This window comes from Aminobacter sp. 01T433 (assembly GCF_056398585.1).
Genome location: NZ_JBFTPR010000007.1, coordinates 337510 through 393118 on the forward strand (window position 1 = coordinate 337510; position 55609 = coordinate 393118).

The 55609-nt window shown below is 62.3% G+C and carries 57 protein-coding genes (2 of these 57 running past the window's edge); 48 read left to right on the top strand and 9 right to left on the bottom strand.

Going from position 1 to position 55609, the window contains the following annotated elements:
• The 8 genes from AC1DLV_RS15170 to AC1DLV_RS15205 all read left to right on the top strand — a co-directional run.
• Positions 1-1311: the 3' portion of a putative monovalent cation/H+ antiporter subunit A gene (locus tag AC1DLV_RS15170; RefSeq protein ID WP_476800821.1), read on the top strand. It extends 1020 nt beyond the left edge of the window; the window shows 1311 of its 2331 coding nt (coding positions 1021-2331); the start codon falls outside the window, past its left edge; the stop codon is at positions 1309-1311.
• A gap of 1 nt (position 1312) precedes the next feature.
• The gene (locus tag AC1DLV_RS15175) at positions 1313-1732 is read left to right on the top strand and encodes a Na+/H+ antiporter subunit B (RefSeq protein WP_476800743.1); all 420 of its coding nucleotides are present in this window, start codon (positions 1313-1315) and stop codon (positions 1730-1732) included.
• The gene (locus AC1DLV_RS15180; protein WP_476800744.1) at positions 1732-2109 is read left to right on the top strand and encodes a Na+/H+ antiporter subunit C; all 378 of its coding nucleotides are present in this window, start codon (positions 1732-1734) and stop codon (positions 2107-2109) included. Before AC1DLV_RS15175 ends, AC1DLV_RS15180 begins: the two co-directional genes overlap by 1 nt.
• Before the next feature lie 4 nt (positions 2110-2113).
• Positions 2114-3676: a Na+/H+ antiporter subunit D gene (locus AC1DLV_RS15185; protein WP_476800745.1), complete on the top strand. Its 1563-nt coding sequence runs from the start codon at positions 2114-2116 to the stop codon at positions 3674-3676.
• Positions 3673-4146 carry a Na+/H+ antiporter subunit E gene (locus tag AC1DLV_RS15190; RefSeq protein ID WP_476800746.1) on the top strand — a complete coding sequence of 158 codons (474 nt, stop codon included), beginning with the start codon at positions 3673-3675 and terminating at the stop codon, positions 4144-4146. The genes AC1DLV_RS15185 and AC1DLV_RS15190 overlap by 4 nt, the downstream gene beginning before the upstream one ends.
• Positions 4143-4460, top strand: a complete 318-nt coding sequence (locus AC1DLV_RS15195) for a cation:proton antiporter (protein ID WP_476800747.1) — start codon at positions 4143-4145, stop codon at positions 4458-4460. Before AC1DLV_RS15190 ends, AC1DLV_RS15195 begins: the two co-directional genes overlap by 4 nt.
• A complete protein-coding gene (gene mnhG, locus AC1DLV_RS15200) occupies positions 4457-4831 on the top strand; it encodes a monovalent cation/H(+) antiporter subunit G (protein WP_476800748.1) in 375 nt (124 codons plus the stop codon). Before AC1DLV_RS15195 ends, mnhG begins: the two co-directional genes overlap by 4 nt.
• Before the next feature lie 265 nt (positions 4832-5096).
• Positions 5097-5522 carry a Ros/MucR family transcriptional regulator gene (locus AC1DLV_RS15205; protein ID WP_476787493.1) on the top strand — a complete coding sequence of 142 codons (426 nt, stop codon included), beginning with the start codon at positions 5097-5099 and terminating at the stop codon, positions 5520-5522.
• 18 nt (positions 5523-5540) lie between these two features.
• On the opposite strand, the gene AC1DLV_RS15210 is transcribed toward AC1DLV_RS15205, so the two are convergent.
• Positions 5541-5897 carry a cytoplasmic protein gene (locus tag AC1DLV_RS15210; protein ID WP_476800749.1) on the bottom strand — a complete coding sequence of 119 codons (357 nt, stop codon included), beginning with the start codon at positions 5895-5897 and terminating at the stop codon, positions 5541-5543.
• Between the two features lie 239 nt (positions 5898-6136).
• Here AC1DLV_RS15210 and AC1DLV_RS15215 point away from each other — a divergent pair, with 239 nt between their 5' ends.
• Together AC1DLV_RS15215 and AC1DLV_RS15220 are read left to right on the top strand one after the other, a co-directional pair.
• Entirely contained in the window at positions 6137-6535 is a 399-nt protein-coding gene (locus AC1DLV_RS15215) for a helix-turn-helix domain-containing protein (protein ID WP_476800750.1), read from the top strand.
• Position 6536: 1 nt separating this feature from the next.
• A complete protein-coding gene (locus tag AC1DLV_RS15220) occupies positions 6537-7343 on the top strand; it encodes a DUF6456 domain-containing protein (protein ID WP_476800751.1) in 807 nt (268 codons plus the stop codon).
• A 6-nt stretch (positions 7344-7349) separates the two neighbouring features.
• Here the strand turns inward: AC1DLV_RS15220 and AC1DLV_RS15225 are convergent, their stop codons facing one another.
• Both AC1DLV_RS15225 and AC1DLV_RS15230 read right to left on the bottom strand, forming a co-directional pair.
• The gene (locus tag AC1DLV_RS15225) at positions 7350-7778 is read right to left on the bottom strand and encodes a SufE family protein (RefSeq protein WP_476800752.1); all 429 of its coding nucleotides are present in this window, start codon (positions 7776-7778) and stop codon (positions 7350-7352) included.
• Between the two features lie 105 nt (positions 7779-7883).
• Positions 7884-8228, bottom strand: coding sequence for a DUF5330 domain-containing protein (locus AC1DLV_RS15230; protein WP_476800753.1), 345 nt, complete (start codon positions 8226-8228; stop codon positions 7884-7886).
• Positions 8229-8681: 453 nt separating this feature from the next.
• On the opposite strand from AC1DLV_RS15230, the gene AC1DLV_RS15235 reads away from it, so the two are divergent.
• The 3 genes from AC1DLV_RS15235 to AC1DLV_RS15245 all read left to right on the top strand — a co-directional run bounded on the left by AC1DLV_RS15235 (position 8682) and on the right by AC1DLV_RS15245 (position 11668).
• Entirely contained in the window at positions 8682-10457 is a 1776-nt protein-coding gene (locus AC1DLV_RS15235) for a sensor histidine kinase (protein WP_476800754.1), read from the top strand.
• Positions 10432-11235, top strand: coding sequence for a peptidoglycan-binding domain-containing protein (locus AC1DLV_RS15240; protein WP_476800755.1), 804 nt, complete (start codon positions 10432-10434; stop codon positions 11233-11235). The genes AC1DLV_RS15235 and AC1DLV_RS15240 overlap by 26 nt, the downstream gene beginning before the upstream one ends.
• Positions 11236-11320: 85 nt before the next feature.
• Positions 11321-11668, top strand: coding sequence for a DUF1491 family protein (locus AC1DLV_RS15245; RefSeq protein WP_476782531.1), 348 nt, complete (start codon positions 11321-11323; stop codon positions 11666-11668).
• On the opposite strand, the gene AC1DLV_RS15250 is transcribed toward AC1DLV_RS15245, so the two are convergent.
• The 4 genes from AC1DLV_RS15250 to AC1DLV_RS15265 all read right to left on the bottom strand — a co-directional run bounded on the left by AC1DLV_RS15250 (position 11655) and on the right by AC1DLV_RS15265 (position 16696).
• The gene (locus AC1DLV_RS15250; RefSeq protein WP_476800756.1) at positions 11655-12665 is read right to left on the bottom strand and encodes a DUF2336 domain-containing protein; all 1011 of its coding nucleotides are present in this window, start codon (positions 12663-12665) and stop codon (positions 11655-11657) included. The two genes, AC1DLV_RS15245 and AC1DLV_RS15250, sit on opposite strands and share 14 nt — an antisense overlap.
• A 642-nt stretch (positions 12666-13307) precedes the next feature.
• Positions 13308-13850 carry a DUF1254 domain-containing protein gene (locus AC1DLV_RS15255; RefSeq protein ID WP_476800757.1) on the bottom strand — a complete coding sequence of 181 codons (543 nt, stop codon included), beginning with the start codon at positions 13848-13850 and terminating at the stop codon, positions 13308-13310.
• A complete protein-coding gene (locus AC1DLV_RS15260; protein ID WP_476800758.1) occupies positions 13843-14427 on the bottom strand; it encodes a DUF1214 domain-containing protein in 585 nt (194 codons plus the stop codon). Before AC1DLV_RS15260 ends, AC1DLV_RS15255 begins: the two co-directional genes overlap by 8 nt.
• Positions 14428-14539: 112 nt before the next feature.
• Positions 14540-16696, bottom strand: a complete 2157-nt coding sequence (locus AC1DLV_RS15265) for a transglycosylase domain-containing protein (protein ID WP_476800759.1) — start codon at positions 16694-16696, stop codon at positions 14540-14542.
• 281 nt (positions 16697-16977) lie between these two features.
• Here AC1DLV_RS15265 and AC1DLV_RS15270 point away from each other — a divergent pair, with 281 nt between their 5' ends.
• From AC1DLV_RS15270 to AC1DLV_RS15425, 32 genes are all read left to right on the top strand, one after another.
• Positions 16978-17313, top strand: a complete 336-nt coding sequence (locus tag AC1DLV_RS15270; protein ID WP_476800760.1) for a hypothetical protein — start codon at positions 16978-16980, stop codon at positions 17311-17313.
• On the top strand, positions 17310-18542 hold the full coding sequence (locus AC1DLV_RS15275) for a DNA-packaging protein (protein WP_476800822.1): 1233 nt from the start codon (positions 17310-17312) through the stop codon (positions 18540-18542). The genes AC1DLV_RS15270 and AC1DLV_RS15275 overlap by 4 nt, the downstream gene beginning before the upstream one ends.
• 12 nt (positions 18543-18554) lie before the next feature.
• Positions 18555-19730 (top strand): phage portal protein, encoded by a 1176-nt coding sequence (locus AC1DLV_RS15280; RefSeq protein ID WP_476800761.1) that lies wholly within the window; start codon positions 18555-18557, stop codon positions 19728-19730.
• A gap of 29 nt (positions 19731-19759) precedes the next feature.
• The gene (locus AC1DLV_RS15285) at positions 19760-20116 is read left to right on the top strand and encodes a DUF6107 family protein (protein ID WP_476800762.1); all 357 of its coding nucleotides are present in this window, start codon (positions 19760-19762) and stop codon (positions 20114-20116) included.
• The gene (locus tag AC1DLV_RS15290; RefSeq protein ID WP_476800823.1) at positions 20109-20795 is read left to right on the top strand and encodes an HK97 family phage prohead protease; all 687 of its coding nucleotides are present in this window, start codon (positions 20109-20111) and stop codon (positions 20793-20795) included. The genes AC1DLV_RS15285 and AC1DLV_RS15290 overlap by 8 nt, the downstream gene beginning before the upstream one ends.
• A complete protein-coding gene (locus AC1DLV_RS15295) occupies positions 20792-22048 on the top strand; it encodes a phage major capsid protein (RefSeq protein ID WP_476800763.1) in 1257 nt (418 codons plus the stop codon). Before AC1DLV_RS15290 ends, AC1DLV_RS15295 begins: the two co-directional genes overlap by 4 nt.
• 62 nt (positions 22049-22110) lie before the next feature.
• Positions 22111-22680 (top strand): head-tail connector protein, encoded by a 570-nt coding sequence (locus AC1DLV_RS15300; protein WP_476800764.1) that lies wholly within the window; start codon positions 22111-22113, stop codon positions 22678-22680.
• Positions 22680-23015 carry a phage head closure protein gene (locus AC1DLV_RS15305; protein WP_476800765.1) on the top strand — a complete coding sequence of 112 codons (336 nt, stop codon included), beginning with the start codon at positions 22680-22682 and terminating at the stop codon, positions 23013-23015. Before AC1DLV_RS15300 ends, AC1DLV_RS15305 begins: the two co-directional genes overlap by 1 nt.
• Complete coding sequence (locus AC1DLV_RS15310) at positions 23012-23200, top strand: hypothetical protein (protein WP_476800766.1); 189 nt, start codon at positions 23012-23014, stop codon at positions 23198-23200. Before AC1DLV_RS15305 ends, AC1DLV_RS15310 begins: the two co-directional genes overlap by 4 nt.
• A complete protein-coding gene (locus tag AC1DLV_RS15315) occupies positions 23181-23594 on the top strand; it encodes a DUF3168 domain-containing protein (protein ID WP_476800767.1) in 414 nt (137 codons plus the stop codon). Before AC1DLV_RS15310 ends, AC1DLV_RS15315 begins: the two co-directional genes overlap by 20 nt.
• 50 nt (positions 23595-23644) lie before the next feature.
• Entirely contained in the window at positions 23645-24061 is a 417-nt protein-coding gene (locus tag AC1DLV_RS15320; protein ID WP_476800768.1) for a phage major tail protein, TP901-1 family, read from the top strand.
• Entirely contained in the window at positions 24058-24399 is a 342-nt protein-coding gene (locus AC1DLV_RS15325) for a gene transfer agent family protein (protein WP_476800769.1), read from the top strand. Before AC1DLV_RS15320 ends, AC1DLV_RS15325 begins: the two co-directional genes overlap by 4 nt.
• Complete coding sequence (locus AC1DLV_RS15330; protein WP_476800824.1) at positions 24366-24638, top strand: phage tail assembly chaperone; 273 nt, start codon at positions 24366-24368, stop codon at positions 24636-24638. Before AC1DLV_RS15325 ends, AC1DLV_RS15330 begins: the two co-directional genes overlap by 34 nt.
• On the top strand, positions 24616-25191 hold the full coding sequence (locus tag AC1DLV_RS15335) for a phage tail tape measure protein (RefSeq protein ID WP_476800770.1): 576 nt from the start codon (positions 24616-24618) through the stop codon (positions 25189-25191). Before AC1DLV_RS15330 ends, AC1DLV_RS15335 begins: the two co-directional genes overlap by 23 nt.
• Positions 25192-25209: 18 nt before the next feature.
• Positions 25210-25848 (top strand): phage distal tail protein, Rcc01695 family, encoded by a 639-nt coding sequence (locus AC1DLV_RS15340; protein WP_476800825.1) that lies wholly within the window; start codon positions 25210-25212, stop codon positions 25846-25848.
• Positions 25845-26732, top strand: coding sequence for a DUF2163 domain-containing protein (locus AC1DLV_RS15345; RefSeq protein ID WP_476800771.1), 888 nt, complete (start codon positions 25845-25847; stop codon positions 26730-26732). The genes AC1DLV_RS15340 and AC1DLV_RS15345 overlap by 4 nt, the downstream gene beginning before the upstream one ends.
• Positions 26729-27175, top strand: coding sequence for an NlpC/P60 family protein (locus AC1DLV_RS15350; protein WP_476800772.1), 447 nt, complete (start codon positions 26729-26731; stop codon positions 27173-27175). Before AC1DLV_RS15345 ends, AC1DLV_RS15350 begins: the two co-directional genes overlap by 4 nt.
• Before the next feature lie 15 nt (positions 27176-27190).
• Positions 27191-31093, top strand: a complete 3903-nt coding sequence (locus tag AC1DLV_RS15355; protein WP_476800773.1) for a baseplate multidomain protein megatron — start codon at positions 27191-27193, stop codon at positions 31091-31093.
• A 34-nt stretch (positions 31094-31127) separates the two neighbouring features.
• Positions 31128-31340, top strand: a complete 213-nt coding sequence (locus AC1DLV_RS15360) for a hypothetical protein (protein ID WP_476800774.1) — start codon at positions 31128-31130, stop codon at positions 31338-31340.
• 76 nt (positions 31341-31416) lie between these two features.
• Entirely contained in the window at positions 31417-31713 is a 297-nt protein-coding gene (locus tag AC1DLV_RS15365) for a hypothetical protein (protein WP_476800775.1), read from the top strand.
• A 66-nt stretch (positions 31714-31779) separates the two neighbouring features.
• Complete coding sequence (locus AC1DLV_RS15370; protein WP_476787487.1) at positions 31780-32445, top strand: response regulator transcription factor; 666 nt, start codon at positions 31780-31782, stop codon at positions 32443-32445.
• 46 nt (positions 32446-32491) lie between these two features.
• Entirely contained in the window at positions 32492-33868 is a 1377-nt protein-coding gene (locus AC1DLV_RS15375) for an ATP-binding protein (RefSeq protein WP_476800826.1), read from the top strand.
• Between the two features lie 92 nt (positions 33869-33960).
• Positions 33961-34407, top strand: coding sequence for a hypothetical protein (locus AC1DLV_RS15380; RefSeq protein WP_476800776.1), 447 nt, complete (start codon positions 33961-33963; stop codon positions 34405-34407).
• 100 nt (positions 34408-34507) lie between these two features.
• Positions 34508-35644: a c-type cytochrome biogenesis protein CcmI gene (gene ccmI, locus AC1DLV_RS15385; protein ID WP_476800827.1), complete on the top strand. Its 1137-nt coding sequence runs from the start codon at positions 34508-34510 to the stop codon at positions 35642-35644.
• A gap of 2 nt (positions 35645-35646) precedes the next feature.
• Positions 35647-36087, top strand: coding sequence for a cytochrome c maturation protein CcmE (gene ccmE, locus AC1DLV_RS15390; RefSeq protein ID WP_476800777.1), 441 nt, complete (start codon positions 35647-35649; stop codon positions 36085-36087).
• Positions 36088-36105: 18 nt separating this feature from the next.
• On the top strand, positions 36106-38094 hold the full coding sequence (locus tag AC1DLV_RS15395) for a heme lyase CcmF/NrfE family subunit (RefSeq protein WP_476800778.1): 1989 nt from the start codon (positions 36106-36108) through the stop codon (positions 38092-38094).
• Positions 38091-38558, top strand: coding sequence for a cytochrome c-type biogenesis protein (locus tag AC1DLV_RS15400; RefSeq protein ID WP_476785477.1), 468 nt, complete (start codon positions 38091-38093; stop codon positions 38556-38558). Before AC1DLV_RS15395 ends, AC1DLV_RS15400 begins: the two co-directional genes overlap by 4 nt.
• A gap of 118 nt (positions 38559-38676) precedes the next feature.
• Positions 38677-40209: a Do family serine endopeptidase gene (locus AC1DLV_RS15405; RefSeq protein WP_476836180.1), complete on the top strand. Its 1533-nt coding sequence runs from the start codon at positions 38677-38679 to the stop codon at positions 40207-40209.
• Between the two features lie 189 nt (positions 40210-40398).
• Positions 40399-41073, top strand: coding sequence for a response regulator transcription factor (locus AC1DLV_RS15410; RefSeq protein ID WP_476800828.1), 675 nt, complete (start codon positions 40399-40401; stop codon positions 41071-41073).
• Complete coding sequence (locus AC1DLV_RS15415) at positions 41073-42524, top strand: sensor histidine kinase (protein ID WP_476800780.1); 1452 nt, start codon at positions 41073-41075, stop codon at positions 42522-42524. Before AC1DLV_RS15410 ends, AC1DLV_RS15415 begins: the two co-directional genes overlap by 1 nt.
• Positions 42525-45485 carry a bifunctional [glutamine synthetase] adenylyltransferase/[glutamine synthetase]-adenylyl-L-tyrosine phosphorylase gene (locus AC1DLV_RS15420; protein ID WP_476800781.1) on the top strand — a complete coding sequence of 987 codons (2961 nt, stop codon included), beginning with the start codon at positions 42525-42527 and terminating at the stop codon, positions 45483-45485.
• Positions 45486-45554: 69 nt separating this feature from the next.
• On the top strand, positions 45555-46013 hold the full coding sequence (locus tag AC1DLV_RS15425) for an EF-hand domain-containing protein (protein ID WP_476800782.1): 459 nt from the start codon (positions 45555-45557) through the stop codon (positions 46011-46013).
• Positions 46014-46100: 87 nt separating this feature from the next.
• On the opposite strand, the gene AC1DLV_RS15430 is transcribed toward AC1DLV_RS15425, so the two are convergent.
• Positions 46101-48431: a PAS domain-containing sensor histidine kinase gene (locus AC1DLV_RS15430; protein ID WP_476836181.1), complete on the bottom strand. Its 2331-nt coding sequence runs from the start codon at positions 48429-48431 to the stop codon at positions 46101-46103.
• A gap of 223 nt (positions 48432-48654) precedes the next feature.
• Positions 48655-51300: an aminopeptidase N gene (gene pepN, locus AC1DLV_RS15435; RefSeq protein WP_476800784.1), complete on the bottom strand. Its 2646-nt coding sequence runs from the start codon at positions 51298-51300 to the stop codon at positions 48655-48657.
• 150 nt (positions 51301-51450) lie between these two features.
• Here pepN and AC1DLV_RS15440 point away from each other — a divergent pair, with 150 nt between their 5' ends.
• The 3 genes from AC1DLV_RS15440 to AC1DLV_RS15450 form a co-directional block, all read left to right on the top strand.
• Positions 51451-53760: a xanthine dehydrogenase family protein molybdopterin-binding subunit gene (locus tag AC1DLV_RS15440; RefSeq protein WP_476800785.1), complete on the top strand. Its 2310-nt coding sequence runs from the start codon at positions 51451-51453 to the stop codon at positions 53758-53760.
• A complete protein-coding gene (locus tag AC1DLV_RS15445; RefSeq protein ID WP_476800786.1) occupies positions 53757-54695 on the top strand; it encodes a DMT family transporter in 939 nt (312 codons plus the stop codon). Before AC1DLV_RS15440 ends, AC1DLV_RS15445 begins: the two co-directional genes overlap by 4 nt.
• Positions 54696-54774: 79 nt before the next feature.
• Positions 54775-55609, top strand: the 5' portion of a protein-coding gene (locus AC1DLV_RS15450; protein ID WP_476800787.1) for a Stealth CR1 domain-containing protein. It continues 185 nt past the right edge of the window; only the first 835 of its 1020 coding nucleotides appear in the window; its start codon is at positions 54775-54777; its stop codon lies off the right edge, out of view.

Sequence of the window (55609 nt, forward strand, 5' to 3'; positions counted from 1 at the left end):
GTCGCCGGCCTGATCGACCATGAGACGGGTACTCGCGATGTAACCAAACTGGGCGGCCTGCGTGGCGCCATGCCCATTACGTTCGCAGCGGCTTTGATGGCCGCACTGTCGATGGGCGGTGCGCCTCTTTTCTTCGGCTTCCTTGCAAAGGAAGAGATCTATGCGGCACTTGGCCCATCTTATGCCTGGAATAGTGTCGCCCTGCCGGTGGTCATTGTCGGCAACGCCCTGATGTTCGCCGTGGCATTCGTGGTCGCGCTGAAGCCGTTCCTGGGCGCCGCGACCAAGACCCCGAAAACGGCCCATGAGGGGCCGCTGGCGCTGTGGCTGGGACCGGTGGTTCTGGGCTCGTCAGGTCTTGGCCTGTCGCTGGCATTCCCGCTGGCGCACCGCTTGCTGTCGTCGCCGACGGCCAGTGCAGTGGCTGGCAAGGCGATCGATGTGCAAATTTCCGTGGTGCCGCATCTTGGCCTTCCCCTGCTTTTGTCCGTAGCAACGATAGCCTTGGGAATTGTCGCCTACCTGGCGCAGAACAGGTTGCGCGAGGCGATGGCTGGCGCACTCAACGCTATTGGCTGGGGCCCAGATCAGGGCTTCGACCAGGCGCTGCGCGGTCTGTTACGCCTCGCCACCGGTCTGACCCGCATCATCCACAATGGCCGCCTCGACATCTATATGACCGTCACCTTCGTTGCGGTGGCAACAGCGCTGTTGTTGCCGATGGTTCTGTTCGACGAACTGCCTGACATGCCAAGCGTGCCGGCATTCCGTTTCTACGAATGGGGCGTTTTGGCCATTGCGGTGATCGGCGTGGCAGCGGTTGTTCACGCGCGCAGCCGGCTGACTGCGATCGTCTCGCTCGGCATACAGGGTTTCGCGGTGGCCTTGCTTTACATGCTGTTTGGCGCCCCGGACCTGTCATTCACCCAGTTCATGGTCGAGACGCTCTCGGTGGTGATCCTGGCCCTGGTGATGACGCGGCTGAGGCTGGCACCGACCGACCATCGGCCAACCGGACAGAAGCTGATGGACATGGTCATCGCCGGCGCTTGCGGTGCCGGCTTCGCGCTGTTGCTGCTCAAAGTGACGCAGCTGCCCTTCGACGACCGGCTGTCGCAGTTCTTCAGCACCTATTCCAAGACGATCGCGCATGGCCGCAACGTCGTGAACGTCATCATCGTCGATTTCCGCGGCCTCGATACGCTGGGTGAGATCGCCGTGGTGATGGTCACGGGGCTGGCGATCCTGGCCTTGGTGCGTATCCGTTCGAAAAAGACGGAAGTCCGCGCAGCCGTGGCGGAGGATGCATAGCATGCAGACGCTGATCTTCAGGACTGCGGCACCCTATCTCACCGGCCTGATGCTGATGTTTTCAGTGTTCGTGCTCCTGCGCGGCCATAACGAGCCAGGTGGCGGGTTCACCGGCGGACTGGTCGCGGCATCGGCCTTTGCCATTCATGGCATTGCCTTCGGCGTGCCTGCCGTGCGCCGCGCGCTCTATTTTCATCCCATGGCGATTGCCGGCTTCGGGCTGTTCGCTGCGGCGGTTGCCGGGCTGCCGTCGCTGCTCTTCGGCGTGCCATTCCTGACTGGATTGTGGAGCGCACCAAGCCTCTTCGGCATCAGCACTGACCTGTCGACCGTCATGGTCTTCGACATCGGCGTCTATCTGGTCGTGGTCGGGTCGTTCACATCGATTGCGCTCGCCCTCGAAGACCGGGAGCACGATTGATGGAAGCCGTCTTCGCAATCCTTGTCGGGCTGTTCTTCGCGGCGGGCATCTACCTCATGCTGTCGCGGCACATCATCCGCATCCTGCTCGGCGTGGTGTTGTTCGGCAACGCGGTCAACCTTTTGATCTTCACCAATGGCCGTATCATGCGCGAGGTACCGCCGATCATCGCCCAGGGCCTCGATGTGCCGGTGGGGGCTGTGGCCAATCCTTTGCCGCAGGCGCTGATCCTGACGGCGATCGTCATCTCGTTTTCGTTCTTTGCCTTCCTGCTGGTGCTTGCCTACCGCGCCTACCAGGAGATCGGCACTGACGACACCGACGGCATGCGTGTTGCCGAGCCTGTTGACGACGGCCTGCCGCCGATGGGGTATTGAGCGAATGGCTGTGCAAGGTCAGATCATCGACAAGGCAACAGCGATGATTGCCGGGCCGGTGGCCGCCGCCGACTGGCTGGTCATCGCGCCGGTGTTGCTGCCGCTCATTGCCGGTGCGGTGCTGTTGATGATCCGGCACAGTATCCGCTGGCACGCGGTGCTGGCGCTCGCCGTGCTTGCGGCCATGGTCGGCACGAATGGTCTTTTGCTGCAACATGTGCTGGCCGAAGGCCCCATCTCGATGACAATGGGAAGCTGGCTGCCACCTTTCGGCATCTCCTTCACTGTCGACGCGCTGGGCGCTGCCTTTTCGCTGACAGCGTCGATCGTGGCATTTGTCTGCTGCGCCTATTCGGTAAGCGATGTCGATGCGACAGGCCGGCGTTACGGCTTTTATCCGTTCCTGATGCTGATGATGGCCGGTGTCAGCGGCGCCTTCCTGACAGGCGACGTGTTCAACCTCTATGTCTGGTTCGAGGTCTTCTTGATCTCGTCCTTCGGCCTGCTGATCCTTGGGTCCGAGAAGACGCAGATCGACGGCGCCACCAAATATGCGATCCTCAATCTCGTCGGCACGACGCTGTTTCTGATCGCGACAGGCTATCTCTACGGAACCTTCGGCACGCTCAACATGGCCGATTTGGCCACAAAAGCGGGGCAGATCGGCGAGGCGGCACCGCTGATGACGCTGGCGACGCTCTTTCTGCTCGCCTTCGGCATGAAGGCGGCGGCTTTTCCGGTGAATTTCTGGCTGCCGGCGTCCTATCACACGCCCCCTGTCATCACCGGCGCTCTGTTCGGAGGGCTTTTGACCAAGGTCGGCATCTATGCGTTGCTGCGCACGCTGGTGATGATCTTTGCAGTCGAGCGCGTGGCACTTGCCGGTGTCATCGGCTGGGTGGCGGTTGCAACAATGCTGATCGGCGCGCTTGGCGCGCTGGCACAGTCCGATATTCGCCGCATCGCCGGGTTCCTCGTCATATCAGGTGTCGGCATCATGCTGGCGGGTATCGCGCTCGGCGGAACTGGTGGGCTCTCGGGGGCGATATTTTATGCGCTGCATTCGATGCTGGCGCTGTCGGCGCTTTATCTGCTCGGCGGACTGATGCGCCAGCGTGGCGGCAGCTTTTCGCTCCTCAAGCTGTCGGGGCTTTATGGCGCGAGCCCGTTTCTCGCCTTGCTCGCCTTCATCATCTCGCTTGCCGTGGCTGGCTTGCCGCCGGGCTCGGGACTTTGGCCCAAGGTGATGCTGGTGCGGGCAGCACTCGACAGCGGCGCCTGGCCAATAGCTGCAGCGATACTGCTCAGCGGCTTTCTTGCCACCATTGCGCTTGGTCGCGTGTTCATCCTGGCGTTCTGGCGCGTTGAAGTTCCCGGCGTTCAAGCTGCGACTGACGGCACGATGTCGACATTGGGTTGTGGTGCCGTGGTGATCCTGACCTTGGCGATGCTGGCGATGGGCATCGTGCCCGAGCCTTTCATACGCGTCTCAACGACTGCTGCGAGCGGATTGCTCGATGCGTCGGCCTATGTTCACGCGGTCTTCCCCGGGGGAGGCGGATCATGATCCCGTATCGCAACGCACTGATACTCGCCCTGGTCTGGGTCGCCATTTCTGGCAGCTACTCGATCCCCAATTCGGTCTTCGGCTTTGCGATTGGCTGGATTGTCCTGTTTCTAGTGCGCGATCAGCTTCAGACGACAAGGGCGGTTGTCCGCCCGGTGGCGTTGCTCTTGCTCATCGGCCTCTTCGTCAAGGAGCTTCTCCTGTCGGCATTTCGGGTCGCCAGGCTGGTTCTGTCGCCGCGCATGGATATAAAGCCCGGCATCTTCGCCTATCCGTTGAAGGTCGACCGGGATTTCGAAATCACCTTGCTCGCCAATCTGATCACGCTGACGCCTGGCACCTTGTCTGTCGATGTCTCCGACGACCGGCGAACGCTTTTCGTGCACGGAATGGACTGCTCCGACCCCGAACAGGCGCGGCGCGACATAAGCCAGGGTTTCGAGCGTAGAATACTGGAGGCATTCAGATGATGTCTGGAGCTGCTTTCCTGAATATGTGCGCGATCTTTGCGCTTGTTGTTCTCACCATCTCGTTCCTGCTGGTGGTGGTGCGTGTGGTGAAGGGCCCGTCGCTGCCTGACAGGATCCTTGCGCTCGACATGCTCGTTGCCGTTGCGATCGGCTTCATTGCCGTTCTCGGCCTGCGCTCAGGCTTCACGCTTTACGTCGACGTTGCCATCGCACTTGGTCTTGTCGGGTTCCTGGCCACTGTTGCCTTCGCGCGTTTTGTCATGAGCGGCGGTGTCGATGCCAAGGAAGACGAAGCCGAAGAGGAGCGGCCATGATTAGCAGTGTTGGTGATTATCTTGCCGGAACTCTTATCGTGGTTGGCGCGTTGTTTGCCCTGACTGCATCCATAGGTTTGATACGCCTTCCTGACATCTACACACGTATGCATGCAGCCTCGAAGGCCGGAACTGTGGGTTCCTGCCTGATGTTGATCGCACTTGGAGTGCATATTGGCGAATTCGCTACAGCACTTCGCGTGCTGGCAGGTGTGGTGTTCTTTCTGCTGACAGCGCCAATTTCTGCTCATTTGCTTGCAAAAGCGGCATATGCTGCCGGATATCGCATGTGGCCGGGCTCGGTAAGCGACGATCTGGCGGAAACAGTCGATCCATCAAAGAACAACGATCATCTGGTAACTGATCGCTGACAATGACCATCGGTCAGAACTTTCAGCGTTGCGCAACTTGATCTCATATAAAGGCATTACCCTATCAAAAACGTTCATTTGTTAGAGAAGTGTTGAACTCATTGTTCTTGTATCGCAAAGAATAGTGAATTGACTTGTTATAGAGACAGGCTCATTAAAGTGACGGAACGCGAGTCGCAGTGGCAAATTGCGATACAAGAACGCGCCGCATCCCGGTCGAGATATCGGGCAAAAAAACATCCAGTCACATTGGGGCCTGAAGCATATGGATACTTCCGAAACGCCTGCAGCTAGCAACGACACACTGATTGAACTGACCGCCGATGTGGTGGCAGCTTACGTCAGCAACAATCCGGTCCCGGTGGGAGAACTTCCGGGGCTGATCGCCGATGTCCACGCAGCCCTGGGCCGCGTTGGCAACGTCGCCGAGACACCGCCGGCGGACAAGCAGAAGCCAGCCGTCAATCCCAAGCGCTCGGTGCACGACGACTACATTATCTGCCTTGAAGATGGTAAAAAGTTCAAATCCCTCAAGCGTCACCTGATGACGCACTACAATTTGACGCCAGACCAGTATCGCGAAAAGTGGGGCCTTGATGCCAGCTATCCGATGGTGGCGCCCAACTACGCGGCTGCGCGCTCGCAGCTCGCCAAGAAGATGGGCCTGGGCCGCAAGCGCAAGGCCAAGTAACGGCACTTCGAAATACATTCAGCCTGCGGCGCCTTCGGGCGCCGCTTTGCGTTTTGGCCGGTGTCGGCGCGGCCGGAGCGACAAACGTCCCGGCTGATCGGGAAATACGCCCTTCAGCCGGTCTCGTACTTGCTTGAGCGCGATGTGGCGGTTGAGATCGTAGCTCCAATGGCGATTGACGCCTCTGAGCCGCTCGCGCTCGATCGCGCGCTCAAGACGCTTGAGTAGCGCCAATGTCGGTGTCGGCTCTGCGGACAATGCATTCGAAAGCTCGATCCCGCAGCAAAGCTGCAAGGCAGCTCTTTGCCTGGCATCCGTGAGCTCGGTGAGCTTGTCTTTCTTGAAGGCTGCAATTTCACCTGAAAAATCCCGCATCGCGACCTGCCTGCTGTGACTCTGATCAGGCAATCATGCGGGCGGTTTTCAGGGTGGGGAGAAACTGCAGCGATATTTTAGCGCAGAAAAATAAAAATATGAACGATTCCAATGCGTTGATCTTTCGTTCGCCGTGTGCATGTTCATTTTTTGTTCACACCTCGCCGGGTCGCTGTATAAGAACTTATTCCTATCTTTGGTGGGGGACGAGTTTGGTGGGATCCACATCGGCACTATTGGTGAAACGGCAGAACGAGGCGCGAGAAGCTGCGGCGCGGGACGAGCGCTCATCGCTTGATCTCCTTGCCGAAATGCGTCGCGACGAGGTGGTCGAGCGCTGCGATGCGATGATCGATCTGATGGCCGCGCTGTTTGGCGTTCCGAGCAAGGAACTCCGCCGGCTTGGCCGAACGGGCAACGACATCAGCCGTCTCCGGCAGATTGCGATGTATGTCGCCCATGTCGTGTTCCGCTTTACCATGAGCGAGGTTGGCCGGGGTTTCGGACGCGACCGCACGACGGTGCTTTATGCCTGCCATACCGTTGAAGATCTGCGCGACGATGCCGACTTCGACCGGATCGTTGCCCTTGCCGAGCGGGTGGCGATCGCGGCGTTTCGCGACAGGCTGGAGCGCTGAGATGAGCAATGATCTGGTGGATGAAAAGCTGCGGAAACGCGTAATCACGCTGTTGGCCAAGGGCCCCGCCGAATGCGAGCCAGCCGCAGGTGGCGGCAAGGTGCTGCTCGAAAATGACAGGGCCGAGCGGATCGCCGTCGACGCAAAGGTTCTGGCGGCACTTGCCCGAGAGGGCCTTGTCAGCCGCAGTTCCCGAACGGTGCAGCTGTCGCCGGAGGGCAGGGCGGCTGCTCGGCGCCAGGCGAGCGCGGCCGATCCATTCCAGGGGCAGCACCGCGAGCTGGAAACGATCATTGTCGATACAGTGGCCGGGCAGCATGCGGCTTTGATCAACTTGTCGGAATCGCCGCTGAGCCAACTTGTCCGGCGCAAGACCAAGGCGGGTGAGCCGTTTTTGAGCCGGAGCGAATTTGCAGCCGGCGAACGGCTGCGCTCCGACTACACGCGCGGCCAGATCATGCCGCGCATGGGCGCCAATTGGGTGGCGAGTGTGTCGTCCGGCAAGCGCGGTGCCGGCGGCGGGCTGGTCGATCTGACCGATGCGGCCCTTGCCGCGCGTCAGCGTGTCGACATGGCGATCGATGCTGTCGGGCCGGAGCTTTCAGGCGTGCTGATCGACGTCTGCTGCTTCCTCAAGGGCTTGGAGCTGGTCGAGACAGAGCGCAGCTGGCCGGTGCGCTCGGCGAAGATCGTGCTCAAATCGGCACTCGGGGTGTTGGCGCGTCACTATAATCCGGGCGCCGCCATGAATCGCGGGCGCAAGGTTCTGCATTGGGGAGCGGAAGATTATCGCCCGAAACTGGGCTGAGGTGGCTCAGGCGATCTGGCGCTGTGCTGCCTCGGCGTCGCGCTTGATGCGCTTGACCATCGAGCGCAGGCCGTTGGCACGCTGCGGCGACAGGTGTTCGTTGAGCCCAAGCGTCTTCAGGGTAGCTTCGGCGTCGATTGCCATGATCTCACTGGCACGATGACCGGAAAACAGCGCGAGCATGATGGCGACCAGCCCACGCACGATATGGGCATCGGAATAGCCTTCGAACTGGATGACCGGATCGGCTCCTTCGCCCTGATGGGTCACCAGCCAAACCTGGCTGACGCAGCCTTGGACCTTGTTTGCGTCGGTCTGGGAGGCCTCGGGGAAAGGTGGGAGCGCTTCGCCGAGCTCGATGACATAGCGATAGCGGTCCTCCCATTCGTCCAGGAATGTGAAGTCGTCGCGGATGGTGTCGATCGAAGTCGTCATGATGGTTTGGATATAGTGGCAGCGCGGCTGCCCGTCACGAAAAAAGAAGAGTACCCGAGGTGAGGCGGGCGATTTGGCGGGCGATACGAATTGGCCAAATGGAGTTCAGTTTGCGGGAGCAGGGGCTTCGATGGCCGGCTCGTCGTCGGTTGCCGGCACGCTGCCTGTCTGGGTCGCGGTGTCGGGTTGTCCAAACTGCTGGTCGAGAGCCTCATAGGCAATACGGGCGCTTTCGCGTGCCCTGACACCGATGGTCTGCATTGCTGCCTTGCCCGTCTCGCAAACCTCGGGCTTGCGCTCGCAGATGCCGGCGATGTCACCGACGGCCTCGCGCGCGGCAAAGATCGCCTGCAGCGGGCTCACGCTGTTTTCGCCGTTAGGGCCGGTGCCGAGCGGCAGCAGCAGCAGGACGAGCGAGAACCAGAATGCGGTTCTGATGAGAAAGCCCATGAGATGCCTCTTGTGGTCTGGCGGGCCGGTTTGTCTCCAGCTGCCATGCAAGTTGTTGGGTCGACAATGGCATGAAGGAGCAAAGGAGCGCTTGCTGCGAAAGGTGGTATTTTGCGAAGGCTTTTCACCAAAGTTTAACGAACTGGCCCAGCTTGCGGGTGCGTTCGTGCAGGCAATCTCTCATGAGACTCGTAAGCAATTGATTTAAATTGCGAATTTGCACGAGGTCGGGTTGTTGGCAGATTCGTCGACCCCAAGTCGGCAAATAACCCTCCGTTTACCATGGCGACAACTGTTCTCGAATGTCGGCGTTGTGATCCCGATATTCGCCATGCGGCCGGGTTTCGGTCGCCCTGCTTTATTCCTTCATTAAAGGCTCGGTGCGAGTTTGGGGACAACCACAAAAGAGCCCGCAAGCGAGCCACGGAAGAGTGCGTAGCGTTGAGTTTTGTCATGACCAGATACGGTGAGTTTTCCGGTGCGGTGGCCGCCGGCTGCGACCGGTTGGTCCATCCGTCGATCGATGGCTCCGCACGATCGCTGCAACGCCGCCTTGTTGGCTTGTTGCTGGCAGCTCCCTTTCTCGTTGCCGGAGCGGGCGTGGTTCTGGTTTCGGCCAACCACGGCGCAGCATCCACCTTTGCCGTCATTTTCGCCGCCTTCAGCCTGAGCTGGCTTGCAGCGCTCTTGGTCGCCGCCACGGGCAAGGCCACTCAGATTGGCATGGCATCGCTGGTTGCCGGAATAGCCGCAATCGCCGCGATCATAGCTGTCGCTGGCGGGGTGACCTCGCCGGCTACGTTGCTGGTTGCCGCGCTGCCGCTCGAAGCGCTGTGGGTCTGGCGCACACGCAAGGCGGCAATGCTTGGCGCGGTCGCGGCCGTTGCCGCCCTGCTGTCACAAGGTTTTCTCGGCTCGATGCCATTTGCCGAAGGTGCTCAGGTGTCGGCTTGGCATTGGCTGCTGCCCGTTGCCTGGCTCGCAACCTTTGCAGTTCGCGCCGGTGCGTTTCTGGATCGTCATGTCGAGCACAATGTCGCTCCGACCAATGCGCTGGAAAGTGTGCTCAAGGCAGTTGTCTTGCGCGTTGCGCATAATGGCGACGTGACCGATGTCTCCGACCAGGCGCGGACCATGCTGCGGCTGCAGCCTGAGCTTTTGCTGGGCACCGCACTTTTCGACCGAATCCATGTTGCAGATCGTGTTGCCTATCTCTGTGCACTGGCCGACATGCGCGATGGCGCCGAGCTGCGTCAGGTCGAACTGCGCCTGCGCCTGCCGAGGCAGAACGAAAGCGACGCCGGCGACAATTTCCGGCCGTTTGCGCTCGAGATGATGAAGGGCGAAGGTCAATCGTTTGTTGCGATCGTCCGCGACAACGACACTGTGGCCGACCTGCGCGACGAACTGGCCAAGGCCGCTGATGCGGTGAAAAGCGCGGAGCTTGCCAAGAGCAATTTCCTCGCCGCTGTGAGCCACGAGCTGCGGACGCCGCTGAACGCCATCATCGGATTCTCCGACATGCTGCTGCACGAGATGTTCGGCGGCTTCCAGGAGCCGCGCCAGAAGGAATATGTCGGTATCGTCCGTGATTCCGGACAGCACCTGCTCGAAGTCGTGAACTCGATCCTCGATGTCACCAAGATTGAGTCTGGCTGCTATGCCATCAATCCGGAGCCGTTCAGGTTCCGCGAGGCCGTCGACATGTGCGCCTCGATGCTGGCGCTGCAGGCTGAGGCGAAAGCGCTCGACCTGGCTATCGAAGTGGCGGCCGGTACGGGCGAGGTCAAGGCCGACCGGCGCGCGGTGCAGCAGATCCTGATCAACCTGGTGTCCAATGCGCTGAAATTCACGCCCGAGGGCGGCAGGGTCGAGATCGGTGCCAAGCGGCTTGGCTCGCGCCTGCACTTCTGGGTATCGGATACCGGCATCGGCATCGCCCAGGAGGATTTGCCACGGTTGGGCACGCCCTTCATGCAGGTCCAGAACGACTACACCCGCCGCTTCGAAGGCACGGGCCTGGGGCTTTCGCTGGTCAAGGGACTGGTCGCATTGCACGACGGCACCATGTCGATCGAGAGCGCGCCGGGCGAGGGAACCACTGTTACCATCAGCCTGCCGATCGAAGGTCCGGCCTTCCGCCCCGAGCCGACGAAGGGCGAAGTGATGCGGCTGCCGGCGAGCAGGAACAAGGAGATGCGCAATGGCTCGCTCCGCAAAGCAAGCTAGGAAGCAGGTCGTCGTCGACGACCGCAGCCCCCTGCAAGAGGGTGCCCTGGCGCTTGGCGGACTGATTGCGCGCAATCCTATTCTTGTCGGCGGCTCGACTGCCTTTTTGGTGGCGCTGTTTTACGTCTCGGCGAATGCGTTGTGGTACCAGCCTTATGCTCATAAGGGCGCATTCTTCTCGACCCGCGAGGCGGTCGAATTCCCCGATATGAAAGAGAATGCGCCAGAGACCACGATCAAGATCGAGCGACCTCAGGCTGAAGTTGTTCGGCCGCAGGGCGATCCGAGGATCGAACAGGTCCAGAGCATCTTGAAAGACCTGGCTTTTTACGACGGCACGGTTGACGGGCTCAACGGGCCTGCCACGCGCATCGCCATCCAGGCATATCAAAAGAAGGTCGGCCTGGCCGCTACCGGCGAGATCGATCCTTCGCTGCTCGAACAACTCGGCGCTGCTGATACGACCGCGGGCATAGCTCCCAAGCCGACACCACGCGTGCAGGCGACCCCAGCTCCTACGCCGGCGCCGCGTGTCGAAGCGGCTCCGCTACCCGCTCGTACCGAACCGACTGATGAGGCAGGCGTCAGCGCCCGGATCATGAAGATCCAGGCTGGGCTGAAGGCCTTCGGCAATGACGGCATCGAGATCGATGGTGTTCCTGGCGGCAGAACCAAGGCGGCAATCCGCGAGTTCCAGTCCTTGTTCGGCCTGCCGCAAACAGGCGAGCCCGACCCGGCGGTCTACGTCAAGATGCGTGAGATTGGCCTGACCAACTGACGGAAAGGTCCGGGCCGAATGGCCTGTGCGTCTGGCCCGCAGGCCGCTATAGAGGCCGGATCGAGTTTGCGATTGGGCCGGACAGATGCGCTTAACCACGGATTTTTGGGTATCGGCCCTTTTGCGGCGAGTCTTCGGCGAAGGGGGCTTTGGCGCCATTCTCAACCGGGGCGCGCTGGAGGCCGGCGCGGTCTTCATCTTGACCCGAGATCGTTTTGGCCGCTCGAACCTTTATGGGCCGGCACCCCAGACGAGCTACGACATGGCGCGGCCAGACGAACGCCAGTTCTCCCTGCTTGAAAGCGATGATGACGGCACCGCAATCGACAAGCGGCTTGAGCGCGAACGTCGGTTCGACCCTGATATCTGGGTGGTGGAGATCGAACCTGGCAAGACCGAGATCAAGGATCTGGTTTCGCTTACGACGCCCTGAGTTCGCCTTTTGACCCGACAGTCCTTGGCATTGGCTGAAGCCGTTCCGCGTTGCTGCGGATACGTGCGCCGACAGAGGCAGCCTTCCAGTCGCGTACGCGATCAAGCGCTACATCGCGATGCAGCAGGCGGTAGCGTTCAAGAAACAGCCTGATGGCCTCGGCATGGGCAAACTGGCTAGGGAAGGTCGTGGCGGCGAGCAGGAATGCCTGTTCTTCCGGCAAATCGAGCGTCTTGAGCGCGTCGATGAGTGAGGAGTAGCCTGACTTTTCAGTGATCGAACGGGCCGTCTGGAAATCGATTTCCAGGGCATCCGCAAGGGCTGTCTGGAAGAACGCGCTATTGCCTGTAAGGGCGGTTGTCTTGAGCTTGTCGTAGGCGCTTGCGTGGGGCAATCCTTCGCTCGATCCGGACTGATGCGGGTAATTGGGCGCCATCATCGAGCGCAGCCGGCGGCGGACATTTTCGGCGAGTTGGCCGGGAACGGGGGCGCCGGACATATCTGGTGCCGGGGTGAGGGTCGTGCTGCTTTCGGCAGTTGCCGGCATCTGTTCCTGCGCGGTGGTTTCGGGGTGAACCAGGCGCGGGCGTTCGAGCACCCTGATCAGGTCGGCGATGGTCGTGTTGAGATTCGGGCGCCGTGCGATCGCGCGCGCGTGCGGCAGGCCGTGGCGCCCGATCAGCGCAATGAGCGCAACATCGGACAAAACGGGCGAACGGATCAGCAGCGGTGCGGCGATATCGACGCTCTGGTCGCAAAGGCGGCGGACCAGGCCAGGCGGCGCATATTCGCTCTCGGAAAGGGCAGCCGCGACAAACCGGCGGGCTTCCACCGACACCTTGTCGAAAAGCGGCAGCGTCAGGTCTTCAAGTTGTGCGATTTCGCGGCGTGAGGGGCGGGGCAGGGCGCAAAACGCAGAGACCGCCGCCCGGAACAGCCGTTCGGGCTTTCCGGTTTCGCGTCCGATGGCGATTTGCCTGAAGTCCGATGCTGACACGAACGGTTACGCCTGACACAATTCGACACTGTCTCGGAAGCGGTCGGGCACTGCTGTGTCCGTCCTGAATGTCCCGAAGATGAAGATAAACTTAGCGCTGATTTGTTAGCGGACTGTTAACTTTGCCGTTAAGAAATACGTTTATTAACAAAAGGTTACGGCGCTTCCCTCTGTCTCGCCCTTGGTCCGTTGGGAGCCCAGGGCCAGGTTAGATAGAATCATCCAGAAGAATTTTGTAGTTGAGACCGATATTGGCGAAACGCTCACGGAGCTTTCACGTAGCCTGTTTAAGAAAGCGAGTGTCAAGCGCATTGCACGGGAATTGATTCAAAGGCATGGCAGTAACGGACTGTTAACTCTCTGCTGGCCTTATCGGTTTTGGAGGCGTTGCGTGCTTACTCCGGTTGAACCGAGAGGGAATCGCCAACATGGGCAGCATAGTGTCATTCATGCCGCGTCGTGCGGCTATCCACCGGTCCCCAAGTGCTCCGGACACGTCGGCATCAATTATCATCTTCCCAGGCGTGCGCTACGAGCGCATGTCGGGTACGGCTTCGGCATCTGGCGGTCGCACGCAACGCAGTGACGTGCCTCGTCGGAAGGATCCGCTGCCGCGACACTAGCGCCGAGGATACTTGCGCCTTACTGAATTTCGCAGTTGATGCCGTCGAGGAAGCGCGAGACGATCGGACTCCAGCTGTCGTCGGGAACAAAGACGCGGACGACGACGATACCTTCGTCGATCGGCGTTTCCACGAAGATCGATTTTTCGAACTCCGGCGGCAATTCCTTGCGCAAGTCGATCATCTGCGCTGGGGTAAGCACGACGAAATCGAGGCTTCGGTCGGTCGCGGTGCGGTCGTTGAAGCTGTAGATGTTTTGGCCACTACGGTCATAGACCGAGGCTGACCAGTAGGGAACCTTGCCGGCATTATCGATGCGCACGACGCCTTCGGTGAGATCGAAGCGGCAAGCGGCTTCGTAGAAAGACGGGTCGAGTGACTTCACCACTGGCGCGCCGCCGACATCCTGGTCGAGGCGGACGACCTTGTTGGGACCTGCAACCATCGCAAGGCGCGACCACGCATCACGCTCGGAAAAGCTGGGCACGAGCAGCAGAATGACGATGTGGGCGATGCCTGCGCCGATCAGTCCGATTGCCAGTGCGTGAAACAGTCTACGCATTGCACTGGACCCTGACGATGCGCGGCATTTCAATGCCGGACAGGCCGGTGCTGCTGGCGATGGGGGTATCGTAAAGCGTCAGCACCAAGTTCATGGCGCCGACGCCGTTAACCGCGAGCCAATTGCCTGGCTCGGGCCGTTTGCCGACCGAAATCGCGATGGAATTGTCAGGCTGACGCAGAACCTCCAGCGAATGCAACGCCGAGTCGCGGCGCATCCCCGATTTGAGCGGCGTGTGGGTCCTGTCGGTGGCGTAGAGCGTCCAGAACCGTGCTACCGGCAGAGATCCTTCGACACGATAATTGCATTCACTCTTCAATGTGACGCCGCTGGAGTCGCGATCTGCGACAAAACTGAGACCTTCCGCACGGCCAAGCGCGAGAACGCCGTCCCGTGCCACCCGCGCCTTGGAGTAGGGATCGGCGTCCGGCGTGCCAATGTCGGGAAAGGCGGTCCAGGGACCGACCGATACGGCGCCGATGCCCTCTTGCGAATTGAGCACCATGCCAACGCTTGCAGCACCACCGCCGACCGCGACGGCAAGGGCGAGAGCTATCAGGAGCGATTGTTTCAGCATGAGCCGCCGCAGAATGGAGTTGGCGGAGGAATATCCCGCCATGTGGCCGGAAGGCAAGAAGGGAACGGCTGCAACCGGTGCGGGCCTCGTTGCTGGCAGGCTGTTCGCAACGTCACAGCGCCGAAAGCGTTTCGGGCTCGGGTGGCGGCTCGATGGCGGGCGCGTTGTGGAAGAAATCCGCGATTTCGCGCAGTGCGCGCGTGGTCGTGCTCGATAAGACAGGAGGACGATCGGATGTATCGGCCACCGCCGGCTGCCCTTCGTTCTTTTCGGCCTCCTTGGCCTTGGCGATTGCGGCCGGGTCGACGAACGGGTTCTTGATGCCTGGAATGGGCTTCAGGTCGATGTTTTGGTGGGCATAGACCATGAAACGCTGCCAGATCATCGCCGGTAGCGAACCGCCTGTCATCTTGTTGGTTGGCGAGAAGTCGTCGTTTCCAAGCCAGACTGCGGCCGTGTAGTTGCCGGTGTAGCCGATGTACCAGGCGTCGCGGTAGGATTGGGTGGTGCCGGTCTTGCCGGCGGAGCGGATGTTGGGGAGGGCAGCCTTGCGTGCGGTGCCGACCTCGGGAATCTGCACCATGATCGAGTTCATCGACACGACTGCCTGCTCGGACAGCACGCGGTGCGGCGGCGGCGCGTCCTTGCTGTAGTCGTAGACGAGCTGGCCCGAATGGGTGACGAGCTGGGTGATGCCGTGGCGTGTTCCGACCATGCCGTCTTGCGCCAGCACGCTGTAGCCGGTTGCCTGGTCCATGACGGTCAGGCCCGACGTGCCGAGCACCATGGTCTTGTGGGCGCTGACAGGAGATTCGACGCCCATCGCCTCGGTCATCGCCTTGATTGGTGGAATGGACAGGTGATCCTTGGCGAGCCGCACCGGCACGGTGTTGATCGACTTGACCAGTGCGGTCGTCAGCGTCATGCGGCCGGAATAGCCGCGCGTGTAGTTTTTCGGCGACCAGGTGCCCCAGCTGATCGGACCGTCGGAAATGATCGAATCCGGCGTGAATCCGTTTTCCATGGCGGTTGCGTAGACATAAGGCTTGAACGACGAGCCGGTCTGGCGCTGTGCCCTGGTGGCACGGTTGAACTGGCTTGCGCCGTAGTCGCGGCCGCCGACAATGGCGCGAACCGCGCCATTGGTCTCGATGACGACGACCGCGCCCTCGGTGACGTGATATTCCTTGCCGAACTGGCGCAGATGGAACTCGACCGACTCCTCGGCTGCCTTCTGGATGTTCATGTCGATCGTCGTGCGGGCGACCAGCGAGTGGATGCCTGACTTCGCGGCGATCTTCTTGACCTCGTCGAAAGCCCAATCGAGGAAATAGTCGGGGCTCTTGCGGTCGCCGCGATCAACGATGTCGGCGGGGTGCAGCCGCGCTGACAGGACCTGGCCTTCCGTCATGAAACCCGCCTGGACAAGGTTGCTGAGCACGACGTTTGCACGAGCGCGAGCGGCAGGCAGGTTGATGTGAGGGGCGTATTTGGTCGGCGCCTTGAACAATCCGGCGAGCATCGCCGCCTCAGCGAGGTTAAGATCCTTGACCTGCTTGCCGAAGTAGAAATCGGCCGCAGCAGCGATGCCGAATGTGCCGCCGCCCATATAGGCGCGGTCGAGATAGAGCTGCAGGATTTCCTTCTTGGACAGGTTCGATTCGAGCCAGAGCGACAGGAACGCTTCCTTGACCTTGCGTTCGACGGTGCGCTCATTGGTGAGGAACAGGTTCTTGGCGAGCTGCTGGGTGATGCTCGAGCCACCCTGGACGACGGAATTGGCGCGCATGTTTTCCGACATGGCGCGGATCAGGCCGAAGAAATCGATGCCGTAGTGCTCGAAGAAGCGGCGGTCTTCGGTTGCCAGAACCGCCTTGATGAGGTGGTCGGGCATTTCGTCGACAGGCACCGAGTCACGCTGGATGATGCCGCGCTGGCCGATCTCGTTGCCGTAACGATCAAGGAAGGTGACGGCGAAGTCGTCCTGGTTGCGCCAATTGCCGGTGGTCTCCTGGAAGGCCGGCATGGCGAGTGCGAGCATGACCACCGAGCCGCCGGCTGCCATGGTGAATGACTCGCTCAACACCTCGATGACGCCGCGGCGCCAGCCTTTGACGCGGAAACGGCGGAAAAAGATCGTGGCGCTTTCCCAGAACTGCTGCGCCCTGAAACGCATTTCGTAGAGCGTGGAATCGAGCCATGCGTCGACGGCCAGCAGGCCAGCCGCGATACGGCCTCTCTTCTTGCGTGGTTCGGTGGGATTTTCCATTCGAGACGAGCCCGGAGCGTGCTGCAGCTTATACCAAAATACTTTTGCTGGCGAATTCAGGGCGCGCGTCCCTCGGCCCATGCCTGACTTGTCACCGATTTTTGCCGGCACGACAAGAGGCAGTTGGACACAGCTGGGGGATTACGAAAAATGCACCGATATAGGAATATATTCTTGACAGCGTGACGGTGCTTTGGTAGTGTCTGGCTATCGTCAAAGAAGTGTAGCCAAACCGGCTGCACCGACAGGCAGTTTCCCAAAACATTGCTATGGAGGTTTCGTTGGTCGCGAAAGCGGACGAGCGATGGCTGGCACTGCGCGCGCTGTTTGAAGGTGCGGCGGTCGATGCCGAGCTGCTATCGGCAGCGAGTGGTTATGCGGTGTCTTCGATCGACAGACGCATCCTGCGGGATGGCTGGGCGAGCCCGATTGCGGGCGATTTCGACGATCGGCTGGCGCGGCTGGCCGATTCCCTTGTCGGGCAGGTCGAGACGCTTCGGCTGGAAAACGAAGGCGGTCTCGACAAGGCCCAGGTCGACATGGTCGGCTCGATCGTCAGGACGGTCGAAAAGATCAGCGAACTGATGCGGGGGGGCGACGCAGCCAAGGTGAGCTGATCGCCAAGGAGTGGTTTTGGTCAGCCCGTATCGCTCAATATTTGCTTGATGCAGAGCCAGCGACATGGCTGGTGGTCGGCGGACGCGGTGCGGGCAAGACGCGGCTGGGCGCAGAATGGGTCAACTCCATGGTGCGAGGGCTTTCGCCCTTTGCCAGTCGCCCGCATTCTCCAATTGCGCTGGTCGGCGAGACTTTGGCCGATGTGCGCGAGGTGATGATTGAAGGGCCGTCCGGGATCGCAACGATTTCGCGTCACGACAGGCCACGTTTCGAACCGAGCCGCAAAAGGCTGGTCTGGGACAGTGGCGCCGTAGCGCAGATATTTTCCTCCGAAGACCCCGACAGCCTGCGTGGGCCGCAATTTCAGGCTGCGTGGTGCGATGAGCTGGCGAAGTGGAAACATGCGGAAGCTTGTTTCGACATGTTGCAGTTCGGCCTCAGGCTTGGCGATAGGCCAAGGCAGATCATCACCACGACGCCAAGGCCTGTACCTCTGCTGAAGCGGCTGCTTGTGGACCCAGAGGTTGTCGTGACCCGCATGCGGTCGGACGAAAACCGCGCAAACCTTGCGCCCGGTTTTCTCACCGCGATCCGCAGCCGTTATGGTGGCAGCGTCCTGGGCCGACAGGAGCTGGACGGCGAATTGATCGAGGATCGCGACGATGCCTTGTGGTCGCGCGATATGCTCGAGGCGGCCTTGGTCGCAGACGCGGGCGACTTGCGCCGTGTCGTGGTGGCAGTCGATCCACCGGCGAGTTCGCGGAAAACTTCTGATGCCTGCGGCATTGTTGCGGTCGGACTGGATGGAGCGGGCCGGGCGGTGGTCCTTGCCGATGCTACGGTCCAGGCGGCGAAACCGCAGGACTGGGCAGGCACGGCGGTGAGGCTGTTTCACCGCCTGGAAGCCGACTGCATTGTTGCAGAGACCAATCAGGGGGGCGAGATGGTGACGGCGGTGATCCGCACTGTCGATCCGGCGGTGCCGGTGAAAGCGGTACGGGCGCGGCGGTCGAAATGGCTGCGCGCCGAGCCAATTGCCGCACTTTATGCGCAAGGCAAGGTTCGGCATGCCCGGCGCTTTTCGGCGCTCGAAGACGAGATGTGCGACTTTGGCCCGAACGGGCTGTCGAACGGCCGTTCTCCCGATCGCGTAGATGCGTTGGTCTGGGCAATCGGCGAACTGATGCCGGACTGGTCGACCGAACCGCGAATCCGCGATTTTCTCTGAACAGGAAACGATATGGCTTTGAACTGGCCTTGGTCCTGGCGGACTGGGAAGGGTAGTGCTGTGCCTGAACGCAAGAGTGGCGGGCCGACTGGCTTTGTCGCCATCCATGCGCAGGGCGAAGCGCGCTGGACGCGGCGCGATTATGCCGGGCTTGCGCGCGAAGGTTTCATGCGCAATCCGATCGTGCATCGCTCGGTGCGGCTGATCTCGGAGACAGCGTCGGCCATTCCCTGGCTGCTCTATGAGGGCGCCAGCGAGCTGGACGATCACGCCTTGCTGAAGCTGTTCGAGCGCCCAAATGAGCGGCAGGCTGGCGGAAGCTTCATGGAAGCGCTCTACGGCCACCTGCTGCTGTCAGGAAATGCCTATGTCGAGCTGGTCGAAGCGGGTGGCGGCGCGCGCGAGTTGCACCTGCTGCGGCCCGACAGGGTCGCCGTGGCAAGCGATGCCAGCGGTTGGCCGACGGCGCTGGAGCATCGCGAGGGCAGTGCGCGACGGCGCATCAGTCTCGGCCTGAGCGAACAGGGTGGGGCGGCACATCTCACCTTGTTTCACCCGCTCGACGATCACTACGGCTTTCCGCCGCTTGAAGCGGCCTTGATCGCGCTCGACACGCATAATGCGGCGGGGCGCTGGAACAAGGCGCTGCTCGACAATTCGGCGCGACCTTCCGGAGCCCTGGTTTATGCGCCCAAGGATGGCGGCAATCTGAGCGACGAGCAGTTCGACCGGCTGAAGGCCGAGTTGGAAGAAGGCTATTCGGGTACGACCCGCGCCGGGCGCCCGCTGTTGCTTGAAGGCGGGCTCGACTGGAAGGCCATGGGGCTGACGCCCAAGGACATGGACTTCATCGAGGCCAAGCATTCGGCCAGCCGCGACATAGCACTCGCCTTCGGCGTGCCGCCGATGCTGCTCGGTATTCCTGGCGACAATACCTACGCGAACTATCAGGAGGCCAATCGGGCCTTCTATCGCCTGACCGTGCTGCCGCTGGTGGCTCGGACGGCAAAGGAACTCTCAGCCTGGCTGGCGCCGGCTTTCGGTGAAGGCTTGAGGCTTTGGTACGATGCCGATCAGGTCGAGGGGCTTGCCGGCGAGCGCGACGCGCTGTGGACCCGGCTCGAAGCGGCCAGCTTCCTGAGCGAAGACGAAAAGCGCGAGGCCGTGGGCTACCCGCCGCGCGGCTGAACAATCCCAAAATAGAGGACCGAGGAGCCATGACGTACATGTCCGACCCCGGCTGGCTGTGGCTGGCCAAGGGCGCGGGTGCGATTGCCGGCTCGGCGATCTCGCTCGCCTACATCCTGCCGCAAGGGCGGCGCGAGGCCGCGGTGCGCTTCTCAGTGGGCGTGGTTTGCGGGCTGGTCTTTGGTGGCACTGTCGGCCTGAAGATCGCGGCTGAGCTCGGCATCGAAGAGCTGATCAGCCCGACCGAGATGACGATGATGGGGGCTGCGGCGGCTAGCCTCTGCGCCTGGTGGGCGCTCGGCTTCGTCATGCGCGCCTTTGAAGGCAACCGCATCGGCCGCTGGATCGACCAAAGACGCAAGAGGAGTGGCGCTCATGATGCATGAGGCAGCGACGCGGAATGGCGAACGGAAATTCGTCGACCTGGTGCTCGACGAGGTTGCGGTCGACGGCACTTTTTCAGGTTATGCCAGCCTGTTTGGGCGGATTGATCTCGGCAAGGATGTGGTTGAGCGCGGAGCGTTTGCCAAATCGCTGCGGACACGCGGTGCTGCTGGCATCCGCATGCTGTTTCAGCACGACCCCAACCAGCCGATCGGCACCTGGACGGAATTGAAGGAGGACGCACGCGGCCTGTTCGTGCGCGGCAGGTTGGCCAAGGACGTTGCCCGCGCCCGTGACGTGCACAATCTCTTGCGTGGCGGCGCGCTCGACGGCCTTTCGATTGGTTTCCGCGCCGTGAAAGCACGCAAGGAGCAGGCAAGCGGGGTGCGCCATATCCTCGAGGCCGATCTCTGGGAAATCTCGATCGTTACCTTTCCGATGCTGCCCGAGGCGCGCATCGACACGGTCAAGGGGCGCGGCCGACTGCCGACAACCAGACAATTCGAAGGTTGGCTCACGCGGGACGCGGGGCTGACCAGGAGCGACGCCAGGGCGGTCATCGCCGAAGGTTTCGCCAGCCTCGTGCGCAAGCGGGACGCCGCATGGGGATCAGAGAGCGGCCTTGCCGAACGTATCAGGCAGGCCACGCGCATGATCAAGCAAAAAGGAAGCAGCGTATGAATGAGACCAACGCGCCGCGCGCCCCCGAAATCAAGGGAGCGGCTGGCGACACACTCGACCTGAAGGATGCCTTCGGCGAGTTCATGACCACCTTCGAGGCCTTCAAGGACAGCAATGACGAACGCCTGGCGCAGCTGGAAGGCAAGCTGGGCGCCGATGTGGTGACCTCCGACAAGGTCGACCGCATTTCGCGCGCGCTCGACGAGCAGAAACGCACGCTCGACGGCCTGTCGTTGAAGCGGCTGCGGCCAGCCCTTGGACGCGACGGCCGTTCGATGCCGAGCGAACACAAGGACGCTTTCGAGGCCTATATGCGCAGCGGCGATGACCGGCAACTGCGCTCGCTCGACACCAAGGCGATGTCGTATGGCTCCGGCCAGGACGGTGGCTATCTGGTGCCGAACGAGACGGAAACCGAAATCGGGCGTCGGTTGTCGACCTTGTCGCCGCTGCGTTCGATCGCTTCGGTCAGGCAGGTTTCGGCTGCCGTGCTGAAAAAGCCGTTCACTGTCACTGGTCCGGCGGTCGGATGGGTGGCGGAGACGGCGACGCGACCGCAGACGGCGACGCCTGTTCTGGCGGAGCTGCAGTTTCCGACGATGGAACTCTACGCCATGCCGGCGGCCACGGCCTCGCTGCTTGAAGACAGTGTCGTCGATCTCGACCAGTGGATCGCCTCAGAGGTCGAGACGGCCTTCGCCGAGCAGGAAGGCACAGCCTTCGTCAATGGCAACGGCGTCAACAAGCCAAAGGGTTTCCTCGACTACAACAAGGTGGCCGAGGCGAGCTGGGCCTGGGGCGACATCGGCTATGTGGTAACTGGCGTATCGGGCGCGCTGCCGGCATCGAGCCCCTCCGACATCCTGATCGACACCGTCTACACGGTGAAGGCAGGCTACCGACAAAATTCCAACTGGGTGATGAACCGCAAGACCCAGGCATCGATCCGCAAGCTCAAGGATGCCGACGGCAACTACCTCTGGCAGCCACCTTCGGCACCTGGCCAGCGTGCGATGTTGATGGGGTTCCCCCTAGTCGAGGCCGAGGACATGCCTGATGCGGCACCCAACGCGACCCCGATCGCGTTTGGCGATTTCGGCCGCGGCTATCTCGTCGTCGACCGAACTGGCGTGCGGGTGCTGCGCGATCCCTATTCCGCCAAGCCCTACGTGCTTTTCTACACAACCAAGCGCGTCGGCGGCGGTGTCCAGGACTTCAGCGCGATCAAGCTGCTCAAATACGGCACCGCGTAAGCCGGCGTGAACGGGCCCAGCGCTCGTTCGCCGCTCCCCTTCCATCCTGACACAGGTGATGAATGACCCTGATCCGAACCGGTGCGCCGGCGTTGGAGCCCGTGACGCTGGTCGACGCCAAGGCGCATCTGCGCATCACCCATACGAGCGAGGATGCGCTGATCAGCGGCCTGATCCGCGCTGCGCGCGAAGATGTCGAGCGAACGACCGGTATGGCGCTGATCGACCAGGCCTGGCGGCTGGTGCTCGACCGCTGGCCGACCGACGATTTCGTGATGCTGGTGCGGCATCCGGTGCGGCAAGTGCTTTCGGTGACGATTTTCGGCAGCGAGGGTGCGGCGTCCATCGTCAATCCGGCCGCCTACCAGCTGGACACGCTGTCGCGCCCCGCACGCATCCATTTCGACCGCGCGCCGGAGCGACTGCGTGTGATGAACGGCGTCGAAATCGACTTTCGCGCCGGCTTTGGCGAGGCAGGCACGGATGTGCCTGACCTGCTGAAGCGGGCGATACTGCTGCTTGTGGCGCATTGGTACGAGTTTCGCTCGAGTTTCGGCCCGGATGATCAGCCCGTGTCCTATCCCGGTGGGTACGATCGCCTGCTCTCCGGCTATCGCTCACGGAGGCTTTGATGCGCATGAGCTTCATCGATCCTGGCGCCTTTCGCAGCGAACTTGCGCTGGAAGAATGCGTGACAACGCCGGACAGTCTTGGCGGCCACACCGAGAGCTGGGTTGAACTGGCGACACTGTTCGCGCGGGTCGAGCCGATCTCGGCGCAGAGCGTGTTTGGTGCGGATCAGACGCTTGAGACGGCGACCCATCGGATCAGCATGCGATGGCGGGACGGGCTCAAGAGCGGGATGCGCCTGCGCCGAAACCTGCGCGTGCTTGCCATCATTACCGTCCACGACCCGGACGAAACGCAGCGCTACCTCGTTTGCCGCACAAGGGAGCAGGGTGCATGAATGTGACCATGAAGCTGACGCTCGACGGGCTGAAGCGGGCGCTGCGCTGGAAGGCGCATGAACTGGCGGAAAGTGTCGAACAGGGTTACCGTGGCGACGGTGCTGGCGTGTCGGTAGAGGCACTGCCGAGGCGGGTAAGTCCGCGCAGGATCAGGGAGCGCAACGATGACCGCCCCGGCCGCTGAGTTGCAGAAAGCGGTGTTTGCGGCACTTCGCGGCAACGCACCGCTGGTAACACTTTTGGGCGGATCGAAGATCCACGACCAGGCACCGGCAAACGTCATTTTTCCCTATCTGACCTTTGGCCGGACGAGCGTCTACGATTGGAGCACGGATACCGAAAGCGGCACCGAACAGCTGTTTTCTGTCCATGTCTGGTCGAAATCCCAAGGCAAGCGCGAGGCGCTCGAAATCATGGAGATCGTGCGTTTGCTGCTTGATGATGCGACGCTCAATCTGGGCACGCAGCATCTTGTCAGCATGCGGCTCGAATTTTCCGAGGCACGTTTCGACGACAGGCTTTCGCTCCACCACGGGCTGCTGCGCTTTCGCGCGGTGACCGAGCCCAAGGGCGCCTGACCGTCGGCTTGCCGGCAACATCTTTCTCAAGACATTCAGGAGACCAATTCATGGTCGCACAGAAGGGCAAGGACCTTCTGCTCAAGATCGACTCTAACGGTCTGGGCAGCTTTGTCACGGTTGCGGGCCTGCGTTCCAAGCGCATTGCCTTCAACAGCGAGACGGTCGACATCACCGATGCGGAGTCGGCGGGGCGCTGGCGCGAGCTTTTGGCCGGAAGCGGGGTGCAGCGGGCGGCGGTGAGCGGCTCCGGCATCTTCAAGGATCAGCAATCCGACGCCAGGATCCGCAGCTGCTTCTTTGGCGGCGAGATTTTGAGGTGGCAGCTTGCCGTACCTGATTTCGGCGTCGTCGATGGGCCGTTCCAGATCACCTCACTGGAATATACCGGCAACCATGATGGCGAGGTGACCTTCGAGGTGGCGCTCGAATCCGCCGGTGTCGTCGGTTTTGCGGTGATGCCATGACAGCGAACAGGCGGCGCGGCGAGATTGCCGCAGAACTGGACGGCAAGAGCCACCGGCTGTGCCTGACACTGGGGGCTCTGGCTGAGCTTGAAGCGAGCTATGCCGCGGCAGATCTTGCGGCGCTGGTGGAGCGGTTTTCGAGCGGTCGTTTGTCGGCGACCGACATGATCCGCGTCATTGGTGCTGGTTTGCGCGGTGCCGGATATGAGCTTTCCGACGACGATGTGGGCGGTATGCGTGCCGAAGGTGGCGTCGCAGGCTTCGCAGCGATCGTTGCGGATCTTTTGACCACGACCTTCGGTGCATCGCCCAAGGCGGAAGGTACCCAAAACCCTTAGGCGCCGCAGCGGGCGCCGGCGCGGAATTTCCCTGGGACAGCGTGATGGCCATGGGATTCGGCCTGCTGCGGCTTTCGCCGAGGGATTTTTGGGCCATGACGCCGCGCGAACTGGAGCGCGCGATGAGCGTGCTCGGAGCGGCCAGAACCGAGGCGCCCGCCAAAGCCCAGCTTGCTGAGCTGATGAAAATGTTTCCCGACCAGACGGAGAACCAATTTGGCAGAGGGTGTGAACGTTAAGATCAATGCGGACGCCAGTCCGTTTGTCTCGACACTGAAATCGCTGGAGAAGCTGGCTGACAATTTCGGTGCCCATCTCACAGGGGCGCTGAAAATGGCGACCATTGGCGGCCGCGAGCTCGAGGACGTGCTGCGAGGCCTGGGAATGAAAATTGCCGGCATGACGCTGGGGCACGGTCTCAAGCCGCTTCAGTCGCTGGGCGGGTCGCTCTTCCAGGGCTTGATGCAGGGGCTGCAGAAAGCGCTTCCTTTCGCCAAAGGCGGGGTGACGGGCGGCGTGGTGCCGTTTGCGTCCGGCGGCGTCGTGTCGTCGCCGACCTATTTTCCGAACGGCAAGAACCTTGGGCTGATGGGCGAAGCCGGCGCGGAGGCGATCCTGCCGCTGCGCCGGGGCGCTGACGGCAGTCTGGGCGTGGCTGCACCCGGCGGCGGTGGCGCTGTCAGTGTCGTGTTCAACGTGACGGCGCAGGACGCAGCATCGTTCCGCAAATCCGAAGCACAGATCACCGGTATGCTGGCGCGTGCGGTGTCGCGTGGCGCACGAACATTTTGAGGAGGGGTTGTGACGGAATTGGCCAGTTTCCATGACGAGGTCTTTCCGATCGCCGTGTCCTTTGGCGCGACGGGCGGGCCGGAGCGGCGCAACGAAATCGTGTCGCTGACCTCGGGACGGGAGAAACGTAACCTGCGCTTTTCCCAGTCTCGCCACCACTACGACGCAGGAACCGGCGTGAAATCGCTCGACGATCTTCACGATGTCCTGGCGTTTTTCGAAGCGCGGCGCGGCTCGCTACATGCATTCAGGTTCCGCGATCCGTTCGACATGAAGTCATGCCGGCCAAGCGAAACACCTGGTATGCTGGATCAGCAATTGGGAACGGGCGACGGCGCAAAAGCCCGGTATGCCCTGGTGAAAGCCTACGGCTCCGGAACCGACGCTTACAAGCGGCTGATCTCCAAGCCTTTGCCGGGGAGCCTTAGGGTTGCAATTGCTGGTGCAGCGCAGACAGCGCCGGCATTCTCATTCGATGGTGCGACCGGCGAGGTGGTTTTTGCGCTTGGTTCGATCCCGGCAATGGGGGCGCGGGTGACTGCGGGTTTTGAGTTCCATGTGCCTGTGCGCTTCGACGTAGAGCGGTTGTCCCTGAGCCTGACGGCCTTCAAAGCCGGGCAGATCCCGTCAATTCCCCTCGTGGAGGTGCTGATATGACGATGCCATCGGCACTGGCGGACCATCTCGGCCGTCCCGTAATCAGTGTGTGCCACTGCTGGCGGCTGACGCGCGCCGATGGCGTGGTGAGCGGCTTTACCGACCATGATCACCCGCTGGCGCTTGATGGCACGACATTCGAGCCGGAAACGGGTCTCGCCGCCAGTGAGGCGCGCAGTTCGCTCGGCCTTGCGGTCGATACCGTCGATGTCGAAGGCGCGCTGTCGTCAGAGCGAATTCGCGACGCGGATATCGCTGCAGGTCTCTATGACAATGCCAAGGTCGAGACCTTCCTGGTCAACTGGATGGAGCCTCAGCATTTCGCGCGGTTGCGGACAGCGACAATTGGCAAGATCACGCGCAGCGACCAGCGTTTCGTGGCCGAGTTGGAAAGTGCCACGCATGCGCTTGACCAGCCGAGGGGCCGCTACGTCAATCGCGCCTGCGATGCGGAGCTTGGCGATGCCAGGTGCGGCGTGGTGCTGAACCAGCCGCAGTTTTCGGGCAACGGGACCGTAACGGTCTATGCCGAGCCTGACATGCTGACCGTGTCGGGGCTCGGCAGCTTCAAATCGGGATGGTTTACGCATGGCACGCTGACCTGGACCACTGGGGCCAGGAGCGGTCGCAGCGAACGTATCGTCGCCCATCGCCGGGATGCTTCCGGTGTGATGGTAACTGTTGGCCCAAGTGCGGGGGCAGCTGTCATGGCAGGCGACGCCTTTTCCCTTCGCGCCGGTTGCGACAAGGCGTTTGCAACCTGTAAGGCGAAGTTCGCCAACGCCCTGAATTTTCGCGGCTTTCCGCACCTTCCCGGTAACGACGCTGGCTATTCCTATGTCACGGAAGGCGGCGTCTTCGACGGCCGGCCGATCGTGCCATGAGCGATAGAAACATTGCGGCATCCGTCGTGGCGGAGGCGCTGGAGTGGGTCGGTACCCCGTATCGTCATCAGGGCAGCCGCAAGGGCGTGGCCTGCGATTGCCTTGGATTGGTGCTTGGGGTCTGGCGCGAAATCTACGGCCACGAGTTGGAGCAACCGGGGCCTTATGCGGCTGATTGGGCCGAAACCACTCAACAGGAGCGCTTGCTCGACGGATTGCGAAGGCATCTGCTGGAGAAGCCCGTCGCAGCCATCGCCGCCGGCGATCTCATCGTGTTTCGCTGGCGCGCGCATTTGCCGGCTAAACATGCCGCGATCCTGACTGAGGCGGATTGCTTCGTGCATGCCTATCAGGATCACGGCGTGACGCTGACCCGGCTCGTGCCGCAATGGCGCCGACGCATCGCCGCTGCCTTTGCCTTTCCAAACCCGACGCATAGCTGATCCCGGAGATCGTTGATGGCGACCATTCTGCTGCAGGCTGCTGGGGCATTTCTTGGCGGCATGCTCGGCCCTATCGGCACTACCATCGGCACGGCTGCCGGTGCGCTTGCGGGCTACGCCATCGACCGGGCGCTGATCAACAGCACAAGAAGGATCGAGGGCCCACGGCTGACCGGTGCGCGGCCTTTCACCGCCGAAGAGGGTGCCTCGCTACCGAGGATCTATGGCACGGCGCGCGTCGGCGGAACGCTGATATGGGCGACGCGCTTCAAGGAAACGCGTTCGACGCGGCGGCAAGGCAAGCTCGGCCCGAAAGTGACCGAATATGCCTATTATGGAAACGCCGCTTTTGCGCTGTGCGAAGGCGAGATCGCCGGCATTCGGCGTGTATGGGCGGATGGGCGCGAGGTCGATCGCGAGACGATCGAGCTGCGCATCCATCGCGGCACCGAAGGCCAGGCCGTCGATCCGCTGATTGCGGCCAAGCAGGGCACAGGCAACGCGCCTGCCTATCGCGGCGTTGCCTATGTGGTGGTCGAAAATCTCGACATTGGCGAATATGGCAACCGCATCCCACAGATGCAGTTCGAGGTGATCCGGCCGATCGGCGACCTGCGCAAGCATGTCCTCGCTGTCACCCTGATCCCCGGCGCGACCGAGTACGGGCTATCAACGAGCCTGGTCACGCGGCAGAAGCGACCCGGCCATACCGAGGCGCTCAATCGCCATGTGCTCTACGCCGGTACCGACATCGCAGCATCGCTCGACGAGTTGCAGATGATCTGCCCGAATATCGAGAACGTAGCGCTGGTGGTGACCTGGTTCGGCAACGATCTGAGGGCCGGCCAATGCCGGTTGAGGCCGGCCGTGACTAACGCCTCGACCTCGGGCCTGTCGGCCCCCTGGCGTGTGTCAGGCATAACCCGACCGAATGCCATGCTGGTTTCGACGCATGACGGCGGCCCCGCCTATAGCGGCACGCCGTCCGACAAAAGCGTCAAGGAGGCGATTGCCGAGATCAAGGCGCGTGGCCTGAAGGTGACACTTTATCCATTCATCATGATGGATATCCCCGCGGCAAACAGCCTGCCCGATCCCTATGGCAATGCCAGCCAGGCAAACTATCCTTGGCGTGGACGCATAACCTGCATGCCAGCGCCGGGGCTTGTCGGTACGACCGACCGCACCGCGGCGGCGCGAAGCCAGGTCGACGCGTTTTGCGGTTCGGCACAGCGGACCCAGTTCGCCGCTGCCGGAGACAGCATCATTTTTACCGGCAGCCCTGACGACTGGGGCTATCGGCGCTTTGTCTTGCACTATGCGCATTTGGCCGCGGCCGCCGGTGGTGTCGATGCCTTCCTGGTCGGTACCGAACTGCGCGGCCTGACCACCTTGCGCGATGCCGGCAATGCGTTCCCGTTCGTCGAGACGCTTTGCACCTTGGCGGCCGATGTTCGCGCAGTACTTGGTTCTGCCTGCCGTATCACCTATGGCGCCGATTGGAGCGAGTATTTCGGCTACCAGCCGGGCGATGGCAGCGGAGATGTCCATTTCCATCTCGACCAGCTTTGGGCGCACCCGGCGATCGATGCCGTTGGCATCGACAATTACATGCCCCTGTCGGACTGGCGCGACGCGGATTATGCGGGGGGCAACCCGGACGGATTTGCTTCGCCCTATGACCCCAAAGGCCTCGGCGCCGGCGTCGCCGGTGGCGAGGGCTTCGACTGGTACTATGCCAGCGTCGCGGCACGGCTGGCACGGTCGAGAAGTCCGATCACCGACGGTGCCTATGGCAAGCCCTGGGTGTTTCGCTACAAGGATCTTGTCGGCTGGTGGGCCAACCAGCACTACAACCGGTCCACTGGTGTGGAAGCCGCTTCACCCACCGCCTGGGTGCCGCGCAGCAAGCCGATCTGGTTCACCGAACTCGGCTGCCCCGCCGTGGACAAGGGGCCGAACCAGCCCAACATGTTTCCGGACGTCAAATCGTCCGAGAGCGCTGCCCCTCATTTTTCCAATGGCGGCCGGTCGGATATCGCACAACGGCGCTTGCTGGAAGCTCATGCCTCACACTGGGATTCGGCTGCTGCTGGCTTCAATGGCGCGGACAATCCGCTTTCGCCGATCTATGGCGGTCGTATGGTCGACGTGGCGCGCACCTATGTCTGGGCGTGGGACGCGCGGCCTTATCCGGCCTTTCCATTGCAATCATGGATTTGGTCGGATGGCGATGCCTGGTACCGCGGTCATTGGCTGAACGGTCGCTTCGCGGGTCCGGCTGTGTCCGATCTCATCAACGAGATACTGGCTGATCACAGCCTGCCTAAAGCCGACGTGGCCGGTGTCGAAGGTACAGTGAGCGGCTACGTCATCTCCGACCCGACCTCGGCTAGGGCCGCACTCGAACCGTTGGTCGACCTATTTGGCCTCTCGCTCCGCGAAGAGACAGCCGGATTGGTGTTCAGACAAACGGCTGCATCGAAGGATGCGGCCATCGAACTGACCGAGCTGACATTCGACGGCGGAAGTGCCGTGGTCGAGACCGTTCGCACGCCCGACCATGATTTGCCGGCCGAGGCCTTGATCAACTTTGGCGATCCCGTTGCCGACTACCAGTCGGCGTCGGCAAGGAGCACGCGGTTCGCCGCGTCCAACAGCCGGCAGCACGTGATTTCGTTTCCCGGCATGCTGGAGTCGGGACAGGCGAGCGCGCTGGCCGAGGACTGGATGCGCAGGACCTGGCAGGAACGAGAACAGCTGAGCTTCGCCCTTGCCGAGCCGCGCGCCGACATTGAGCCAGGCAGCATCGTCAAGGTACCGGCCTCGGGCAGCCGCTCCGAATTCCTGGTGACGGAGATCGAGCAGGGACTGGTGCGCAAAGTGACGGCGCGCCAGTTGTCGCGTGCGGTTCCTGCACCCTGGAGTTCTTCCAATCCCGATGTGGAACCGCTGCCGCCGATCGCCGTTGGCCAGCCGCATGCCGTCTTCCTCGATCTGCCGATGATGGCGGGCGGATCGGCGCTGCCGCAGGATCATTTCAAGGTAGCGGTGACAATGCACCCCTGGAGGAGCCAGGCGCTGTTCGTTTCGCCCGAGGACACCGGATTTGCGTTGCGAGGATCGGTCGGACGCCGTGCTGACATGGGCAGGTTGACGGCAGTGCTCTCGCCTGGCCCGGAAGGCAGGGTTGATCGTGCGGCTGTGTTGACCGTCGAACTCTATGACGGCGAGCTGGCCAGCGTCAGTCGCTTGCAGCTTCTCAACGGCGCCAATTTTGCGGCGGTGCGATCTGCCGGCGGCGCCTGGGAGGTGCTGCAGTTTGAGGCAGCTGGAGAGACCGCGCCCGGGGTCTGGCGATTGAGCAGCCTTTTGCGCGGGCAATTTGGCACCGGCGATGCGGCAGCCGTCGGCGCGGGCGTTGGCGCAGATGTCGTTATCCTCGACACGGCCGTCGTGCCCGCCGGCCTGATGGCTGGCGAGGTGGGGCTGCTGCTCAATTGGCGCGTCGGCCCGTTGGGCGGCGACTTCTCCGGTGCCAGCTTTTCGGCCCATCGGGAGACCGGCGGCAAGCGGGCGCTGATGCCGCTTTCTCCTGCCCATCTGCGGGGCAGGCTGACTGCGGGCAATGATCTGTCGCTTTCATGGATCCGGCGCGGGCGCATCGATGCCGACAGTTGGGAAGCGAGCGATATTCCCCTCGGCGAGGAGCGCGAGGAATATCGCATCGACATAGCCTCAGAAGGCGGTCCCATCGTGCGGTCAATGACGGTTCCGACACCTGGCTGGATTTATCCGGCGGTTGATATTGCGGCAGATTTTGGCACGCCGCCGGCCGCAGTCGACATCACCATTCGCCAGCTGAGCATTGCTGCCGGCTGGGGCATGCCGGCCTCGCGCCGAATTGCGTTGGCCTGAGGCGGCCAGGTCTTTCACTGGAAAGGATCAGAGCATGTTGAACCTGAAACCTTGGTATCTTTCGCGCACCATCTGGGCCTCTGTCGTGACCATGCTGCTGGGCGTGGCGGGCCTCGCCGGCATGCCCGTGGACGGCGTCGACAATTCCGCGTTGACCGATACGGTCTTGCAGGCGATCACTGCACTTTCGGGGTTGATTGCGATCTTCGGCCGGGTCTCGGCCAAACAGCGCATCGGCAGAAGCTAGCAGGCTTGCAATGGCGCCAGTTGCATGAATTCATCGTTCATTCCACGTTCAGCACTCGTGTATTAGAAATCGCAGCATGAAAACGCTTCGCTCCATATTCGGGTCAGCCACGACCGCGCTCTGCGCGGCAGGCCTGTTTGCGGCTTCCGCGCAAGCCGCGCCATTGCCGATCACGGAGACGGGCGAATTTGTCGTGGCAGCCGCGGATTGTTACTCGATCGGCCAGCAGGTGGCCGACCAGCAGGGCGGCACCTTGGCCCGCGCGACCGAGTCCAATCAGGGCGGACAGTCTGTCTGCGTGATCGTGGTGCTGGTGCCTGCCAAGGATGGCCAGCGGCCGCGCCGCGTCGAAGTCGTTGTGCCGGCAGGCTAGCCTGCATTTCCCGTCAGGGCGGAATCGCCTATATCTCTGACATCTTTCCACTGGTCGCAAAACCGCATGCGCATACTCGTCGTCGAAGATGACAAGGACCTGAACCGCCAGATATCCGAGGCGCTGACCGACGCTGGCTATGTCGTCGATAAAGCGTTTGACGGCGAGGAAGGACATTTCCTCGGCGACACCGAACCTTATGACGCGATCGTGCTCGATATCGGTCTGCCGCAGATGGACGGCATCAGCGTTGTCGAGCGCTGGCGCCGCGAGGGCCGCAAGATGCCGGTTCTGATGCTGACGGCGCGCGATCGCTGGAGCGACAAGGTTGCCGGTATCGACGCCGGCGCCGATGATTATGTGACCAAGCCGTTCCATATCGAAGAAGTGCTGGCACGGGTGAGGGCACTCATCCGTCGCGCCGCCGGCCACGCCTCGTCGGAGCTTTCTTGCGGCCCGGTAAGGCTCGACACCAAGGCGTCGAAGGCCGACGTCAATGGCGTGCCGCTGAAGCTGACCTCGCACGAGTTCCGGCTGCTCGCCTATCTCATGCATCATATGGGCGACGTGGTCTCCCGCACCGAGCTGGTCGAGCATCTCTATGACCAGGATTTCGACAGGGATTCCAACACCATCGAAGTGTTTGTCGGTCGCCTTCGCAAGAAGATGGGCATCGACATGATCGAAACCGTCCGCGGTATGGGTTACCGCATGCGCGAGCCGGAGGCGTAAGGCGGAAAAGCTTCGCAAACGACTGGGTCGCTGGAAGCGCTACGTGCTGGGCCTCGGGCCCCGTTCGCTGGCATTCCGCGTTATCGCTTTTTCCACGGTTTGGGCGATCCTGGCATTTGCCTTGATCTTCACCGTCATCAGTTCGCTCTACCGCCAGACCAGCGAACGCGGCTTCGACAGCCTGTTGTCGGCGCATCTCTTCAACCTCATTGGCTCTGTCGGCGTGTCCGACAGCGGCACGCTGACCGGGGGCCCTGATCTCGGCGACCTTCGCTTCTCCGAACCGGAATCGGGCTGGTACTGGTCTGTCGAGCCGGTTTCCAAGGGGCTTGTAGGTCAGCTGCGTTCCTCGTCGATGACCGAGCCGATCGCATCGCCGAGTGCCGATGAAGTGCCGTTCAATGCCGAATTTCAGCGCCATTACCGCGTGGCGGGCATCGGCGGCGAGGAGCTCGAGGTTTTCGAGAGCGAGTTTGTGCTGGATTCGCAAAACCGCATCGGACGCTTCCGTGTCATGGGCAATCGCACCGAGCTGGAAGACGAGATCAGCGGCTTCGAATGGCGCCTGTTCACCTATTTGTCGCTGTTCGGCTTTGGCATGATCGCCATCAACGCCATTGCGATCCTGCTTGGCTTGCAGCCGCTGACGCGCGTGCGCAACGCGCTTGCCATGGTTCGCGAGGGAACTGCACAGCGCCTCACGGGACGTTTTCCTGCCGAGATCCAGCCGCTCGCAAACGAGACCAATGCGCTGATTGAAAACAACCGCCGCATCGTCGAGCGGTCGCGAACCCAGGTCGGCAATCTCGCGCATTCGCTGAAAACACCCCTTGCGGTGATGCTCAACGAGGGGCGTGCTCTGGGCGGCGCCAAAGGGCAGCTCATTGCTGACCACGCCGCCGCGATGCAAATGCAGATTGATCACTACCTTCAGCGGGCCCGGGTTGCCGCGCAGCGGGAAAGCGTCGTCTATCGCACGCCAGTCGCACCGCTGTTGCAGCGCATGGTGCGGGTGATGGACAAGCTCTCGCGTGGCGCGACTTTCTCCCTGAACCTACCGGCGACGGAGGTTGTGTTCGCAGGCGAGCGCGAAGATCTCGAGGAAGTTGTCGGCAACCTCCTCGAAAACGCGATGAAATGGGCGCACAGTGCCGTCAAGGTTTCGGTTGAGACAGCGGCGCCCGTGGCCGAGGAGCCGCCACGGTTTTCGATCCTGATCGAAGATGACGGGCCAGGGATTCCGGAGGAAAAGGCACGCGAGGCGCTCCAGCGTGGCAAGCGTCTCGACGAGACCAAGCCAGGTACGGGCCTTGGCCTCGCCATCGTCGCTGATCTGGTCAAGGAGTATGGCGGCACGCTTCGATTGGAGCGATCGGAGATGGGGGGACTTAAGGCCATCGTAGAGTTGCGTGGAGTGCAGTAGAAATGGCTGGCCGAATCGGCCCCATTTCGGCCAAAGATGCAATCTAACGCGGCGCCAAGCCCTTGTAAGCGGACGCAAATTCGGGACCGGTGATGAGCATGAGACTAAGGGTGGCACTGGTTGCGGGAATACTGGCTGGCTCCGGCTGCACAACCTCCGGTTTGGGTAGCGGCAGCGGGATTGTTCCGTCGCTCGGCGGTGGAGACAGCTCGGCCTCTAGCGGCAAGGTCGCGACGCGTATCATCACGGCCATGGATGGGGGGCTGATTGGCGGCTCGATCGGCGGCGGCTTGAGTGACAGCGACCGGCGCAAGGCGCTCGAGGCCGAATATCGTGCGCTGGAATATGGTCAGGGCGGGCAGACTGTTGCCTGGAAGGGCGAGGGACGCTCGGGCGAAGTCGTCGCAGCGCAGCCATATCGCGTCGGCTCGCAGGACTGCCGGCAATATTCGCAGACCGTGTTCACCACCGGAACGCCACTGACCGCGCGCGGAACGGCCTGCCGCAACGCCGATGGTAGCTGGACGCCGCTGACCTGAGTTCTCACGCGTTGTTGCTTTGGCAAAAGAGCCTGGACCGTCAATAAGCCGCAGGACGAAGATGTTGGCAGCTTGGTGGCTGCTGGCTATTTAGGTGAGCATGTTGTTCTGGGTCATAGCTGCTGTATTGACACTTGGTGCGAGCCTTGCGGTTCTGTTGCCGTTGACGCGGCAGGCCGAAGGCGAAGCCGACGCCAGCCACGACCTCGAAGTTTATCGCGACCAGCTTGGCGAAGTCGACAGGGACGCCGCGCGCGGGCTCATTGCTCCATCAGACGCCGAACAAGCGCGGGCCGAGATAGCACGCCGCATCATCAAGCTTGATGCCGGTGGCGCGCCGAAGTCGAAGAACGAAACTCAGCGCTCCTCGAGGCTGGTCGGCGTCATCGCCGTGCTCGCCGTTCCATTGCTGAGCTGGAGCATTTACACCGCGATCGGCTCGCCGGACGTGCCGTCGCAGCCATTGAGCGCGCGCCTTTCGCAGAAGCCGGCGGACAGTTCCGTTGACGAATTGATCGCCCGCGCCGAGGCGCATCTTGTCGCCAACCCGTCTGACGGGCGCGGCTGGGATGTGCTGGCACCCGTCTATCTCAGGATGGGCCGGGCCGATGACGCGGTCACAGCCTATCGCAACGCTATCCGTATCGAAGGCTCGACAGCTGCCCGCGAAGCTGGACTTGGCGAGGCCATCGCCGGTGCGTCGGGCGGGATCGTTACGGCGGACGCGCGAATGGCCTTCGAGGCAGCGCTCAAATTCGAGCCAGCCAATCCCAAGGCCCGCTATTTCCTTGGCTTGGCGCTTGCCCAGGAGGGCAAGGTTGCCGAGGCAGCCACCGCCTGGCGTCTCATGGCCATGGGCCTGCCGGCCGACTCGCCATGGCGACCAGTGACTGAACAGGCGATCGCCCAGGCCGAAGGTCGCACCGCACCGGCCAATGAGGCGGCTGCCGGTCCCGGACCCAAGCAGGAGGACATCGACGCTGCAGCGTCCATGTCGTCAGGCGACCGCACGGCGATGATCGAGGGCATGGTCGCAACGCTGGACGAAAAGCTGCGCCAGAACCCGCGCGATCCGGAAGGATGGCTGCGATTGGTGCGTTCATATCAGGTGCTCGGAAAGACCGATCTGGCCCAGGACGCGCTTGGGCGCGCCTATACCGCACTTGGCCGTGACAGCGAAGACGGACGCAAGCTTTCCGAACTGGCCGGCTCGCTTGGCCTGAAAGTCACGGAGTAGGCATGACGCGTAAACAAAAACGGCTTTCGGTGATTGCGGGCGCGCTGGCCTTCTTGGGCGCGGCAACGGCCCTGACCTTTTACGCGCTCGGCCAGAAAGCCTCCTATTTCTACATGCCGGCAGATTTGCAGGCGGCGACCTTGCAGCCGGGCCAGAGGATTCGGCTCGGTGGCCTCGTCGAGAATGGCTCCATCGTGCGTGGGCAGGGAACGCAGGTTGAATTCGGCGTGACCGACTCCGAAAAAACGGTGAAAGTGCGCTACACTGGCATCCTGCCCGATCTGTTTCGGGAAGGGCAGGGCGTGATCACCGAGGGCAGCTTCGGCTCCGACGGTAAGTTCGTCGCCGATAGCGTGCTGGCAAAACATGACGAGAACTATATGCCCAGGGAAGTCGCCGACAGCCTGAAGGCAAAGGGCGTCTGGCAGGAAACCACGCAATGAACGTCGGACGGCGCTGACATGGTCGAGATGGGTCACTTCGCGCTTATCCTGGCGCTCGTTCTGTCGCTGGTGCAGTCGCTGGTGCCGCTTTACGGAGCCTACAAGGGCGACTCCAGGCTGATGGCGGTTGGCGGACCGGTGACAGTCACCGGATTTGCCATGATCGCGCTGTCTTTTGCCGTGCTGACGATGGCCTATGTCCAGTCGGACTTCTCGCTGGTCAATGTCTGGGAGAACTCGCATTCCCTTCAGCCGATGATCTACAAGTTCACCGGCACCTGGGGCAATCACGAAGGCTCGATGTTGCTGTGGGTTCTGATCCTCAGCTTCTTTGGTGCATTGGTTGCAGCCTTCGGCGGCAATCTTCCGGCGACGCTTCGAGCAAATGTGCTTGCCGTCCAGGGCTGGATCGGCACGGCCTTCCTGCTCTTCATCCTGATCACGTCGAACCCGTTTGCCCGCCTGGTACCGGCACCGATCGAAGGCAAGGATCTCAATCCGATCCTTCAAGACATCGGCCTCGCAGTCCATCCCCCGTTGCTCTATCTCGGCTATGTCGGCTTTTCGGTCTGTTTTTCGTTTGCTGTTGCAGCCCTGATCGAGGGCCGCATCGATGCCGCCTGGGCGCGCTGGGTGCGTCCATGGACGCTTGCTGCCTGGGTGTTTTTGACCGGCGGTATCGCCATGGGTTCCTACTGGGCCTATTACGAGCTCGGCTGGGGCGGCTTCTGGTTCTGGGATCCGGTCGAAAACGCCTCCTTCATGCCTTGGCTTGCCGGCACCGCACTTCTGCACTCCGCTATTGTCATGGAAAAGCGCTCGGCGCTGAAGATCTGGACGCTGCTGCTTGCCATCCTGACGTTCTCGCTGTCGTTGCTGGGCACCTTCCTTGTCCGTTCGGGCGTGCTGACCTCGGTGCATGCCTTTGCCAGCGACCCGAGCCGCGGTGTCTTTATCCTGTGCATTCTCACGCTGTTCATCGGTGGTTCGCTGGCGCTGTTTGCCCTGCGCGCGTCGTCGCTGACCGTGGGTGGCATCTTCCATCCGATCTCGCGCGAAGGCGCGCTGGTGCTCAACAACCTGTTCCTGACCACTGCGACTGCGACAGTGCTGATCGGGACGCTTTATCCGCTGGTGGTCGAGGCCCTGTTCGGCGACAAGATTTCGGTCGGCGAGCCGTTCTTCAACCTGACCTTCGGCCCGCTGATGATACCGCTTCTGGCGGTCGTGCCGTTCGGACCGCTGCTTGCCTGGAAGCGTGGCGATGTCGCTGCTGTTGCCCAGCGGCTCATGTTCGCCTTTGGCGCAGCACTTGCTGTTGTCTTGGTCACCTTCCTGTTCATCGATGGCGCGTCGGTGTTCGCTGCCCTTGGTGCCGGCCTTGCGACCTGGCTCGTGCTTGGCGCACTGACCGACGTCGCGCTGAAGTCTGGCATCGGCAACGTCACGCCGAAGGTGGCGCTGCACCGCTTCCTTGGCCTTCCGCGCTCGGTTTTCGGTACGGCGCTGGCACATCTCGGCCTTGGGCTGACGTTGCTTGGCATTGTTGGGGTGTTGTCGTTCCAGAAAGAGGCGATCCTGGTCATGAAGCCGGGACAGGTGCTGGAGATTTCCGGCCACCATCTGCGGTTCAACGGACTGACGCCTATGCGTGGACCCAACTTCACCGAGGACCAAGGCCGTTTCTCGCTGCTTGGTGCCAACGGCGAGCCTTTCACTGAGATCATGTCGTCCAAGCGCTTCTATCCGGTACGCCAGATGCCGACGACCGAAGCCGGCATCAAGACCATTTGGCTGAGCCAGCTCTACGTCTCGCTTGGCGACGAAACCGGCAATGGCTCGGTGGTCGTACGGGTCTGGTGGAAGCCGCTGGTCACACTGATCTGGGGCGGCTCGTTGGTGATGATGCTTGGCGGTTTCATATCGCTGATGGATCGTCGTCTGCGCGTCGGTGCGCCGGCGAAGCGCAAGTCTGGCCAAGCCAAACCTGTGCCGGTCGCATCATGAAGATGAAACTGCCGGCAATCGCAGGGTTCCTTGCCACGTTTCTCTTTGCGGGCACGGCGCTTGCCGTGAAACCTAGCGAGATGCTCGCCGATCCGAAGCTTGAGGCCCGCGCGCGGCTGCTGTCGGAAGAGCTGCGTTGCATGGTCTGCCAGAACCAGTCCATCGACGAATCAGACGCCGAACTGGCCGCCGACCTGCGCGTGCTGCTGCGCGAGCGGCTTGTCACTGGCGACAGCGACGAGCAGGTGATGGACTACATCGTCTCCCGCTACGGCGAATTCGTGCTGTTGAAGCCGCGCTTCAACCTGCGCAACGCCTTGCTTTGGGGAACGCCAGTCCTGCTGCTGCTCGGTGGCGGCACATTTGTGTTCCTGTCGGCCCGTTCGCGGCGCAGGCAGGAGCCGGATGCCTTGACGAAGGACGAGCAAGAAGCGCTCGAATCTATTCTGCGCAAGGACGCCTGAGCAGGCTCAACATTACCAAAGTTTCATCCCTCGGAAATGGTGCCGTAATGTGAGTCTCTCTATCTCTTGATCCATCGGATGCGGAACCAATGCATCCCGTTCATGAGGATCAGAGACAATGAGCACCGCCCCAAATTCCCTTTCGCGTTCGCGCAAGCGTCTCCTGGCCGCCGCCGCATCCCTTGCCCTTGTAGGTGCGATTGGCTTCGGCGCCGTGACCAGTGGAACCCTCCCTGTTTATGCCGACGCAGTAAACGTTAATGCACCGCAGGTCCCGAGCTTTGCCGACGTTGTCGAGCATGTTTCGCCGGCGGTTGTCAGCGTCCAGGTCAAGGCCAGGATCGACCCGGCTGCCGATACCGGCTCTTCGCCGTTCTCCAACCAGCAGGGTTTTGACAATCTGCCGGACAACCATCCGCTGAAGCGCTTCTTCCGCGGGCTGGACGGCAACGGCCAGAACCAGAATCGTCAGAAGTTCGGCCAGCGTGACGGCAGCCAGAAGCCGCGGCCTGTCGCACAAGGATCGGGCTTCTTCATCTCTGACGACGGCTATCTCGTCACCAACAATCACGTCGTTGCCGATGGCACTGCCTATTCCGTCGTCGCCAGCGACGGCAAGGAATACGATGCCAAGCTGATCGGTACCGATCCGCGCACCGACCTCGCCGTGCTCAAGGTCGATGCCAGCACAAAGTTCACCTATGTCAGCTTTGCCGACGACGCGAAGATCAGGGTCGGCGACTGGGTCGTTGCAGTCGGTAATCCATTCGGGCTCGGCGGCACCGTCACAGCTGGTATCGTCTCGGCACGCGGCCGTGACATCGGCGCTGGCCCTTATGACGACTTCCTGCAGATTGACGCTGCGGTGAACCGCGGCAATTCAGGTGGTCCTGCCTTCAACCTCAATGGCGAAGTGGTCGGCATCAACACCGCCATCTTCTCGCCGTCGGGTGGCAGCGTCGGCATCGCCTTTGCGATCCCAGCCTCTACCGCCAAGCAGGTGGTTCAGGATCTGATGAAGAATGGCAGCGTTCAGCGTGGTTGGCTCGGTGTGGAAATCCAGCCTGTCACTTCCGACATTGCGGAGTCCCTCGGCCTCAAGGGCGAGAAGGGTGCACTCGTTTCGAGCGCCCAGGACACCGGCCCGGCCAAGAAGGCGGGTATCGTCGCTGGTGACGTCATCACCCAGGTCAACGGTCAAGAGGTCGCCTCTCCGAGGGAACTCGCCCGTCTGATCGGCGCTGTCACTCCTGGCAAGGCGGTTGCCGTCACCGTTTGGCGCAATGGCAAGATGGAAAACGTCAACGTCGACCTCGGCACGCTTCCGGGTTCGGACAAGCAGGCCTCGGCGGACCAGCCTTCGGCACCCGGCGAACCCAGCTCGCTTGCCGATCTCGGCCTGACGGTCACGCGTTCGGAAGATGGCAAGGGCCTCGTGGTGACTGACGTTGACCCCTCCAGCGATGCCGCCGATCGCGGTATCCAGGCCGGCGACATCATCACCGCAGTGAATTCGGCCGAAGTCACTTCACCTGCCGATGTGACACAGGCGCTTAGCCAGGCGGAAAAGGCGGGCCGCAAAGCCGTACTCTTCCAGATCAGCCGCGAAAACAGCAACCGCTTCGTGGCCCTGCCTGTCAATCAGGGCTGACCGATCACTCCTGTCGGGCGGTATCATCACCCCCGAGCCGCCCGACGGAAAGTGACGGCGCCGGATAGTTTGTCAGTCTTCGATTCCGGCCCCGGTGGCAGCGGGCTCCCATCGCCCGCTGCCACTTCAATCTTTGGAGGAAACGACATGTCGCCTCTGATATCCAGCAAAATCGCGTATAACGACGGCATGAAGATTCTTGTCATCGAAGATGACCGCGAAGCGGCCGACTACATGCAGAAGGCTTTCGCGGAGGCCGGCCATACTGCCCATGTCGCAGGCGACGGCGATTCAGGTTTCGCCCTTGCCGATGCTGCCGAATACGACGTCATGGTCGTTGACCGCATGCTGCCAAGGCGTGATGGTCTTTCGGTGATTGCCGGGCTGCGGTCGCGCGGCAATACAACACCGGTTCTGATCTTGTCGGCGCTTGGCGAGGTCGATGACCGTGTGACGGGCTTGCGCGCCGGCGGCGACGACTATCTCACCAAGCCTTATGCTTTTTCCGAACTGCTCGCGCGGGTCGAAGTGCTCAACAGGCGCGCGCCCGCCCGCGAATCCGAGACGCTCTATCGCGTCGGCGATCTCGAGCTCGACCGGCTGTCCCACACGGTGCGCCGCGGCTCCCAGGAAATCACGCTGCAGCCGCGCGAGTACCGGCTGCTCGAATATCTGATGCGCCATGCCGGCCAGGTGGTCACCCGCACCATGCTGCTCGAAAACGTCTGGGACTATCATTTCGATCCGCAGACCAATGTGATCGACGTCCACATATCGCGGCTGCGCGGCAAGATCGAAAAGGGATTTGAAACGCCGATCCTGCACACCATTCGCGGCGCTGGCTATATGCTCAAGGCAGGTTGATGGCGTTCAGACTGCCGGCCATTATGAAAACCACAGCAGCGCGGCTCTCGGCGCTCTATCTGCTGCTTTTTGCCCTTTGTGCAGTCCTGCTGGTCTTTTACATGACGTCGCTGTCGGCGCGCATGCTGATGATGCAGACGCAGGAAACCATCAACGAAGAAGTGCTCGGCCTTGCCCGCGCCTACCAGCGCGGTGGTATCCCCACGCTCGTGCGGGTTGTCGAACAGCGTGCTCGGCAGCCGGGCGCCAATCTTTATCTGCTCGCCGACCCCAACGGCCAGATCCTGTCGGGCAACGTGCAAGGCATCCAGCCCGGCGTGCTCCAGCGCGAAGGCTGGACCGAACTGCCGTTCTCCTACGAACGCTACGGTGAAGTCGCAGGCCGGCGTCCGCCGGCGGTTGCTGAAAAAACCGAGTCGGAAGCGGTGACCGAGGAGCGACACAACGCCATTGCGGTGGTGCTGCGGCTTCCCAACCAGATGCTGCTGATGGTCGGCCGCGATCTTGGCGAGCCGGAACGGTTCCGGGACGTGATACAAAAGGCGCTGATGGTCGCGCTTGGCATGATGGGCTTTGGCGGCCTGCTGATCTGGTATTTCGTTGGCCGTCGCGCGCTCAAGCACATCGATGGTGTTTCGGAAGCCGGCCGGCGTATCATGGCTGGCGATCTGAGCGGTCGCCTGCCGGTCACCGGCGCGGGCGATGAGTTCGACCGGCTCGCCGAAAACCTCAACGTCATGCTGGCCCGTATCGCCCATCTCAATGACGGGCTGAAACAGGTTTCCGACAACATCGCCCATGACCTCAAGACGCCTTTGACGCGCCTGCGCAACCGGGCCGAGGCGGCACTTTCGGGCAAGAAGACGGGGGCCGACTACCGCGAGGTGCTGGAAGGCACGATCGCTGAGTCCGACCAGCTTATCCGCACCTTCAACGCCATCTTGATGATCTCGCGGCTGGAGGCGGGCTATTCCGCCGAAGCCCTGGCCAAGGTGGACCTTGCCGCGGTCGTTCACGACGTTGTCGAGCTTTATGAGCCCGTCGCCGAGGAACTGGGCGTTGGTCTTGAGGCAGCGCTTGACGGCGAGTTCATGATCAGCGGCAATCGCGAACTGATCGCCCAGGCACTGTCCAACGTCGTCGACAACGCCATCAAGTATTCCGCCGGCTCGGTCGAGGCGCCGCATGTCAGCGTGACGCTCCGACGCGAGGGCGACGAGGTTCGCCTGCTGGTCGCCGACAACGGCCTTGGTATTCCCGACGAAGGTGATCGCATGCGCGCCACCGAGCGTTTCGTGCGGCTGGAGCAGAGCCGATCGCAGCCCGGTTCCGGGCTTGGGCTCAGTCTCGCCAAAGCCGTGATGAAGTTTCACAACGGCCGCCTTGATCTTTTGCCCGGCAATCCCGGATTATCGGTCCTGATGAGCTTTCCCGTATCGAAGGACGAATAGATGAAAAGCGTGGCCGCACGGAAATCAGCGAGCGAGTGGCAGCTGGCGCCTGTGGCCAGTGTCGCGCCGCTCGATCCGGAGCGCGCCCGCCGCGAGATTCTCGAATTGGCGAGCCTCGCCAAGGAGGAGGGGTTCGATAGGCTCGCTGCTTTCCTGAGAGCCAGCGGGTCTGCCCAGGATTTCCTCGCCGCGGTCTTTGATCTTTCCGAATTCATGCGTGCCAGCGCTCGCCGGCAGCCGGAAATGCTCGATCGGCTGTTCGACCAGAGCGTCACGGAACGGCTTCAGGCGATCGGCGAGGCGATTGCCGCGATCCCGCGCGAAGCAGGCATGGCTGAGGCCACCTTGATGATGCAACTGCGCCGGCTGAAGGGCGAGGCGCATTTTCTCATCGCACTCGCTGATCTCGCAGGCGAGGCCGGCGCCGAGCTCAGCGTGCGCCGGTTGAGCGATTTGGCCGATCTGTGCACCAGCGCTGCGGTGAACTTCCTGCTCAGAGACGCGCATGGTCAGGGCAAGCTCAAGCTGCCCGATCCCGAAAACCCGACAATTGGCTCCGGCTGGATCCTGCTCGGCATGGGCAAGCTCGGCGCCCATGAGCTGAATTTCTCCTCCGACATCGATCTCGTCGTCTTCTTCGATCCCGAAGCACCGGCGATCATCGATCCGTACGAAGCAACCGAACTGTTCGCGCGACTGACCCGGCGGCTGGTCCGCATCATGCAGGATCGCACCGAGCACGGTTACGTCTTCCGCACCGATCTGCGCCTGCGTCCCGATCCGGGCTCGACGCCGCTGGCGATCTCGATCCACGCTGCGTTGCATTATTACGAGAGCCGCGGCCAGAATTGGGAACGCGCGGCGATGATCAAGGCGCGTCCTGTCGCCGGGGACATCGCTGCCGGCGAAGCCTTCCTGAAAGAGCTGCAGCCCTATGTCTGGCGCAAATACATGGACTATGCGGCCATCGCCGACGTCCATTCGATCAAGCGCCAGATCCATGCCCACAAGGGCCATGGCGAGGTGGCGGTCAAAGGCCACAATGTCAAGCTTGGCCGTGGCGGCATCCGCGAGATCGAGTTTTTCGTCCAGACCCAGCAACTCATCGCCGGCGGTCGCTTCCCCGAATTGCGCGGCCGCGCCACGGTGCCGATGCTCGACCAGCTTGCGGTGCGCGGCTGGATCACGATGGAGGCCCGCGACGCACTCGAGCGGCAATACTGGTTCCTGCGCCGGGTCGAGCACGCCATCCAGATGGTCGCCGATGAGCAGACACACACCTTGCCGGAAGACGACGAGGGCTTGGCCCGAATCGCCCACATGCTCGCCTTTACGGATGCCGAGGCGTTTTCGAAGGCCTTCCGCGCCTCGTTGCAGGAGGTCGAGCGGCACTATGCGGCATTGTTTGAGGCCGCACCCGAGCTCTCCTCCGGCGTCGGAAATCTCGTTTTCACCGGCGATGTCGACGACCCCGATACGTTGCACACGCTGCGCCAGCTCGGCTTCCAGCGTCCATCCGACATCTGCCGGGTCATCCGCAGCTGGCATTTCGGCCGCTACCGCGCCACCCAGTCGGCCGAAGCGCGCGAGCGCCTGACCGAACTGACGCCTGCACTGCTCGAAGCCTTCGGCAAGACCCGCCGCGCCGATGAGGCGCTGATGCGCTTCGACGAATTCCTCGCCGGCCTGCCTGCCGGCATCCAGCTGTTTTCGCTGCTCCAGTCCAATCCGGCGCTGCTCAAGCTTTTGGCCACCATCATGGGCGCGGCACCGCGCCTTGCAGGCATCATCACGCGCCGCCCGCATGTCTTCGACGGCCTGCTCGATCCTGCCTTGCTGTCCGAGTTGCCGGATCGCGCCTACCTAGCCGCGCGCCTGTCAGCTTTTCTCGAAAGCACCCGGCTCTACGAGGAAGTGCTCGACCGCCTGCGCATCTTTGCCTCCGAGCAGAAGTTCCTCATCGGTGTCAGGCTGCTTGCCGGCGCGATCGACTCCGCACGCGCCGGAAAGGCATTTTCCGACCTCGCCGACCTGACGGTTGGGGCCGCCCTTGAAGCTGTCGAGGCCGAGTTCGCGCGGCGGCATGGCAAGGTCGCTGGTGGGCGTGTGACCATCCTTGGCATGGGCAAGCTCGGCAGCCGCGAGGTGACCGCAGGCTCCGATGTCGATCTGATCCTGCTTTACGACCACGACGAGCATGCTGATGAGTCGGACGGCGAAAGGCCGCTTGCGCCTTCGCATTACTACGCGCGCATGACCCAGCGCCTGATCGCGGCTGTTTCCGCGCCAACTGCCGAAGGTGTGCTCTACGAGCTCGACCTCAGGCTGCGCCCGTCAGGCAACAAGGGGCCCGTTGCGACCCATATCTCGTCGTTCCGCAAGTATCAGCGCGAGGACGCCTGGACCTGGGAGCATATGGCGCTGACCCGCGCCCGCCCGATCGCCGGCGATGCTTCATTGTGCAACGAGGTTGAAATCGAGGTTGCCGCCATCATCGCTTTGCCGTGCGATGCGGCCAAGGTTGCGGCCGAGGCGCGCGACATGCGCCAGATGATCGAGGACGAAAAGCCGCCACAGGACCTGTGGGACATCAAGCTCGTGCCTGGTGGGCTGATCGACATGGAGTTCATCGCTCAGGTCGCGGTGCTGACTGGCAAGATCGAAGGGCAGGGCCATGCCACGGGCACGGCGGACACGCTCCACAGGCTTGCGCCTGCCTTTGCCGACGCGCAGACGCGACAGGACCTGGTCGATGCCTACGCGCTCTATTCGGCAATCACACAGATGACGAGGCTGTGCCTCACCGGTGCGTTCGAGCGGAACGATGTTCCGCCGGGACTGTCGGACTTGCTGCTTGCGGCAACCGACCTGCCCGATTTCGGCGTGCTCGAGGCGCACCTTCACGAGACGTCGCAGAAGGTCAGAACGCATTTCGACCGTCTGCTTCGCGGGAAACGATGATGCCGGCGGTGGGAAGCCGGGCTCGTTTCCAACTGCATCGGGGGTAAACGGTGCAACAGGAGAAGTACCATGAAAACGTCCACCACACTCGCACTCGCCTTCATCGCCCTGGCCGGCGTTGCCGGCACTGCCTACGCTCAGGACGACGGCGATGGCATGCGAGGGCCGGGCAAGATGCGGCTCCAAAAGGCGATGAAGGATGCCGGTGGCAGCCTGACCTTCGACCAGTTCTCAGCGGCCATGGACACGCGTCTGAAGAAGATCGTCGCCGACAATGGCGGCAAGGTCACGGTGGAGCAGCTTGCAGCGGCACTTGAGAAGGCGCGCTTCGAGGAGATGGCCAAGCGCATCATATCGCGCTACGCGGCAAACGGCGACGGCACCTTGACCACCGACGCCATCCAGTCGCGCGAAAAGAAGATGTTTGCGCTGATGGACCGCAACGACGATGGCAAGGTCTCCCAGGACGAGCTGCCGCGCCACGGGTCTGGCCGCCACGGCGGTCATGACGGCGGTGACATGAAGTAAGCAGGGCACCCGTCAGCCTTCTCGGGGAGAAATTCCCGAGAAGGCAAGCGCCAATTCAAGCTGTGGCTGAACGGGGAGCTGCGGCTGTCAGGCGGCCTTGGCCATGCGTTCAACCCGGCGCACCGGAATGCGCACCGACACGATCGTGCCAACGCCCTCGGTCGACCTGATCTTCAGCGCGCCGCCATGCAACTCGGCCAGCGAGCGCGAGATGGCGAGGCCCAGGCCCGAGCCGGCGTGGTTTTTCGAGAACTGGTTCTGCACCTGCTCGAACGGCCGGCCGAGCTTGCCCAGCGCATGTTTGGGAATGCCGCAGCCATTGTCTTCGATGCTGAGCGTGAGTGCGCCCGAAGCATTGCGCGCCCGAACCGAAATGCGTCCGCCCTCGCCAGTGAACTTCACCGCGTTCGACAACAGGTTGATGACGATCTGCTTGACCGCCCGGCGGTCGGCGAACAGCGTCATGGAATCGGCGATCTGCGTCTCCACGGTGATCGACTTTTGCGCGGCCTGTAGCGAAACCACTCGAACGGTCTCGCGGATCAGCGGGCAGAGATCGATCTCTTCGCGGTCCATCGAAAACTGGCCGGCTTCGATCTTCGACATGTCGAGGATGTCGTTGATGACGCCCAGAAGATACTTGCCGCTCGAATTGATGTCGCGGGCATATTCCTCGTAGCGCGGCGAACCCATCGGGCCGAACAGGCGCCCTTCCATCAGCTCCGAAAAGCCGATGACCGCGTTGAGCGGGGTACGAAGCTCATGCGACATGTTGGCGAGGAATTCCGACTTGGCGCGGTTGGCCGCCTCGGCGCGCTCGGTTTCTTTCATGTATTTGCGGTTGAGCTCGACCAGTTCGTGCGAACGCTCTTCTTCCGAACGCCGCGCCAGGCTGAGATCGTGGATCGTCGCCATCAAGCGCCGTTCGCTCTCCATCAGCTTGTCCTGGTGCTGCTTGATCTGGGTGATGTCCGACCCGACCGACACCAGGCCGCCGTCACGCGTGGTGAGTTCGTTGACCTGCAGCCAGCGCCCGTCGGCCAGCTGGCGTTCATAGGTCGCACCCGCGCGCGGGCCATTGGCGCTGGCCAGCCGCCGCTCCGAGGCGAAGGCGACCATGCGCTCTTCAAGGTCTTCGCGTGCAGTGCCGGGCAGCACGTCGCGGTCGTTCAGGCCGTTGTCGTGCTGGTACTTCGAATTGCACATCACCAACCGGCCGTTGGCGTCCCACAGCACGAAGGATTCGGTGATGTTTTCGATCGCCGCCCGCAGCCGCTGGTCGGCAGCCTCCGAGCGCAAGGCAAGATGCCGCTGCTCGGTGATGTCGACGGCAATGCCGGTCATCTGGATTTCGGGCGCCTCGGGATCGACGACCTGGGCGCGCGCGCGCATCCACACCCACCGGCCATCGGCATGGCGCATGCGGAACACGCGGTCGATATGATCGACCTCACGCGTCACTACCTGGTTGGCCAGTTCGAACAGGTCGCCATCTTCGGGATGGATGATGCGCGCGACCTCGCCAAACGACAGCATCGCCTCGCAGGCCTCGTAGCCGAGCAGCTGATACATCGAACGCGACCAGTACATCTTGCCGCGCACCATGTCCCAGTCCCACAGGCCGCATTTGCCGCGCACCAGCGCCAGGTCGATGCGTTCATGCGCTTCAAGATAGATGCCGTCGGCGGCCTGGGCGCGCGCCGCCTGGCTGAAATAGGCGTAGAGGATGAGGATCAGGATGCCGGCGGTCATCACAAACAGCGCGACGTTCAGCGACACCGTCTTGCGCCATTCGGCGAACACCGCCTCTTGCGGCACAAGGGCGGCTGCGGCGGCGCGCTTGCCGTCGGCCAGGCTCACTGCCGCCAGCCAGTCCTGGCCACCGATGCGAACTTCCATCACGCCGGCGCGGTCGCCGAACATGAACAGCGGTTGCCCGCCCGAGACGATGGCGTCGAGGGCCTGGCCTTGCCAGCCGGTCGACCGCGGGCTCACCGCGATGACGCGGAAGTTCTGGTCGGTCAGCGCAATGACGTGGCTGCGGCTGAGCGTGCCTTGCTGGCTGGTGCGTTCGAGCAGGTCCTGGCTTGCGGCGGCGAGCGGCACCTCGGCCGTAGCACCTACCATCAGTGAGTTGACCAATTCGCCGGCTGAGAGCGCCAGGATCGCCTTGGCATTGCGTTCGACGTCGTCGCGCAAGGCCATCATCGACAGGACACGCGTGCCGGCAACGACGATGAGGAAGATGACGATCAGCGTCGGGATCGAGCGGCGGAGCAAGGGCTCTGCGGCGAGGAGCCGGCGGTAGGCGGGCTCGGCGATAAGACGTGCATTGCCCGACAAGCCAGCGCCACGCGCTTGCCTGCGACGGCCAAAAGCAGTCTCATCGGGCGCGCCCCACGCGTCCGCCTTTGCCATAAATGGCTCCCCAAATCCCGTTTCCTGGTAGCTGATCCGGCATACGCCGTACTTCCGAATCGTCACTAAAGAATCAAAGCTGATTCGCCTTGTCCAGTGGGCCGGGCGAAAAAGATTAAAATTCGGCTAAAAGGCTGCTGAATTGGATGCGTATCGCGCTTGCCAAACGGCGGCTCCCGGATTTCGGAAAGCCGCCGTATTCTGGAGCATGACAGAATTCAGGTCAGGCCAGCGTGCGCTCGATGATGTCGCGCAGATCCGCCGACAGCCCTTCCTTGGCCTGGATCGACAGCAGTGCGGCGCGCGCTTTGGCCTGGCGGTTCGGTTCGAGCGAACGCCATGACCGTAGCGCAGTGGCGAGGCGCGCGGCGACCTGCGGATTGCGCTTTTCGACCGTCAGCACAGTTTCGGCAAAGAAGGTGTAGCCCGCCCCGTCGGCGCGGTGGAAACCGGTCTGGTTGGCGCTGGCGAAGCCGCCGATCAGCGAACGCACCCGGTTGGGGTTGGCGATCGAGAAGGCCGGGTGCTCGATCAGAGCTTTCACCGCCTCGACCGCTCCTGCGCCCGGCGCTGTCGCCTGGATCAAGAACCATTTGTCCATGACCAGCGGGTCGCTGCGGTAGCGCTTGTCGAATTCGGTAAGCGCTGCCTTGGCTTCCGTCGAGCCGGCATGGCGATGCGCCAGCACCGCAAGCGCTGCGGCACGGTCGGTCATGTTGGTTGCGGCTGCGAAATGCTCGGAGGCGAGAGCCGCGCCGCCTGGCAGGATGGCGAGGTAATCCAGCAGGATATTGCGCAAGGCGCGCCGGCCAGCGCTTGCCGCATCCGGCGAGAAGCCGTCCGACATGCGCAAATCCTCGTAAAGCTGCGAAAAGACTCCGCTATTGCTCTCTGCGATCTTCCTAGCCAGCGCCTCGCGTCCGGCAAAGATCGCGTCGGGATCGATGTTCTTGCCGATGTCGCGGGCAATGTCGGCTTCACCCGGCAAGGTCAGCGCCAGCGCCCGGAACGCATGCTCCAGCGCATTGTCGCCGGCGATGCGGCCGGCGAGCGCGGTCAGCGCGCCTGCGAATTGCGGCTGCTTGCCGCCAAGGATGTTCTTGAACGCGCTGATGGTTGCGTCGGTCAGGAGCGTGTTGAATGCCTGCCAGCGCGAGAACGCGTCGCTGTCATGCGAGGCGAGGAAGATCTGGTCTTCCGGCCGTTGCTCGATGCTGAGCGTGATCGGCGCCGAAAAGCCGCGATTGAGCGACAGCACCGGCCGTTCGGCAACGCCCGAAAACGTCACCACGTGCTTGCGCTTGCGGACATGGATGACGCCGTTTTCGACCGTCGCGCCCTCGGCTGCGTCGAAGGCCATGTCCTTGCCGTCTGACCCGACAAGCCCGAAAGCGAGGGGAATATGCATCAGCCGCTTGCGGCTTTCCGACGGCGTCGGCGGCACCGACTGCTCGATCTCGATGGTGAACTCAGCGGTCGCCGGATTATGCGCCGTGGTCACGCTCAGGTTCGGCGTGCCGGCCTGGTGATACCAGAGCGCGAACTGCGACAGGTCGCGGCCCGACACATCCTCGAACACCTTGAGGAAATCCTCGATGGTCGCGGCGTCACCATCATGGCGTTCGAAATAGAGGTCCATACCTTGGCGGAAAAGCTCCGCGCCCAGCACGGTGCGGATCATCCGCACCACTTCGGAGCCCTTTTCGTAGACGGTCGCGGTGTAGAAGTTGTTGATCTCGCGATAGCGCCGCGGACGGACCGGATGGGCGAGCGGACCCTGGTCTTCGGGGAACTGGTGCGCCCGCAGCGTACGCACCTCGGCGATGCGTTTGACCGGCCGCGAGCGCTGGTCGGCGGAGAATTCGTGGTCGCGGAAAACCGTCAGCCCTTCCTTCAGGCAGAGCTGGAACCAGTCGCGGCAAGTGATTCTGTTGCCTGTCCAATTGTGGAAATATTCATGCGCGATGATCGCCTCGATATTGGCGAAATCGGCGTCGGTCGCGGTCTCTTCATCGGCAAGCACGTACTTGTCATTGAAGATGTTGAGGCCCTTGTTCTCCATCGCGCCCATGTTGAAATCGGACACGGCAACGATGTTGAAGACATCGAGATCGTATTCGCAGCCGAACACCTCCTCGTCCCATTTCATCGAGCGGCGCAAAGAATCCATGGCGTAGCCGGCCTGGTTTTCCTTGCCGTGCTCGACATAAATGCCGAGCTCGACCGAGCGGCCCGAGGCGGTGACGAAACGGTCCTTGATAGAACCGAGGTCACCGGCGACCAGCGCAAACAGATAGGACGGCTTGGGGAAGGGGTCGTGCCAGACGGCGAAATGCCAGCCATCGGCAAGCTCTCCGGTGTCGACCGGATTGCCGTTGGAAAGCAGCAGTGGCGCTTCCGAGTGCTGCGCTTCGATGCGCACCGTGTACACCGACAGGATGTCGGGCCGATCAAGGAAATAGGTGATGCGGCGGAAGCCTTCGGCCTCGCACTGCGTGCAATAGACCTTGCTGGAGCGGTAGAGCCCCATCAGCGCCTCGTTGCGCGACGGTGCAAGCTCGGTCTCGATCAACAGCGTGAAACGGCCCGAGGCCGGAGGATTGTGGATGACCAGCTGGTCGGGCGTGGCATCGAAGTCGGCGGCGTCGACCGTTTCTCCGTCGATCTCGATGCGGCGCAACGTCAGCCCGTCGCCGTCGAGTTCGAGTTGCACCGGCTTGTCGACTTCGGCGCGACGTTCGATGGTCAGCCGCGCCACAACCTTTGTGCTGTCTTGTCCAAGCCGGAAATCGAGCTCGGTCCTGGGGATCAGGTAATCGCTCGGCCGGTAGTCTTCGAGACGAAACACCTGTCCGGTATCAGTACGCATATGAGTGGCCTTCCTGTCGACTTCCGAACGCTTGCCGCACGCTGGTAGAATAAATATGCGGCCGCTGCTCTTTACACGAAACGCCCCCTCGGCAAAACTGTCAGGGACCGCACATTGCTGCGCTCCTCACCAAATCCTCACGAGGCAGATATGACAATCGTCACGCCGAAATTCGGAATGGGCGCATCCGTATTGCGCGTCGAGGACGGAGCTTTCATCACCGGCAAGGGCCGCTATACCGACGATATCGCGCCGGCCGCCCAGCTGCATGGTTATGTCTTGCGTTCGCCGGTCGCCAACGCCAGTTTCACCCTCGGTTCGGTTGATGCCGCCCGTTCTGCGCCAGGCGTACATCTTGTGCTCACGGGGGCCGACGTCGCCCACCTCGGCGCTCTCAAGTCGTCCGTCATGCAAAAGCAGCCCGACGGCACCCGCGCGCCAACCCGCGACATTCCGATCCTGTGCCGGGACCGGGTCCACTATGTCGGCGATGCGGTTGCCTTCATTGTCGCCGACAGCCGCGCGCTGGCTCAGGATGCCTCCGAACTGCTCGAAGTCGACTATGACGGCGAGGACGCCGCCGCCAATACAGCCACCGCGCTCGACGAAGAGGCCCCGCTGGTGTGGCCCGAACTCGGCACGAACCGTGCGTTCACCTACCATCTCGGCGACAAGACCAAGACCGACAAGGCTTTCGCCAAGGCGGCGCATGTTACCCGCATTGAGTTCATCAACAACCGCCTGATCTGCAACTACATGGAGCCGCGCTCGGCCATCGGCGAGTGGCGCAAGGACGAAGACCGCTTCGTTCTGACCACCGGCTCGCAAGGCGTGCATTCGATGCGCGACATGCTGACCGGCCAGGTCTTCGGCATCGGTGCCGACAAGCTGCGGGTCGTTACCCCCGATGTCGGCGGCGGCTTCGGCACCAAGGCGTTCGTCTATCGCGAGCACGCGCTTGTGCTGGAAGCCGCCAAGCGGCTTGGTCAGCCGGTCAAATGGGCCAGCGACCGCACCGAGCATTTCCTCACCGATGCGCAAGGGCGCGACAATGTCGTCACCGCTGAAATGGCGACGGACAGCAACGGCCGCTTTCTTGGCCTGCGCGTCGACCTGATCTCCAATGTCGGCGCCTATATCTCGCAATACGGTCCGATCATCGCCCATATCGGCGCCAGCATGTCGACCGGCGTCTACGATATCCAGGCGCTCGATGTGGCGATCACGGGCGTCTACACCAACACGTGCCCGGTCGATGCCTATCGCGGGGCAGGGCGCCCGGAAGCTGCCCTTCTGGTCGAGAAGCTGGCCGATGCCTGCGCCCGCGACCTTGGCCTCTCGGTCGACGAGATCCGCCGGCGCAATTTTATCCGCCCCGAGCAGTTTCCCTACCGCACCCAGACCGGGCGGCTCTACGACGTCGGCGAGTTCCAGGCGCATATGGACCTTTCCATGCAGCGTGCCGGCTGGGCCAGTTTTCCCGTCCGCCTCGCGGAGGCCAAGGCGCGGGGAAAGATCCGCGGCATCGGCATGGCAACCTATGTCGAGGCCTGCGCCTTTGCTGGTTCCGAGCCCGCCCGCGTCGAGCTCAATGCCGATGGCACCGTGTCGGTCTTCATAGGCACCCAGTCCAACGGCCAGGGCCACGCCACCGCCTACGCCCAGTTCGTCTCCGAAAAGCTCAATCTCGACGTCGCCAAAATCAGCGTGCACCAGGGCGACACCGATCAGCTGGCCAGCGGTGGCGGCACCGGCGGTTCGCGGTCCATTCCTTTGGGCGGCGTCTCCGCTTCCCGTGCCGGTGAGGCCCTGGCCGAGAAGCTCAAGAAACTCGCCGCTGACGAGCTGGAGGCGGCTGCTGCCGACATCGAACTGGACAATGGCGAAGCACGCATTGTTGGCACCGACCGCATGATCGACTTCGCTGCCCTTCATGCCGCAGCGAAAAACCCTGGCGATCTCAAGGCGATGGGCGAGTTTGTTCAGCACGAAGCGACGTATCCCAACGGCACGCACATCTGCGAAGTCGAGATCGATCCCGAGACGGGCACCACCGACGTTGTCGCCTACACCATCGTCGACGATTTCGGCGTCACGGTGAACCCGGTGCTGCTTGCCGGCCAGGTCCATGGCGGCGTGGTGCAAGGCATCGGCCAGGCGCTGGCCGAAGAGGCCGTCTATGCCGAAGACGGGCAGCTTTTGACCGCGAGCTTCATGGACTACACCATGCCGCGCGCCGACACCGTGCCGTCCTTCCACTTCGAAACGCGCAACGTGCCCTCGACCACCAATGCCATGGGCATGAAGGGCGCGGGCGAGGCTGGCACTATCGGTGCGACACCTTCGGCACTCAACGCCGTCACCGACGCGCTCTATAGAGCCTACGGCATTACCCATATCGAGATGCCGGCAACCCCGGCGCGCGTCTGGGCAGCGATAGAGGCGGCCCGGCACAAGTGAAGCATCAGGTGGTACACGGCGCCTCGTCGCCGCTTACGGGCATTGCACTCAAGATCATCTCGGTTGCCATCTTCGTCGGCATGTCGACCAGCATCAAGGCGGCCGGCGATGTCCCCGCTGGCCAGATCGTTTTCTTCCGCTCGTTCTTCGCTGTCTTTCCGATCCTGATCTTCCTCGCCTTCAAGCGCGAACTGCGTACCGCCGTCGTCACCAAACGCCCGCTAAACCACATTGCGCGCGGCGTCGTCGGCGTCACCGCCATGGGTTTCGGCTTCTTCGCGCTGACCCGGTTGCCGCTGCCTGAGGCGATCACGCTGAACTATGCGCAACCGCTGCTGGTCGTTGTCTTCAGCGCGATTTTCCTCGGCGAGACCGTCCGCATCCACCGCTGGACCGCTGTCGCCGTCGGTCTTTTGGGTGTTGTCATCGTTTCCTGGCCGAACCTCTCCCTGCTTAGCACCGGCATCGGCGACGAGGAAACGCTCGGTGTCGTCGCTGCGCTCGTAGGGGCGGCGATGTCTGCGGTCGCCATGCTTCTGGTGCGCAACCTTGTCCACACCGAGCGCACCTCGACCATCGTGCTGTGGTTTTCGCTGACAGCCAGCGTCATGGCGTTGCTCAGCATCCCTTTCGGCTGGCAATCGCTGAGCTGGGAACAAACGGCCCTGCTCATCACTGCCGGCGTCTGCGGCGGCATCGCCCAGCTGTTCATGACCGAAGCCTACCGCCACGCCGAGGCGTCGACGGTGGCACCCTTCGAATATACCTCCTTGATCCTCGGCATCGCGGTGGGCTATTTCGTCTTCGGCGACCTGCCGACCATTTACACCCTGGTTGGTGGCGCCATCGTCATCGGTGCCGGCATCTTCATCGTCTGGCGCGAACAGCGCCTTGGTCTGGAGCGCCGCGCCGTCAAGAAGGCGACGCTGCCATAACAGGTGGCGACTACGTAACCCAGGAGCCTGCCCGCTCCTCAGAATGATCTGAGGCGACCGATTTTTCGGTCGAGGGCACATGATAGAGTTCAAGACTTCCGACCCGATAGATGTCGTCATGCCATGGGTCGATGGCAACGATCCCGCACATCAAGCGAGCCTTGCGCGCTTTTGGCCGAAGCAGCCTTGGCTCAGACCTGCGAACTATCGCTTTCGCGAGAACGGCGAACTGCGTTATTCGCTGCGTTCGATCCATTTCCATCTGCCCTGGGTCAGGACGATCCATCTCGTCACCAACGGCCAGGTGCCGCCATGGCTCGATCTCGATCATCCCAAGATCAATCTCGTCACCCACAACGACTTCTTCGCCGATCCCGCCGCCTTGCCGGTTTTCAGTTCCAGCACCATCGAGGCCAATCTGCACCGCATCGGCAGGGCAGGCGTCGCCAACAGGTTTCTGCTTTTCAACGACGACTTCTTTGTCGGCCAGCCGGTGCCTCGCGGCGAATTCGTGGCGCCGGATGGCAGTGCCAGGTTGCACGCAATGGCTTTCCGCCTGCCGCCGCTGCGCCTCCGAGCCGATCGCTACATGCATGTGCTTGGATTCAACAACCTTCTGCTGACGTTGGCCTTCCGCCGCAGGCGCTGGTCCTATCCGCCGCACCTGCCGCTGGCGATCGATCTCGACGACCTTGCCTGGCTGAACGACAAGTTCGGCTTTTGGCTGCGCCGCACGGCAAGGCACCGCTTTCGCCAGCGAACGGATGCGCTGGTGCGCGTGCTCTACATCAACGCCATTTCCGAGCGCGACCGCGAACGCGCCAGCGGTGCCCGACAGGTGAAATTGTCCTGCGAGCATGTCGTGGCCGTGCAGGATACCGACGAGGTCAGCCGGTCGCTGGCCGCACTTGTTG

Coding starts and splice junctions, on each gene's coding strand:
- AC1DLV_RS15175 (WP_476800743.1), top strand. CDS start 1,313: ATGCAGACGCTGATCTTCAGGACTGCGGCACCCTATCTCACCGGCCTG.
- AC1DLV_RS15180 (WP_476800744.1), top strand. CDS start 1,732: ATGGAAGCCGTCTTCGCAATCCTTGTCGGGCTGTTCTTCGCGGCGGGC.
- AC1DLV_RS15185 (WP_476800745.1), top strand. CDS start 2,114: ATGGCTGTGCAAGGTCAGATCATCGACAAGGCAACAGCGATGATTGCC.
- AC1DLV_RS15190 (WP_476800746.1), top strand. CDS start 3,673: ATGATCCCGTATCGCAACGCACTGATACTCGCCCTGGTCTGGGTCGCC.
- AC1DLV_RS15195 (WP_476800747.1), top strand. CDS start 4,143: ATGATGTCTGGAGCTGCTTTCCTGAATATGTGCGCGATCTTTGCGCTT.
- mnhG (WP_476800748.1), top strand. CDS start 4,457: ATGATTAGCAGTGTTGGTGATTATCTTGCCGGAACTCTTATCGTGGTT.
- AC1DLV_RS15205 (WP_476787493.1), top strand. CDS start 5,097: ATGGATACTTCCGAAACGCCTGCAGCTAGCAACGACACACTGATTGAA.
- AC1DLV_RS15210 (WP_476800749.1), bottom strand. CDS start 5,897: ATGCGGGATTTTTCAGGTGAAATTGCAGCCTTCAAGAAAGACAAGCTC.
- AC1DLV_RS15220 (WP_476800751.1), top strand. CDS start 6,537: ATGAGCAATGATCTGGTGGATGAAAAGCTGCGGAAACGCGTAATCACG.
- AC1DLV_RS15225 (WP_476800752.1), bottom strand. CDS start 7,778: ATGACGACTTCGATCGACACCATCCGCGACGACTTCACATTCCTGGAC.
- AC1DLV_RS15230 (WP_476800753.1), bottom strand. CDS start 8,228: ATGGGCTTTCTCATCAGAACCGCATTCTGGTTCTCGCTCGTCCTGCTG.
- AC1DLV_RS15235 (WP_476800754.1), top strand. CDS start 8,682: ATGACCAGATACGGTGAGTTTTCCGGTGCGGTGGCCGCCGGCTGCGAC.
- AC1DLV_RS15240 (WP_476800755.1), top strand. CDS start 10,432: ATGGCTCGCTCCGCAAAGCAAGCTAGGAAGCAGGTCGTCGTCGACGAC.
- AC1DLV_RS15245 (WP_476782531.1), top strand. CDS start 11,321: ATGCGCTTAACCACGGATTTTTGGGTATCGGCCCTTTTGCGGCGAGTC.
- AC1DLV_RS15255 (WP_476800757.1), bottom strand. CDS start 13,850: ATGCGTAGACTGTTTCACGCACTGGCAATCGGACTGATCGGCGCAGGC.
- AC1DLV_RS15260 (WP_476800758.1), bottom strand. CDS start 14,427: ATGCTGAAACAATCGCTCCTGATAGCTCTCGCCCTTGCCGTCGCGGTC.
- AC1DLV_RS15265 (WP_476800759.1), bottom strand. CDS start 16,696: ATGGAAAATCCCACCGAACCACGCAAGAAGAGAGGCCGTATCGCGGCT.
- AC1DLV_RS15280 (WP_476800761.1), top strand. CDS start 18,555: ATGGCTTTGAACTGGCCTTGGTCCTGGCGGACTGGGAAGGGTAGTGCT.
- AC1DLV_RS15285 (WP_476800762.1), top strand. CDS start 19,760: ATGACGTACATGTCCGACCCCGGCTGGCTGTGGCTGGCCAAGGGCGCG.
- AC1DLV_RS15290 (WP_476800823.1), top strand. CDS start 20,109: ATGCATGAGGCAGCGACGCGGAATGGCGAACGGAAATTCGTCGACCTG.
- AC1DLV_RS15295 (WP_476800763.1), top strand. CDS start 20,792: ATGAATGAGACCAACGCGCCGCGCGCCCCCGAAATCAAGGGAGCGGCT.
- AC1DLV_RS15300 (WP_476800764.1), top strand. CDS start 22,111: ATGACCCTGATCCGAACCGGTGCGCCGGCGTTGGAGCCCGTGACGCTG.
- AC1DLV_RS15305 (WP_476800765.1), top strand. CDS start 22,680: ATGCGCATGAGCTTCATCGATCCTGGCGCCTTTCGCAGCGAACTTGCG.
- AC1DLV_RS15310 (WP_476800766.1), top strand. CDS start 23,012: ATGAATGTGACCATGAAGCTGACGCTCGACGGGCTGAAGCGGGCGCTG.
- AC1DLV_RS15315 (WP_476800767.1), top strand. CDS start 23,181: ATGACCGCCCCGGCCGCTGAGTTGCAGAAAGCGGTGTTTGCGGCACTT.
- AC1DLV_RS15320 (WP_476800768.1), top strand. CDS start 23,645: ATGGTCGCACAGAAGGGCAAGGACCTTCTGCTCAAGATCGACTCTAAC.
- AC1DLV_RS15325 (WP_476800769.1), top strand. CDS start 24,058: ATGACAGCGAACAGGCGGCGCGGCGAGATTGCCGCAGAACTGGACGGC.
- AC1DLV_RS15345 (WP_476800771.1), top strand. CDS start 25,845: ATGACGATGCCATCGGCACTGGCGGACCATCTCGGCCGTCCCGTAATC.
- AC1DLV_RS15350 (WP_476800772.1), top strand. CDS start 26,729: ATGAGCGATAGAAACATTGCGGCATCCGTCGTGGCGGAGGCGCTGGAG.
- AC1DLV_RS15355 (WP_476800773.1), top strand. CDS start 27,191: ATGGCGACCATTCTGCTGCAGGCTGCTGGGGCATTTCTTGGCGGCATG.
- AC1DLV_RS15360 (WP_476800774.1), top strand. CDS start 31,128: ATGTTGAACCTGAAACCTTGGTATCTTTCGCGCACCATCTGGGCCTCT.
- AC1DLV_RS15365 (WP_476800775.1), top strand. CDS start 31,417: ATGAAAACGCTTCGCTCCATATTCGGGTCAGCCACGACCGCGCTCTGC.
- AC1DLV_RS15370 (WP_476787487.1), top strand. CDS start 31,780: ATGCGCATACTCGTCGTCGAAGATGACAAGGACCTGAACCGCCAGATA.
- AC1DLV_RS15380 (WP_476800776.1), top strand. CDS start 33,961: ATGAGCATGAGACTAAGGGTGGCACTGGTTGCGGGAATACTGGCTGGC.
- ccmI (WP_476800827.1), top strand. CDS start 34,508: ATGTTGTTCTGGGTCATAGCTGCTGTATTGACACTTGGTGCGAGCCTT.
- ccmE (WP_476800777.1), top strand. CDS start 35,647: ATGACGCGTAAACAAAAACGGCTTTCGGTGATTGCGGGCGCGCTGGCC.
- AC1DLV_RS15395 (WP_476800778.1), top strand. CDS start 36,106: ATGGTCGAGATGGGTCACTTCGCGCTTATCCTGGCGCTCGTTCTGTCG.
- AC1DLV_RS15400 (WP_476785477.1), top strand. CDS start 38,091: ATGAAGATGAAACTGCCGGCAATCGCAGGGTTCCTTGCCACGTTTCTC.
- AC1DLV_RS15405 (WP_476836180.1), top strand. CDS start 38,677: ATGAGCACCGCCCCAAATTCCCTTTCGCGTTCGCGCAAGCGTCTCCTG.
- AC1DLV_RS15410 (WP_476800828.1), top strand. CDS start 40,399: ATGAAGATTCTTGTCATCGAAGATGACCGCGAAGCGGCCGACTACATG.
- AC1DLV_RS15415 (WP_476800780.1), top strand. CDS start 41,073: ATGGCGTTCAGACTGCCGGCCATTATGAAAACCACAGCAGCGCGGCTC.
- AC1DLV_RS15420 (WP_476800781.1), top strand. CDS start 42,525: ATGAAAAGCGTGGCCGCACGGAAATCAGCGAGCGAGTGGCAGCTGGCG.
- AC1DLV_RS15425 (WP_476800782.1), top strand. CDS start 45,555: ATGAAAACGTCCACCACACTCGCACTCGCCTTCATCGCCCTGGCCGGC.
- AC1DLV_RS15430 (WP_476836181.1), bottom strand. CDS start 48,431: ATGGCAAAGGCGGACGCGTGGGGCGCGCCCGATGAGACTGCTTTTGGC.
- pepN (WP_476800784.1), bottom strand. CDS start 51,300: ATGCGTACTGATACCGGACAGGTGTTTCGTCTCGAAGACTACCGGCCG.
- AC1DLV_RS15440 (WP_476800785.1), top strand. CDS start 51,451: ATGACAATCGTCACGCCGAAATTCGGAATGGGCGCATCCGTATTGCGC.